General features: G+C 68.4%; 44 protein-coding genes and 2 tRNA genes (2 of these 46 cut by a window edge). 17 read left to right on the top strand and 29 right to left on the bottom strand.

Features of this window, described 5'->3' with window-relative positions:
* Positions 1–2,788 carry the 5' portion of an Rne/Rng family ribonuclease gene (locus CXY79_RS15375; protein ID WP_104103405.1) on the bottom strand. It extends 8 nt beyond the left edge of the window, so only the first 2,788 of its 2,796 coding nucleotides appear in the window; it begins with the start codon at positions 2,786–2,788; its stop codon lies beyond the left edge, outside the window.
* 279 nt (positions 2,789–3,067) lie between these two features.
* On the opposite strand from CXY79_RS15375, the gene CXY79_RS15370 reads away from it, so the two are divergent.
* Entirely contained in the window at positions 3,068–3,667 is a 600-nt protein-coding gene (locus CXY79_RS15370; RefSeq protein WP_233191544.1) for a vitamin K epoxide reductase family protein, read from the top strand.
* A 575-nt stretch (positions 3,668–4,242) separates the two neighbouring features.
* Here CXY79_RS15370 and CXY79_RS15365 read toward each other — a convergent pair.
* From CXY79_RS15365 to ileS, 5 genes are all read right to left on the bottom strand, one after another.
* On the bottom strand, positions 4,243–5,151 hold the full coding sequence (locus CXY79_RS15365) for a cytochrome b/b6 domain-containing protein (RefSeq protein WP_104103402.1): 909 nt from the start codon (positions 5,149–5,151) through the stop codon (positions 4,243–4,245).
* Positions 5,152–5,331: 180 nt separating this feature from the next.
* Positions 5,332–5,754 carry a nucleoside-diphosphate kinase gene (ndk, locus tag CXY79_RS15360; protein ID WP_104103399.1) on the bottom strand — a complete coding sequence of 141 codons (423 nt, stop codon included), beginning with the start codon at positions 5,752–5,754 and terminating at the stop codon, positions 5,332–5,334.
* Positions 5,751–6,128 carry a DUF4233 domain-containing protein gene (locus CXY79_RS15355; protein ID WP_158250313.1) on the bottom strand — a complete coding sequence of 126 codons (378 nt, stop codon included), beginning with the start codon at positions 6,126–6,128 and terminating at the stop codon, positions 5,751–5,753. The genes ndk and CXY79_RS15355 overlap by 4 nt, the downstream gene beginning before the upstream one ends.
* Positions 6,125–7,552, bottom strand: a complete 1,428-nt coding sequence (locus CXY79_RS15350) for a folylpolyglutamate synthase/dihydrofolate synthase family protein (protein ID WP_104103394.1) — start codon at positions 7,550–7,552, stop codon at positions 6,125–6,127. The genes CXY79_RS15355 and CXY79_RS15350 overlap by 4 nt, the downstream gene beginning before the upstream one ends.
* A complete protein-coding gene (gene ileS / locus CXY79_RS15345) occupies positions 7,545–11,018 on the bottom strand; it encodes an isoleucine--tRNA ligase (protein WP_104103389.1) in 3,474 nt (1,157 codons plus the stop codon). Before ileS ends, CXY79_RS15350 begins: the two co-directional genes overlap by 8 nt.
* 451 nt (positions 11,019–11,469) lie before the next feature.
* Between ileS and CXY79_RS15340 the strand changes: the two genes are divergently transcribed.
* From CXY79_RS15340 to CXY79_RS15325, 4 genes are read left to right on the top strand one after another with little or no spacing between them, the layout of a single operon-like run.
* Positions 11,470–13,125: an ABC transporter substrate-binding protein gene (locus tag CXY79_RS15340; protein ID WP_104103386.1), complete on the top strand. Its 1,656-nt coding sequence runs from the start codon at positions 11,470–11,472 to the stop codon at positions 13,123–13,125.
* On the top strand, positions 13,113–14,057 hold the full coding sequence (locus CXY79_RS15335; RefSeq protein WP_255409047.1) for an ABC transporter permease: 945 nt from the start codon (positions 13,113–13,115) through the stop codon (positions 14,055–14,057). Before CXY79_RS15340 ends, CXY79_RS15335 begins: the two co-directional genes overlap by 13 nt.
* On the top strand, positions 14,054–14,935 hold the full coding sequence (locus CXY79_RS15330; protein ID WP_104103383.1) for an ABC transporter permease: 882 nt from the start codon (positions 14,054–14,056) through the stop codon (positions 14,933–14,935). The genes CXY79_RS15335 and CXY79_RS15330 overlap by 4 nt, the downstream gene beginning before the upstream one ends.
* Entirely contained in the window at positions 14,932–16,704 is a 1,773-nt protein-coding gene (locus CXY79_RS15325) for an ABC transporter ATP-binding protein (RefSeq protein WP_233191543.1), read from the top strand. Before CXY79_RS15330 ends, CXY79_RS15325 begins: the two co-directional genes overlap by 4 nt.
* A 138-nt stretch (positions 16,705–16,842) precedes the next feature.
* On the opposite strand, the gene CXY79_RS15320 is transcribed toward CXY79_RS15325, so the two are convergent.
* Positions 16,843–17,481: a cation transporter gene (locus CXY79_RS15320; protein ID WP_104103381.1), complete on the bottom strand. Its 639-nt coding sequence runs from the start codon at positions 17,479–17,481 to the stop codon at positions 16,843–16,845.
* 182 nt (positions 17,482–17,663) lie between these two features.
* Here CXY79_RS15320 and valS point away from each other — a divergent pair, with 182 nt between their 5' ends.
* From valS to CXY79_RS15305, 3 genes are read left to right on the top strand one after another with little or no spacing between them, the layout of a single operon-like run.
* Complete coding sequence (valS, locus tag CXY79_RS15315; protein WP_104103378.1) at positions 17,664–20,246, top strand: valine--tRNA ligase; 2,583 nt, start codon at positions 17,664–17,666, stop codon at positions 20,244–20,246.
* A 9-nt stretch (positions 20,247–20,255) separates the two neighbouring features.
* Positions 20,256–20,702, top strand: a complete 447-nt coding sequence (locus CXY79_RS15310; RefSeq protein WP_104103375.1) for a GNAT family N-acetyltransferase — start codon at positions 20,256–20,258, stop codon at positions 20,700–20,702.
* 6 nt (positions 20,703–20,708) lie between these two features.
* Positions 20,709–20,969, top strand: coding sequence for a hypothetical protein (locus tag CXY79_RS15305; protein ID WP_233191554.1), 261 nt, complete (start codon positions 20,709–20,711; stop codon positions 20,967–20,969).
* Between the two features lie 59 nt (positions 20,970–21,028).
* Here CXY79_RS15305 and CXY79_RS15300 read toward each other — a convergent pair whose 3' ends face one another.
* The 3 genes from CXY79_RS15300 to CXY79_RS15290 are packed head-to-tail and all read right to left on the bottom strand — an operon-like array spanning position 21,029 to position 24,587.
* A complete protein-coding gene (locus tag CXY79_RS15300) occupies positions 21,029–22,333 on the bottom strand; it encodes a thiolase family protein (RefSeq protein ID WP_369828001.1) in 1,305 nt (434 codons plus the stop codon).
* Positions 22,314–23,750, bottom strand: a complete 1,437-nt coding sequence (locus tag CXY79_RS15295) for a class I adenylate-forming enzyme family protein (protein WP_104103370.1) — start codon at positions 23,748–23,750, stop codon at positions 22,314–22,316. Before CXY79_RS15295 ends, CXY79_RS15300 begins: the two co-directional genes overlap by 20 nt.
* A 3-nt stretch (positions 23,751–23,753) precedes the next feature.
* Positions 23,754–24,587: a class I SAM-dependent methyltransferase gene (locus CXY79_RS15290; protein ID WP_104103367.1), complete on the bottom strand. Its 834-nt coding sequence runs from the start codon at positions 24,585–24,587 to the stop codon at positions 23,754–23,756.
* 66 nt (positions 24,588–24,653) lie between these two features.
* Here CXY79_RS15290 and CXY79_RS15285 point away from each other — a divergent pair, with 66 nt between their 5' ends.
* Positions 24,654–26,687, top strand: a complete 2,034-nt coding sequence (locus CXY79_RS15285; protein ID WP_104103364.1) for a M3 family metallopeptidase — start codon at positions 24,654–24,656, stop codon at positions 26,685–26,687.
* A gap of 90 nt (positions 26,688–26,777) precedes the next feature.
* Here CXY79_RS15285 and CXY79_RS15280 read toward each other — a convergent pair whose 3' ends face one another.
* The 6 genes from CXY79_RS15280 to CXY79_RS15255 form a co-directional block, all read right to left on the bottom strand.
* Positions 26,778–27,491, bottom strand: coding sequence for a benzoate/H(+) symporter BenE family transporter (locus CXY79_RS15280; protein WP_255409046.1), 714 nt, complete (start codon positions 27,489–27,491; stop codon positions 26,778–26,780).
* 87 nt (positions 27,492–27,578) lie between these two features.
* Positions 27,579–28,859, bottom strand: coding sequence for an ATP-dependent Clp protease ATP-binding subunit ClpX (gene clpX, locus CXY79_RS15275; protein ID WP_104103359.1), 1,281 nt, complete (start codon positions 28,857–28,859; stop codon positions 27,579–27,581).
* Between the two features lie 186 nt (positions 28,860–29,045).
* Complete coding sequence (locus CXY79_RS15270; protein ID WP_104103356.1) at positions 29,046–29,717, bottom strand: ATP-dependent Clp protease proteolytic subunit; 672 nt, start codon at positions 29,715–29,717, stop codon at positions 29,046–29,048.
* 15 nt (positions 29,718–29,732) lie between these two features.
* On the bottom strand, positions 29,733–30,332 hold the full coding sequence (locus CXY79_RS15265; protein ID WP_104103353.1) for an ATP-dependent Clp protease proteolytic subunit: 600 nt from the start codon (positions 30,330–30,332) through the stop codon (positions 29,733–29,735).
* 311 nt (positions 30,333–30,643) lie between these two features.
* Complete coding sequence (gene tig, locus CXY79_RS15260) at positions 30,644–32,098, bottom strand: trigger factor (RefSeq protein WP_104103351.1); 1,455 nt, start codon at positions 32,096–32,098, stop codon at positions 30,644–30,646.
* A gap of 41 nt (positions 32,099–32,139) precedes the next feature.
* A tRNA-Pro gene (locus CXY79_RS15255) sits at positions 32,140–32,216 on the bottom strand.
* 169 nt (positions 32,217–32,385) lie between these two features.
* Between CXY79_RS15255 and CXY79_RS15250 the strand changes: the two genes are divergently transcribed.
* Positions 32,386–32,459: transfer RNA gene (locus CXY79_RS15250), tRNA-Gly, on the top strand.
* Positions 32,460–32,491: 32 nt separating this feature from the next.
* Here the strand turns inward: CXY79_RS15250 and CXY79_RS15245 are convergent.
* The 8 genes from CXY79_RS15245 to CXY79_RS15210 all read right to left on the bottom strand — a co-directional run bounded on the left by CXY79_RS15245 (position 32,492) and on the right by CXY79_RS15210 (position 40,045).
* Positions 32,492–33,463 carry an L-lactate dehydrogenase gene (locus CXY79_RS15245; protein ID WP_104103349.1) on the bottom strand — a complete coding sequence of 324 codons (972 nt, stop codon included), beginning with the start codon at positions 33,461–33,463 and terminating at the stop codon, positions 32,492–32,494.
* 59 nt (positions 33,464–33,522) lie between these two features.
* Entirely contained in the window at positions 33,523–34,209 is a 687-nt protein-coding gene (locus CXY79_RS15240) for a response regulator transcription factor (RefSeq protein WP_104103347.1), read from the bottom strand.
* Positions 34,210–34,213: 4 nt separating this feature from the next.
* Entirely contained in the window at positions 34,214–35,623 is a 1,410-nt protein-coding gene (locus tag CXY79_RS15235) for a sensor domain-containing protein (RefSeq protein ID WP_104103344.1), read from the bottom strand.
* Positions 35,624–35,722: 99 nt separating this feature from the next.
* On the bottom strand, positions 35,723–37,228 hold the full coding sequence (locus CXY79_RS15230) for an amidohydrolase (RefSeq protein ID WP_233191542.1): 1,506 nt from the start codon (positions 37,226–37,228) through the stop codon (positions 35,723–35,725).
* Positions 37,225–37,863: an FMN-binding negative transcriptional regulator gene (locus CXY79_RS15225; RefSeq protein WP_104103338.1), complete on the bottom strand. Its 639-nt coding sequence runs from the start codon at positions 37,861–37,863 to the stop codon at positions 37,225–37,227. The genes CXY79_RS15230 and CXY79_RS15225 overlap by 4 nt, the downstream gene beginning before the upstream one ends.
* A gap of 57 nt (positions 37,864–37,920) precedes the next feature.
* Positions 37,921–38,904: an Fpg/Nei family DNA glycosylase gene (locus tag CXY79_RS15220; protein ID WP_104103336.1), complete on the bottom strand. Its 984-nt coding sequence runs from the start codon at positions 38,902–38,904 to the stop codon at positions 37,921–37,923.
* A 2-nt stretch (positions 38,905–38,906) separates the two neighbouring features.
* Positions 38,907–39,395: a ribose-5-phosphate isomerase gene (locus CXY79_RS15215; RefSeq protein WP_104103334.1), complete on the bottom strand. Its 489-nt coding sequence runs from the start codon at positions 39,393–39,395 to the stop codon at positions 38,907–38,909.
* A gap of 23 nt (positions 39,396–39,418) precedes the next feature.
* Entirely contained in the window at positions 39,419–40,045 is a 627-nt protein-coding gene (locus CXY79_RS15210; RefSeq protein WP_104103332.1) for a DsbA family protein, read from the bottom strand.
* 186 nt (positions 40,046–40,231) lie between these two features.
* Between CXY79_RS15210 and CXY79_RS15205 the strand changes: the two genes are divergently transcribed.
* Positions 40,232–41,818, top strand: a complete 1,587-nt coding sequence (locus CXY79_RS15205) for an MFS transporter (protein WP_233191541.1) — start codon at positions 40,232–40,234, stop codon at positions 41,816–41,818.
* A 126-nt stretch (positions 41,819–41,944) separates the two neighbouring features.
* Positions 41,945–43,447, top strand: a complete 1,503-nt coding sequence (locus CXY79_RS15200) for an SDR family NAD(P)-dependent oxidoreductase (RefSeq protein WP_104103326.1) — start codon at positions 41,945–41,947, stop codon at positions 43,445–43,447.
* Between the two features lie 336 nt (positions 43,448–43,783).
* On the opposite strand, the gene CXY79_RS15195 is transcribed toward CXY79_RS15200, so the two are convergent.
* Positions 43,784–44,593 carry a GNAT family N-acetyltransferase gene (locus tag CXY79_RS15195; protein WP_104103324.1) on the bottom strand — a complete coding sequence of 270 codons (810 nt, stop codon included), beginning with the start codon at positions 44,591–44,593 and terminating at the stop codon, positions 43,784–43,786.
* Positions 44,594–45,140: 547 nt separating this feature from the next.
* On the opposite strand from CXY79_RS15195, the gene pepN reads away from it, so the two are divergent.
* From pepN to CXY79_RS15180, 3 genes are all read left to right on the top strand, one after another.
* On the top strand, positions 45,141–47,684 hold the full coding sequence (gene pepN / locus CXY79_RS15190) for an aminopeptidase N (RefSeq protein WP_104103565.1): 2,544 nt from the start codon (positions 45,141–45,143) through the stop codon (positions 47,682–47,684).
* Between the two features lie 296 nt (positions 47,685–47,980).
* Positions 47,981–49,225 carry a mechanosensitive ion channel family protein gene (locus CXY79_RS15185; protein WP_104103321.1) on the top strand — a complete coding sequence of 415 codons (1,245 nt, stop codon included), beginning with the start codon at positions 47,981–47,983 and terminating at the stop codon, positions 49,223–49,225.
* The gene (locus tag CXY79_RS15180) at positions 49,215–49,673 is read left to right on the top strand and encodes a globin (protein ID WP_104103319.1); all 459 of its coding nucleotides are present in this window, start codon (positions 49,215–49,217) and stop codon (positions 49,671–49,673) included. The genes CXY79_RS15185 and CXY79_RS15180 overlap by 11 nt, the downstream gene beginning before the upstream one ends.
* Before the next feature lie 130 nt (positions 49,674–49,803).
* Here the strand turns inward: CXY79_RS15180 and CXY79_RS15175 are convergent, their stop codons facing one another.
* From CXY79_RS15175 to gabT, 3 genes are all read right to left on the bottom strand, one after another.
* Positions 49,804–51,198: a flavin monoamine oxidase family protein gene (locus CXY79_RS15175; RefSeq protein WP_369828005.1), complete on the bottom strand. Its 1,395-nt coding sequence runs from the start codon at positions 51,196–51,198 to the stop codon at positions 49,804–49,806.
* 23 nt (positions 51,199–51,221) lie between these two features.
* Positions 51,222–52,685 carry an NAD-dependent succinate-semialdehyde dehydrogenase gene (locus tag CXY79_RS15170; RefSeq protein WP_104103314.1) on the bottom strand — a complete coding sequence of 488 codons (1,464 nt, stop codon included), beginning with the start codon at positions 52,683–52,685 and terminating at the stop codon, positions 51,222–51,224.
* 164 nt (positions 52,686–52,849) lie between these two features.
* Positions 52,850–54,211, bottom strand: coding sequence for a 4-aminobutyrate--2-oxoglutarate transaminase (gene gabT / locus CXY79_RS15165; RefSeq protein WP_104103312.1), 1,362 nt, complete (start codon positions 54,209–54,211; stop codon positions 52,850–52,852).
* Positions 54,212–54,355: 144 nt separating this feature from the next.
* On the opposite strand from gabT, the gene CXY79_RS15160 reads away from it, so the two are divergent.
* Entirely contained in the window at positions 54,356–55,921 is a 1,566-nt protein-coding gene (locus CXY79_RS15160) for a PucR family transcriptional regulator (RefSeq protein WP_104103309.1), read from the top strand.
* 70 nt (positions 55,922–55,991) lie between these two features.
* Positions 55,992–57,071 (top strand): nitronate monooxygenase, encoded by a 1,080-nt coding sequence (locus CXY79_RS15155; RefSeq protein ID WP_104103306.1) that lies wholly within the window; start codon positions 55,992–55,994, stop codon positions 57,069–57,071.
* Positions 57,072–57,156: 85 nt separating this feature from the next.
* Here CXY79_RS15155 and CXY79_RS15150 read toward each other — a convergent pair whose 3' ends face one another.
* Positions 57,157–57,671 carry the 3' portion of a hypothetical protein gene (locus CXY79_RS15150; RefSeq protein WP_104103304.1) on the bottom strand. 163 nt of this gene lie beyond the right edge of the window, so the window shows 515 of its 678 coding nt (coding positions 164–678); its start codon lies off the right edge, out of view; its stop codon occupies positions 57,157–57,159.

Below are 57,671 nucleotides of genomic sequence, written 5' to 3'. Positions count from 1 at the left end.
GGGAATCCGGGGCCGTGGTCATGATCGGCTGGGCCGACCCGGTGGATCCGCCGGCCGTCGTCACCCGCCGGCTGCGCGAACGCCCCTGGCCCGGCTGCTTGGGCTCGGGCAGGGCGTCCAGCACCGAGTCCAGCAGCTGGTCGGTGACCTGCTTGCTGACCGTGCGGCGGCCACGGGAGGACTTCTTGACCGGGATGTCCAGGATGGCGACGGGCTCGTCGTCGTCGGGCGCTGCGGCCTCGTGCGCGGCAGGCGCCTCGACCGGGGTCTGCTGCGCGTCCTGCACCGGGGTTTCCGGGGTCACGATGGGCGCTGCGTCCCGCTGGCGGGGCGTGGAGGACGCCCTACGGCTGCGGCGTGCCGACGGTGCAGACGTCTCGGCCGCGACTGCCTCATTCACGGCCTCCTCGATCGGGTTGGCCTCGGCGGCCGGGTTGACTGATGCGGCGGTCGCCGCGTCGACAGATGACCCGTCGGCTGAGGCCGCGGGGGCGGCCGCCTTCTCCGCGGGAACCGATTCCGGCATCGCCTCAGGCGGGGCAATGATCGGGATCGAGCCGGTCAGGGCGCGCGGGATGGTGCGGGCGGCGATCAGGGCGAGGGCGTGCTTGGCATCCTCGGTGATGCCGTGGGTGCCGTGTCCGGACTTGCCGGCATCGGCCTGAGACGCGTGCACGGCTGCGGAGTTGGTACCGTTTCCGTTTCCGTTTCCGTTTCCGTTTCCGTTTCCGCCGCGGTGCCCGTTGTCGCCGCCGGAATTGGTGCCCGACTTGCTGCGCGGGCGACGCTCCATGGCCGGCTGAGCCGTCTGGCGGTGCTTGAGCACCGGGTCGTGGTGGATGACGATGCCTCGGCCGGCGCAGGCTTCACAGTTCTCGCTAAATGATTCCAGGAGTCCGAGACCGAGCTTTTTGCGGGTCATCTGCACAAGCCCGAGCGAGGTGACCTCGGCGACCTGATGCTTGGTGCGGTCGCGGCTCAGGCATTCGAGCATGCGGCGCAGCACGAGGTCGCGGTTGGTTTCGAGGACCATGTCGATGAAGTCGACGACGATGATGCCGCCGATATCGCGCAGACGCAGCTGGCGAACGATCTCTTCGGCAGCCTCGAGGTTGTTCTTCGTGACGGTCTCCTCGAGGTTTCCACCAGAGCCGACGAACTTGCCGGTGTTGACATCGACGACGGTCATGGCCTCGGTGCGGTCGATCACGAGGGAGCCACCGGACGGTAGCCAGACCTTGCGGTCGAGGGCCTTCTCGATCTGCTCCGAAATGCGGTGCTCGTCGAAGGCGTCGTTCTCGCCCTCGTAGCGCTCCACGCGCTCCACCAGGTCCGGTGCGACCTGGCGCAGGTAGGCCTCGATGACCTCCCGGGATTCCTCGCCGGAGATGACCATCTTCTGAAAGTCCTCGTTGAAGACATCCCGCACGATCTTGATCAGAAGGTCCGGTTCGCTGTGCAGCAGGGCCGGTGCCTGCACCGTGTCGACCTGCTTGGCGATGGACGCCCACTGCGAGGTGAGCCGGTTGACGTCGAGCGTGAGCTGCTCGTCGGTGGCACCCTCGGCCGCGGTGCGCACGATGACTCCCACGTTCTCGGGCAGAACCTCCTTGAGGATCTTCTTCAAACGCGCCCGCTCGGTGTCGGGCAACTTGCGGCTGATCCCGTTCATCGAGCCGTTCGGCACGTAGACGAGGTAGCGGCCGGGCAGTGACACCTGGCTGGTGAGTCGCGCACCCTTGTGCCCGATCGGGTCCTTCGTGACCTGCACGAGCACCTTGTCGCCCGGCTTGAGCGCGAGCTCGATGCGCCGAGCCTGGCTGCTGTTGCCGGAGTTCTCGGCGGCAGCCTCCCAGTCGACCTCACCCGAGTACAGCACGGCGTTGCGGCCGCGTCCGATGTCGACGAAGGCTGCTTCCATGCTCGGCAGCACGTTCTGCACCTTGCCCAGGTAGACGTTTCCGATCAGCGAGGCATCCTGATTCTTGGCGACGTAGTGCTCGACCAGCACACCGTCTTCCAGCACCCCGATCTGAATCTTGTTCTGCTTGGCCCGCACGACCATGACCCGGTCGACGGATTCGCGGCGGGCGAGGAACTCGGCCTCGGTGATCACCGGGCGACGGCGCCCGGCATCGCGGCCGTCACGGCGGCGCTGCTTCTTGGCCTCGAGGCGGGTCGACCCCTTGATCCGCTGGGGTTCGGTGATGAGTTCGGGTTCGCGGGGCGTACGCACGCGAACAACGGTGTTCGCGGGGTCGTCGGATCCGGACCGGTTCTCGTCGCCGGTGCGCCGACGGGCGCGACGACGAACGGTCGACGACTCGTCGCCCTCGTCGTCATGGTCCTGACGGATGTCCTGGCCGGTGTCCTGGCGCTGGTCCTGGCGCGCGGTGTCGCGGCGCGCTCCGGTGCGGGCCGGTAGCGGCACGATGACCGGGGCCTGGAACACCAGCGAGGTGGACGGGCGGCGAACCACATCGGCGGTCGGGGTGGGCGGCGGCGTCGGTTCCACGGCAGCGTCCTGTTCTGAGTCGGGGGTTTCGCCGAACGGAGCGGCGGCTGCCGGCTCGGTCACGGCGTCGTCGGTGTGGACGCGGGGTGTCTGCGCTGCTGAAAGCGGCTCGCGCGCCGCCGCAGCGACGTTCTGTGCGGCGTCATTGTGCTGCGCACTGATGTTCTCAGGCGCGGCCTCCGGAACGGCCGCCGAGGTGGCAGCCCTCCGCGAGGTGCGGCGGGTGCCGAATAAACCCTTGCGTTTTTTGATGTTTTCGTTGTCTTCCACCATCACTGGCGCGCTCCTTGACCAGTGTGGGCGACCGCGCCACCCATCCGGCTACTCTCTCGTGCGAGGATCACGCTTGCGCGAAACCCTCGGAAATCCTCGTCGTTCGCAACCGGCTCTTGGCTCTGGCTGCTAATACCTTTGGTCGTGGGACCAATGAATCTGGGCCTTTACGGCCCATTAAGACTTGTATGGCGTCAACTTGAGCGCGGCCCAAGCGACTGTTCCGATTATCGCATGCATTCTCAGGAACACATGCGAGGCACATGACATAATCCAAACGTGCCCCACAACCCGCCCGTCAAGCGCCCCATCGGGCTCGCCATCTTCTTCATCATCGGTGGTTTGATCGCCCTCACGGCGGCTTTCCTCCTGACCGTCGACAAGTTCGCGATCCTCGAGGACCCGCAGGCCCAGCTTTCCTGCAACTTCAGTGTGCTGGTGGGCTGCAGCACCAACCTGGGATCGTGGCAGGGTGCCATCCTCGGTTTCCCCAACCCGGTGATCGGCTTGATGGCCTGGCCGGTCGTCATCGCGATCGGCGCCGCGATCCTGGCCGGGGCGCGGCTAGCCCGCTGGTTCTGGATCGCGCTGAACGTGGGCGTCACCGGCGCCCTCGCGTTCGTAATCTGGCTGATGGCGCAGAGCTTCTTCGAGCTCGACGTGCTCTGCCCGTGGTGCATGGTGACCTGGACGGTCACGATCCCAATGTTCCTAGCCGTGACGCTGCACAACCTCACGGCGGGCAACCTCCCAGCGGGGCCGCGCGTGCGGCGCCTGGCATCCGTCGCCTCCTCCTGGATCATCGTGATCACGATCCTCTGCTATCTGATCGCCGCCGTCATCGCCCAGGTCGAGATGGACTTCCTGAACCGCCTGTAATGGCGACCCTGCCCCCGTCCGGTTGAGACCCGGTGGTCGAGGTCCGGTGACGTGGCGGCCGGAGGTTGCCGCTCCGGGCATCCGTGGCGATTGCTAACCTCGGAGATTTTTGCGACACGCCGCTCACGGCGCCAAAACCGGTGTGTCTCAAAAATTTCCGCGTTTATGTGACGACGGATGCGTGCTGCGCGCCCCGCGACGGCTGTTCCCTTTCCACCACAATGCGCGTTTGATCAGGTTATCCACAGGGCGCTGACGGGTGCCGATCTGGGGCATGGAATGTCAGTGGCTGCCCGTAACGTTTTTCTCATGGAGTCCCCATACAGTGAGCAGCTAGAACGCCTGGGTCGTCACTTCGACGCCATCCGGGAGACCCAGGCGGACGCCGCCCTGGGTCGACGCCCACCTGGCCGAACAGGTCGATCAGGCCCGCCGGTTCGCCGAAGCCCTGGCCCGCGACGCGGCCCAGGCAGCCAAAGACAAGGCCGGGGAGGGACCCCGGCCGGGGCGGGGGGTTACACAACCACCGGGTTTCGACCGGCAGAGCCATCGGCCGGCTCAGCCAGCACCGCGGCTCAGCGCGTGGTTACGGTTCCGCCGAGAGAGGCGACCGCCCGCAGCAGTCGGGGACCCTCGGCGACCCAGGCCACGAGCATCACGACCAGGGAGGCGGCGAAGATCCAGAATCCGGTCCAGCCGTCGTCGCTCTGCGCCGCGTACATGTGGTTCAGGTTGCGCAGGGCACCGGTGGCGAACACCAGCGTGACGTGGATCACGATGAATGCAAGGAAAAAGACCATCACGCCCACGTGCACGGCCCTGGTCGGGCGCAGCGGAAACAGTTCTCCAAGCCGGCGCGACGTGCAGAGCGGTGACAGACGGATGCCCGAGGCCAAGGCGAGCGGCGCGGCCACGAACACGATGCTGAAGTAGCTCAGAGTTTGTAGCGCGTTGTAGTTCACCCAGCCGTCGGTGACCGGCCAGTCCAGCGAGGCGTACTGGAGGGCGGCCGAGAGCGCATTCGGAATGATGTCCCAGCTGACCGGCACGATGCGCACCCACTGACCGGTGACGAACAGCAGCACGTAGAAGACGATCCCGTTGAGTACCCAAAGGGCATCCACCGCGAGGTGCAGCCAGAGGTTGATGCCCAACCGGCGGGGGGCACGTCGGGTTCGAAAAAGGCCGGTGTTGCGCCGGGTCCAGAACATGCTCGGGCGCCCGGCCGTGCGGATCTGCCAACCCGAACGCACGATGAAGAGCAGGAAGAAAACATTCAGGCCGTGCTGCCACGCCAGCCACGCGGGGAAGCCGACGGGGGCCCACGACGGCAACGGCGAGGCCCCCGGGAAGTCGACCAGGAACTCCTGCGCCATCGGCAGGGAACGGATGCCCCGGGCGGCGAGCACGACGGCGACCAGCAGGATGATCGCCAGCGGGATTGCCCAGACCAGATTGAACCAGGGGTTCCGGGCATGCGGCATGGTGAGGCTTTCTAGTCAGACGAATCAAAGAGGATGTCGGCACATGCTCAGCGGGGCTCTGCCATCATCGGCCATTCTGCGACAGCGGTGCGCTTGGTGCACAAAGCAACGACATCTGGTACCGACGAGAACAGCCGCCTCCAAGCATCCGGTCAGTGGTTGTTCCCCGGTCGGTACGGTTCAGTCGAACCAGAGGGCCAGTTCGCGGTCGGCCGACTCGGGCGAGTCGGAGCCGTGCACGAGGTTCTGCTGCTCCTTGGTGCCCCAGTCTCGGCCGAAGTCGCCGCGAATGGTGCCGGGAGCCGCGGTGGTCGGGTCGGTTGTGCCGGCCAGGGAGCGGAAGCCCTCGATCACGCGTTCGCCGGCGATGCGCAGCACGAGGATCGGACCGCTTTCCATGAACTCCACGAGAGGTTCGAAGAACGGCTTGCCCTGGTGCTCGGCGTAATGCTCGGCCAACAGGGACCTGTCGGCCTGCACGAGCTTCGCGTCGACGAGGGAGTACCCCTTCTGCTCAATGCGACGCAGGATCTCGCCGGAGAGGTTGCGGGCAACGCCATCCGGTTTGACCAATACGAGCGTTTCCTGGACCTGGGTGCTCATGAGTTCTCCTTCTCGTTGTTCTCGTTGTTGGGAAAGTTCTGGTTCTGGTTGTCGATCCGGGAGCCGGCGATCATGCAGTACGTCCACATGGCGGCGAACATGCCGCCGACGAAGAACATGGCCGGATTGAGGAAGCCGGCGGCCACCATGATCAGCTGGAGGATCCAGCCGACCACGTAGGCCCACTCGTAACGGAGCAGCGCGAGCACGGCGACCATGGCCAGCCCCAGCACGGCTCCCCCGCCGAGGGCGAGCCACGGCGGCAACGCCTGCAGACCGAAGATCACCAGGGCGGCGAGGGCAACCACGATGACCTCGAAGCCGAGCACGATCGTCGCGAGCGTGCGCTTCACCGAGCGGGGAGCGGACGTCATTTCGCCAGCCATTCCCGTGCGTCGGCCAGAATGATGGCTTCGCCGACAAGGGTGATCGACCCGGTCACGATCACAGCCCGCTTGGGCGACTCGAGGGCCCAGTCCCTGGCTGAGTCGAGGGCCTGCGCGAGGTCGTCGAACCGGACGGTTGTCTCCTCGCTGCCGAGGTCGGCGATCAGATCGGCGAGGTCGTCGACGCCGATCGCGCGCTCGGACTGCGACTGTGTGACGTGGAACCGCACCACCTTGGACTGCAGCGCGGTGATGATGCCGGTCGCATCCTTGTCGGTGAGGATGCCCACCACGGCCACAATCTCGTCGAAGTCGAAGTAGTCGGCCAGTGCAGTGCTGAGGGCGGCCGCTCCGTGCGGATTGTGCGCGGCATCCACCAGGACGGTCGGTGCGATTCCGATCAGTTGCAGGCGTCCGGGCGAGGTGACCTGCGCGAGGCCCTCCTCGACCAGGTCATGCGAGAGCGCCGTGGTGCCGGCCCCGAGGAAGGACTCGACGGCGGCGATCGCGACGGCCGCATTCTGCGCCTGGTGCGTGCCGTACAGCGGCAGGAACAGGTCCGAGTAGGTGCCGGCGAGGCCGCGCACCGAGATGAGCTGCCCGCCCACGGCTACCTGGTTTTTGAGCAGGACGAAATCCTCGCCCTCACTGGCCAGGGTCGATTCGGTCAGCTCGGCGGCCCGCTCGAGTTCGGCCTGCGCCGCCTCGCCCTGCCGGGCGGAGACCACGGCGGCGGACGGCTTGATGATGCCGGCTTTGGTGCGGGCGATCTCGGCGATCGTGTTGCCGAGGCGGAGCGTGTGGTCGAGGGCGATGGGCGTGAACACGGCCACCTGCCCGTCGGCGACGTTGGTGGAATCCCACTCGCCGCCCATGCCGACCTCGATCACGGCGACGTCGACGGGGGCGTCGGCGAAGCAGGCGAAGGCCAGCACGGTGAGCGCCTCGAAGAAGGTGAGCACGTCGTCGCCTGCCGCCTCGAGCTCCGCGTCGACCATGGCCAGGAAGGGTTCGATGTCGGCCCAGTTCGCGGCCAGGGCCTCATCGGTGATGAACTCCCCGTCGATCACGATGCGCTCGTTGAGCCGCACCAGGTGCGGGCTCGTCATCAGTCCGGTGCGCAGCCCGTAGGCGCGCACGATGCTCTCGGTGATGCGGCTCGTGCTGGTCTTGCCGTTGGTGCCGGTGATATGGATCACCGGGTAGACGGTCTGAGGGTCACCCAGCAGTTCGAGCGCCCGCCGGGTCGGGGCCAGACGCGGCTTCGGCGCACCCTCGCCCACGCGGGCGAGGAGGGCGGCGAAGACGGCGTCCCCGGCCTCACGGCCGGCGTCGGAGGACTGGCGCGGCCTCTTCGATCCGGGCTTCTTCGATCCGGGCTTCTTCGATCCGGGCTTCTTGGGTTCAGACATGGACGAGTCCGTTCTCTCGGGCGACGGCGACCAGGACGGTCCCCCGGTTGGCATAGTGACCAGCCTCGTAAAGCACGTAGTGCTCGACGGGGAAGCCGACCAGGCTCTGCAGCCATTCGGACGGCAGACCGTGCGCCAGGCTGTCATCGGACACCTCGGTGGCCACATGGGTGGCGAACCGGAGGGTCAGGGTCTCCGCAGCGACGTCGACGCCGGCCGCAAGGGCGAAGGTCGCGGCGTCCTCGGCGGAGTAGAAGACGAGGTCGAGACGGATGCGGTCGCTCACTTCGAATCCGGCCGACTTGCGGGTGTCCTGCACGGCGCGGATCAGGTCGCGGGCGAAGCCCTCCGCCTCGAGTTCCGGGGTGGTCTGCGTCTCCAGCAGCACGAAACCGCCGCCCGCCAGGAGCGCCAGAGCCGGGGCATCCGCCGCCGTGTCGTCAGCGACGGCGGAACCGTCGGCCGGACCGGTCTGCAGCACGAGTTCGTACTCCCCCGCGGCGAGCGGGGTACCGCCGGCGGTGACTACGCCGTCGGTTTCGCTCCAGTCGCCGGCGCGGGCGGCCTTGATGACCTGCTGCACCTGCTTGCCGAGTCGCGGGCCGGCTGCCCGGGCGTTCACGGTGAGCCGGGAGGTGATGCCGTAGGCGCTCGCGCTGTCGTCGGCCAGTTCGACCAAACGCACGCTCTTCACATTCAGCTCGTCGCGCAGGATGCCCTCGAACGGGGCCAGGGCCGCCGTGTCGGTGGTGACCACGGTCAGAGTGGCCAGCGGCAGACGCACGCGCAGCCCGGACTGCTTGCGCAGTGACAGCACGGTGGAGCTGATGGTGCGCACCTGGTCCATCGCGGTGACGAGAACGGCATCGGCCGGGAACAATTCGGCGTCGGGCCAGTCGGTCAGGTGCACGCTGCGACCGCCGGTGAGGCCCTGCCAGATACGCTCGGTGACGAGCGGGAGCATCGGGGCGGCCACCCGCGTCACCGTTTCGAGCACGGTGTAGAGCGTGTCGAAAGCCTCGTTTGCGGTGGATGAGACCGTCGAGACCGAGACAGAGGCCCCGGCGCCGGCCCAGAACCGGTCGCGCGAGCGGCGAACGTACCAGTTGGTGAGCACGTCGGCGAAGTCCCGGATTCGAGCGGTCGCCTGGGTGCTGTCGAGGTTCTCGAGGTCGGCAGTGACCTCCACGATCAGATCGCGGGTCTTGGCCAGCAGGTAGCGGTCGAGCACGTCGGTCGAGTCGGTGCGCCAGGTGGCGTCGTAGCCGTTCTCGCCGGACGCGTTGGCGTAGAGGGAGAAGAAGTACCAGGTGCTCCAGAGCGGGAGCATAACCTGGCGGGTACCCTCGCGGATGCCCTCCTCGGTGACGATCAGGTTGCCACCGCGCAGCACGGAGGAGCTCATCAGGAACCAGCGCATGGCATCCGAGCCGTCCCGGTCGAACACCTCGTTCACGTCGGGATAGTTGCGCAGCGACTTGGACATCTTCTGGCCGTCGTTGCCGAGCACGATGCCGTGGCTGACCACGTTCTTGAAGGCCGGACGGTCGAACAGGGCGGTGGAGAGCGTGTGCAGCATGTAGAACCAGCCGCGGGTCTGGCCGATGTACTCCACGATGAAGTCGGCCGGGTTGTGGCTGTCGAACCAGTCGGCGTTCTCGAACGGGTAGTGCACCTGCGCGAACGGCATCGAGCCGGAGTCGAACCAGACGTCGAGCACATCCGTGATGCGCCGCATGGTGGACCGCCCGGTGGGGTCGTCGGGGTTGGGTCGGGTGAGCGCGTCGATATAGGGGCGGTGAAGGTCGGTGGGGCGCACGCCGAAGTCCGCCTCGAGCTCGTCGAGCGAGCCGTAGACGTCGACGCGCGGATAGTCGGGGTTGTCGCTCTTCCAGACCGGGATGGGCGAACCCCAGTACCGGTTGCGGCTGATCGACCAGTCGCGGGCGTTGCCGATCCACTTGCCGAACTGGCCGTCCTTGACGTTCTCCGGCACCCAATTGATGTCCTGGTTCAGGTCCACCAGACGCTCGCGGAAGTCCGTGACGCGCACGAACCAGCTCGACACGGCCTTGTAGATCAGCGGGTTGCGGCAGCGCCAGCAGTGCGGGTAGGAGTGCTCGTAGCTGGCCTGGCGCAGCAGGCGCCCCTCATTCTTGATCAGCTGGGTGAGCGGCTTGTTCGCGTCGCTCCAGAGCTGGCCGGCGACCTCGGGCACGTCGGAGAGGAACTTGCCGCCCGCGTCGAGGGAGATGATCACCGGGATGCCGGCGGCCACGGAGATCTTCTGGTCCTCCTCGCCGTAGGCGGGCGCCTGGTGCACGATGCCGGTTCCGTCGGCGGTGGTGACGTAGTCGGCCACGACAACGGTCCAGGCGTTCTCGGTGCCCCAGACCGCGGTGTCGGCGTAGTAGTCGAAGAGGCGGTCGTAGCTGACGCCCTCCAGGGCGCTGCCGAGAACCGTGCGGGAGATCGCCGCGGTCGCCTCTGCCGCCGAGTCGTAGCCGAGGTCCTTGGCGTAGTTGCCGACCAGGTCGATCGCGATCAGGTATTCGGCGCCGAAAACCTCGGTGGTTGCGACGCATGCCGCGGCATCCGCCCCGGAAACGGCCTCCCGCAGCACGGTGGCGTCCGGGGTGCCGTTCGGCCCGGCCGGCACGACGGCATAGACGATCTCCGGGCCCACGGCGAGCGCCAGGTTCGTCGGGAGGGTCCAGGGGGTGGTCGTCCAGGCCAGGGCGCGCACGGCGGTCAGCCCGAGGGCTTCGGCCTTGGCGCCGACCAGCGGGAAGGTGACCGTGACGGTCTGGTCCTGGCGCATCTTGTAGACGTCGTCGTCCATGCGCAGTTCGTGGTTGGACAGCGGTGTCTGGTCGCGCCAACAGTACGGCAGCACCCGGTAGCCCTCGTAGGCCAGGCCCTTGTCGTGCAGGCGCTTGAAGGCCCAGATCACGGACTCCATGAAGGTGATGTCGAGCGTCTTGTAGTCGTTCTCGAAGTCGACCCAGCGCGCCTGGCGGGTGACGTACTCCTCCCAAACCTTGGTGTACTTGAGCACGGAGCTGCGGGCGACGGCGTTGAAGGCCCCGATGCCCATCTTCTCGATCTCGCTCTTGTCGGTGATGCCGAGCTCGCGTTCGGCTTCGAGCTCGGCCGGCAAGCCGTGCGTGTCCCAGCCGAACCGGCGGTGCACCTGCTTGCCGCGCATGGTCTGGAAGCGCGGGAAGAGGTCCTTCGCGTACCCGGTCAGCAGGTGGCCGTAGTGCGGCAGCCCGTTGGCGAACGGCGGGCCGTCATAGAAGACCCACTCGGGGGCATCCGCACGGTTGTCGATCGACGCCTGGAAGGTGCCGTCGGCTTTCCAGAACGCGAGCACCTCGGTTTCGATCTGGGGAAAGTTCGGTGAGGGCACGATGCCGCCGGGATGGGCGGGAGAAGCGGACTGCTGGCCTTTGGGGTACGTCATGTCTCTCCTGGACGAGTCGGGCAGGTTGTGTCATTCACAGATCTGCCCCTGTTCCACGAGGACGCCGACTCCGAACGGGATTCGCCGCGGTACCACCTCGCTTGTCTCCCGGAGCCGAGGCTTCGGAAAACCGCTTGTTCTGAGGCTGTGACGGGCCCGACCCGTTCGGTTCTACTGAGAACCACCGCGAGGGTGGTTGCCGTTCTTCCGAAGACTCACCGGTGATAGCCGGATCACAGTCCTACTTGAAAAGTCTACCCTGCGCCTACCCCCGGGTGTACAGCGCGCGGTGCCCGCACACGTCTGCTCAGCGAACAGCTCTCCTGTGTTCTACGATGGTCCTCAATCATTTTATTTGTGGACCCCGTCCAACACGTGCCCGAGGCCCCTAATCTTGCGGGTCCAGCAGGTGCACACTCGGCCCATCGGGCGCCGCGGAAAGAGACCCATAATGCACACTTCGGGGTACACCCATCGCACAGCGCGCACCCTGACCGGGCTGGTCGGCCTCGCCGCCACCGGCATCCTGCTCACCGGCTGCGCCACCGCTGAGTCCCCCGAAGCCACCCGGCCTCTCACCGGCGGCACGTTGACCTACGCATCCGGCGACGCCGAGCCCACCTGCCTGGACCCGCACGTGGGCGGCAACTATCCGCAGGCCCTGGTCAGCACGCAGTACCTTGAGTCGCTTGTATCCCGCAACGCGGACGGTGAGATCATCCCCTGGCTGGCAGATTCGTGGACCGAGAGCGCCGACGGGCTGGCCTGGGACTTCACGCTCGCCGCCGGCGTGAGTTTCACCGACGGCACCCCGCTCGACGCCGCCGCCGTGCAGGCGAATATCGCGCACATCCAAGACCCGGAAACGGCCTCGTCGACCGGCTACCTCGCTCTGGGGAAGGTCACCGGCACCGACGCGGTCTCCACCAACGTTGTGCGCCTTACGCTCAGCGAACCCGACAGCGCCCTGCTCGAATCCCTGTCACAGCCGTGGCTGGCGATCGAATCGCCCACCGCGCTGGCCCGGAGCCAGGACGAGAACTGCGCCTCCCCGGTCGGCACCGGCCCCTTCCAGGTCGAGAAGTGGGTACAGCAGGAATCGATCACCCTGGTGCGGAACGAGAAGTACAACTCCCCGCCCGCGGATGCCGCGCACACCGGGCCTGCCTACCTCGACTCCATCGTCTGGCGCTTCATCCCCGACTCCGCGTCCCGCTACGCGGCTCTGCAGTCCGGCGACGCCGACGTGATCGACAACGCCCAGCCCGACACCATCGTGCAGGCCGAGAAGAGCGACACCATCGTGCACCTCGACGCCCCTCGCCCGGGTGCCTCGAACCGAATCGAACTGAACTCCGGCCGCGCGCCCTTCAACGACCCGCTCGTGCGGGAGGCGTTCATCCGCTCGGCGAATGTCGACGACGCCGTCACCAGCCTCTTCCGGGGCACGGCCGAGCGCTCCTACTCCGCCCTCTCCAGCGTCGAACCCCTCGCCGTGTCGGGCCCGGACCTGTTCGCGTACGACCCCGAGGCCGCCTCGGACCTCCTCGATTCCGCCGGCTGGACCGAGCGTGATTCCAACGGTTACCGGGTGAAAGACGGCGAGCGCCTCACGGTCGACTTCCCGGTGAGTACGAACCAGTCCATTCCGGCGGAGCAGTCCCTGTTCGAGCAGATCCAGGCCACCGCGAAGAAGACCGGCTTCGAGGTTCTGCTCAGCCCGATGGACCTCTCCAGTTGGTACACCGCGCTGGGCGAGAACGACTACGACGCCGTCAGCGCGCCGTACACGAAGGTCGGACCCGACGTTCTGCGCATCCTCTTCCACTCCGACGGGATCACCCCGGCACCCAGCGGCTACTTCGCCAACCACGCCCAGGTGAACGACCCGGCCATCGACGCCCTACTCACCCAGGCCGGCCAGGTGACGGATGCCGATGAACGCGCCGCCCTCTACGCCGACGCGCAGAGCCAGGTGCTCGCGGGCTTCTACATCCTGCCGCTCTTCGACCAGCAGAACCACTACCTGCTCGGCACCGATGTGGTGGGCGCGCGGGCGCTGCCGACCGTGTCGACGCCCACGTTCTACGATGCGTGGCTGAAGTAGCGCGGGCAGCCCGGGTCGTCCTGGCCCGCCTGGGAGGGGCGGTGCTGGTGCTCTGGATGGTGGCCACGCTCACCTTTTTCGCCATCCGTCTGATTCCCGGAGACCCGGCCGAGGCCATCCTGGGTGGCCCCGGCTCGCAGACCTCCCCGGAGGCGCTCGCCGCGGTGCGGGCGGAATACGGGCTCGACCAGCCCGTGCTCGTGCAGTACCTGGCACAGTTGGCTCGCCTGGCCACCGGGGATCTTGGCCGCTCCTACTCACTGGACCAGGACGTCGCCCCGCTCCTGGTCGGCCAGCTCGGCGGCACCCTGCTGCTGGCCGTGCTCGCCCTCGCTGTGGCCTGGCTGCTCGCCCTCGGGCTGGCCACCTGGTCGACCCGCGGCGGGCGCGTCGCCTGGTACCTGGGCTCCGGTCTGGAGATCGTGGCTGCCGCGCTCCCTCACTTCTGGCTCGCGACGGCGCTGATCGTGTTGTTCAGCGTCTGGCTGGGCTGGCTGCCGCCGATCAGTACCTCCGGGGTTTCCGGGCTGGTGCTGCCGGTGCTCACCCTCGCCGTGCCGCTGGCCGGGTTCCTTGGCCAGATCATGCGGGAGTCCCTGCTCACCGCGCTGGAATCCCCATTCGTGCTCTCCGCCCGCGCCCGGGGCGAGAGCGAACGCGGGGTGCGCTGGGTGCACGTGATCCGGCACGCGTCACTGCCGGCGATCAGCCTCTCCGGCTGGGCATTCGGCTCCCTGATCAGCGGGGCAGTGGTGGTCGAGACCATCTTCGCCCGGCCGGGCCTCGGCCGCACGCTTCTGAACGCGGTGACCGTGCGCGACGTGCCGGTCGTGGTTGGTGCTGTGCTGATCGTGGCCGTCGGGTACATCCTGATGACCCTGTTCACCGATTTGGCCCAGCGCATCGCCGACCCGAGGCTGCGGGCACGATGAGCGACCTCGAGATCCAGGCCGGGCTGGGCCGGTCGCCGCGCACCGGCGCGCCCCAGTCGCCGCGCGCGCCCCGCATTCGCCGGTTCGGCGTGGCCGAGGTCCTGGCGGGCCTGTTCGCGCTGTTCCTGGTCACGGCGGCATTGTTCCCCGCGCTCGTAGCGCCCGGCGACCCGCTCGGGATCGACCCGCTGTCCGCGTTTCAGACCCCCTCACCCGCGCACTGGTTCGGCACCGACGAGTCCGGCCGGGACATCTATACCCGGGTCAGCCACGGCACCGGCAGCTCCCTGCTGATCGGCACCCTCGCCACCGTGATCGGCCTCGGCCTGGGCCTCGTGCTCGGCACCCTGGCCGGTATGCTCGGCCCGGTCGTGGACTTCACCGTGAACCGGTTCCTCGAGGTGCTGTTCGCGTTCCCCGGCCTGCTGCTGGCCCTGCTCTTCATCCTGATCTTCGGGCCGGGCGTTGCCACGGCGACCATCGCCGTGGGCCTGGCGACCGCTCCCGGCTACGCCCGCATCATCCGCGGCCAGCTCTTGTCGGTGCGGTCATCGGCCTTCGTCGAGGCGGCGACCGTGCTCGGGCGCAGCCCCGTCCAGATCCTGATGCGCCACATCCTGCCGAACACGCTCGCGCCGCTGTTCGTGCTCGGCACCCTCGGCATCGGTCAGGCCATCGTCTGGGCGTCGGCGCTGAGCTACCTCGGCCTGGGCTCGGCGCCGCCCGCCGCGGAGTGGGGCGCGATGCTCTCCGCCGGGCGCACCTACATCGGCTCGGCCTGGTGGATGAGCTTCTTCCCCGGGCTGTTCATCGTGCTGACGGCGGTGTCGGCCACGGCGCTCGGTCGCGGCATCGAGCGACGGGTGAGGCGCGCGTGAGTGACGAGAGCGGCGTGGGCGCTTCGGTGGGCGCGCCAGGCGAGGGTGACGGCGGGGTTGCCCCGGCCGTGCGGGTGCAGAACCTCGTCGTGGGCTTCGGACCGCAAAATGATACCGACCCGGTGCTGAACGGCGTCTCGTTCGAGGTGGCCCCCGGGGAATGCCTGGCCCTGGTGGGAGAGTCAGGCTCGGGCAAGAGCGTCACCGCGCGCAGCCTGCTCGGCCTGGCCGGCGACAACGCCTGGGTGCGCGCCGACGAGCTGAGCCTCGCAGGCTCCGACGTGCGCGGACTCTCCGAGCAGAGCTGGCGCCGGCGGCGCGGCCGCGACGTGGGCCTGGTGCTGCAGGATGCCCTGGTGTCGCTGGACCCGCTGCGCCCGGTGGGCCGGGAGATCGCCGACTCGCTGCGGCTGCACACCCGCCTCGGTGCAGCGGCGCGCCACGCCCGGGTGCTCGAGGTGCTGGCCCGGGTGGGCCTGTCCGACGCCGGCAACTCTGTGCGGAAGCGCGCGGGCGAACTCTCCGGCGGCCAGCGCCAGCGCGCCCTGATCGCGGCCGCGATCGCCCTGGACCCGCCACTGCTGATCGCCGACGAGCCCACGACGGCGCTCGACGTCACGGTGCAGGCACAAATCCTGGAGCTGCTGACGGGTCTGAAACTCGCCGGCACCGGCATCCTGCTGATCAGCCACGACCTGGCCGTCGTCGGCCGCATCGCCGACCGGATCGCTGTGCTGAGCGAGGGACGGATCGTGGAACAGGGACCGGCGCACGCGATTCTGACCCGGCCGGAGCATCCGGTCACCCGGCAGATGCTCGCCGCGATCCCGGTCGACAAGCCGCGCGGGCTGCGCCTCAGCCCGCGGGCCGCGGCCCCGGTGTCGCCCGCCGCCGCGCCCTTTCTCGCTCTCTCAGATCGTGCCGACCCTGTCGCTCCCCGCAACACGGTGCTGGAGGCCACCGGCCTGGTCAAGCGCTTCACCCGGCCCGACGGCACCGAGCAGCTCGCGGTCGACGGGGTCTCGTTCCGGCTCGAACGCGGCACGACGCTCGGCATCGTCGGCGAGTCCGGCTCCGGTAAAACCACGACGGCCCGCCTCGCGCTGGCGCTGACCCGGCCGGACGCCGGCGAGGTGCGGGTGCTCGGGCAGCCGTTCAGCGCCGCCTCGGAGAAGGAACGGCGGCTCCTGCGGCCCCGGCTTGGTGCGGTCTATCAGGATGCGCTCAGCTCCTTCGACCCGCGGCTGAGCGTCGAGCAGGTGCTCCGGGACGCGGTCGGCGGCGGGCGCACCGGGCGCGGCGCGGCATCCGCCTCGGCTACCACTGCTGCCACTGCCGCCACTGCGGCCACTGCCTCGGCTGCCGACCGGCTGCGCGTGCTGGCGCTGCTCGACGCGGTGGGTCTGCCGCAGGGGCTGCTTGGCCGGCGGCCGCTGTCCCTCTCCGGCGGGCAGCGGCAGCGGGTGAGCATCGCCCGGGCGCTGGCGTCGGGGCCGCAGATCCTGATCTGCGACGAGCCCGTGTCGTCCCTCGACGTGACCGTGCAGGCCCAGGTGCTCGACCTCCTCGACGAGCTGCAGCGGAACCTGGGCCTCAGCCTGCTGTTCATCTCCCACGACCTCGGGGTGATCCAGCACGTCAGCGACCAGGTCGCCGTAATGCTGGACGGCCGTATCGTCGAAACCGGCGCAACGGCCCGGGTCTTCGCCGCGCCGGAGCATCCGTACACGCAGACCCTGCTCGGCGCGGTCCCCCGGATCGGGTTTTGACCCTCGAGCAACTCCGTACCGAACGAATTCGACGGAGATTTTGCCCGAAACGCCTTGTTTAAAACCCGAGAACCGGCTCCCAGAGCAAAATCTCCGTCGAATTGGTTAGACCACCGCCTGATACGGGGGCTCACCCTTTTAGTTGACGTGCAGCACCACCGGCGGCTCTACCTCGCCGCGCCATGCCTCGATGCCCTCCTTGATCGCGAACCCGGCGATCACGAGGGCGGCGAGCGAGTCCGCCCAGGCCCAGCCGAGGAGCGCGTTGGCCGCCAACCCGAGCAGCATCGACCCGGACAGCCACGCGCAGAGCAGCAGCTGCCGGGCGTCGGCGATCACGCTGGCACTGCCGAGCTCCGCGCCGGTCCGGCGCTCCACGCCTGCCACCCCGGGCATGATCACGAGGCTGAGGCACGCGATGACGATGCCCAGCGGGCTGGGCGCCGCCTCGACAACCCCGGCGAAGCTCAGGCCGGCGGCCAGGATCACGTACCCGGCGAGGGTGAAGAACGCGATCGCGATGGCGCGGAGGGCCGGTTTCTGCCAGCGCTCAGGATCGCGACGGGAGAACTGCCACGCGATGACCGCGGCGGAGAGCACCTCGATGACGGAGTCCAGGCCGAAGGCGATCAGGGCGGTCGAGGATGCCGCGGCGCCCGCCACGATCGAGGCGACGGCCTCGAGCACGTTGTAGCCGATCGTGAAACCCACGATCCAGCGCACCGTGCGGCGCAGCACCGTGCGACGGGCCTCGGACAGTGTTCCCGGGTCATCCATGGCACCCCTTCCCGCTCCAATCCTGCCACTCACGGCGAGGCCCGGCCGGGCGCTGCAGGCGCTCCGGCAGCCTGGTGACGGCCGGAGTCGGCGGACGACGGGGCATCCGGTAAGTTGGATAAGGCCCAATACTCAGGCACTTCACCAACGACACGGTGCCGCACAGATCGAATCGGAGAAACATGACCGCCGCCAACGTTCCGGAAAAACCGGCCCTTGAAGGCCTCGAAACCAAGTGGGGCGGCTCGTGGGAAGAGGCCGGCACCTACCGTTTCGACCGTGACTCGGCCACGCGGGAGCGTATCTTCTCCATCGATACCCCGCCGCCGACCGCTTCCGGCTCCCTGCACATCGGCCACGTCTTCTCTTACACCCACACGGATGTCATCGCCCGCTTCCAGCGGATGCGCGGCAAGAGCGTCTTCTACCCGATGGGCTGGGACGACAACGGCCTGCCCACCGAGCGGCGCGTGCAAAACTACTACGGCGTGCGCTGCGATCCGTCGCTGCCCTACGCCACCGAGTTCACCGCCCCGTTCGAGGGCGGAGACGGCAAAAGCACCAAAGCCGCCGACCAGCTGCCGATCAGCCGCCGCAACTTCATCGAGCTGTGCGAGCGCCTCACCATCGAGGACGAGAAGCAGTTCGAGGCCGTTTGGCGCATGCTGGGCCTGAGCGTCGACTGGGCCCAGACCTACCGCACGATCGGCAATGACTCCCTGGTCACCTCCCAGTCCGCCTTCATCGGTAACGTCGAGCGCGGTGAGGCCTACCAGGCCATGGCCCCCACCCTCTGGGACGTCACCTTCCGCACCGCGGTCGCCCAGGCCGAGCTCGAAGACAAGGAGATGCCGGCGTTCTACCACCGGGTCGCCTTCGCCAAGCCCGATGGCGGCGCCATCGAGATCGAGACCACCCGCCCGGAACTGCTGCCGGCCTGTGTCGCGCTCGTGGCGCATCCGGACGATGAGCGCTACCAGGCGCTGTTCGGCACGACCGTGCGCACCCCCCTCTTCGACGTGGAAGTGCCGATCCTGGCCCACCACCTCGCGCAGAAGGACAAGGGCAGTGGCATCGCCATGATCTGCACGTTCGGCGACGTCACCGATGTGATCTGGTGGCGTGAACTCGACCTTCCGAACCGCGCCATCATGGGCTTTGACGGCCGCATCATCGCCGAGGCGCCCGAGGCGATCACAAGCGAGGCCGGACAGGCCGCGTACGCGCAGCTGGCCGGCAAGACCGTCTTCTCCGCCAAGGCAGCCGTGGTCGACTTGCTCCGCATCGGCGGCGACCTGATCGGCGAGCCCCGCGCGATCGTGCACCCGGTCAAGTTCTTCGAGAAGGGCGACAAACCGCTCGAGATCGTGTCGACCCGTCAGTGGTATATCCGCAACGGCGCTCGGGACGAGGAGCTGCGCGCCCGCCTGTTCACGCACGGTACCGACCTGCAGTGGCACCCGGAGTTCATGCGTGTGCGCTACGAGAACTGGGTCAACGGCCTCACCGGCGACTGGCTCGTCTCCCGCCAGCGCTTCTTCGGCGTTCCGCTGCCGATCTGGTACCCGCTGGATGCCGACGCGAACCCGCTCTTCGACCAGCCCATCGTCGCCACCCGCGAGACGCTCCCGGTCGACCCGTCCTCCGACACCGCCCCGGGCTTTGCCGCCGAGCAGCGCGGCCAGGCGAACGGCTTCGTCGGCGAGGTCGACGTGATGGACACCTGGGCGACCTCCTCCCTGACCCCGCAGCTGGCGGGCGGCTGGGAGCGCGACCCCGCACTGTTCGATCTCGTCTACCCGTACTCGCTGCGCCCGCAGGGCCAGGACATCATCCGCACCTGGCTGTTCTCCACCCTGCTGCGCTCCGAGCTGGAACACGGCGTCTCGCCGTGGCAGCACGCAGCCCTGTCCGGCTTCATCGTCGACCCCGACCGTAAGAAGATGTCCAAGTCCAAGGGCAATGTGGTCACCCCGGCAGACATGCTCGAGCAGCACGGTTCGGATGCCGTGCGCTACTGGGCCGCGTCGTCGCGCCTCGGCACCGACGCGGCCTTCGACCCCAAGAACCCGACCCAGATCAAAATCGGCCGTCGCCTGGCGATCAAGATCCTGAACGCGTCAAAGTTCATCCTTGCCTTCGACGGCGCCGCCGACGCCCCCGTGACCGAGCCGCTCGACCAGAGCATGCTCGCTCGGCTCAGCGTCGTCGTCGGCCACGCCACCGCCGCGATCGAGGGCTACGACCACGCACGTGCGCTGGAACTCACCGAGAGCTTCTTCTGGACGTTCTGCGACGACTACCTCGAACTGGTCAAAGAGCGCGCGTACGGCGAAGCGGGAGCCGGCCAGGCTTCGGCCGTCGCCGCCCTGCGCACCGCCCTGGCCACCCAGCTGCGCCTCTTCGCCCCGTTCGTGCCGTTCGCGACCGAGGAAGCCTGGTCCTGGTCCAACGAGGGGTCCATCCACCGTACCCCCTGGCCCGTTCAGACCGAGCTCGGCGGAGGGCAGGGCGGCAACGTGGCCCTGCTGGACCTGTGCAGCCGGGCGCTGACCGGCATCCGCCGCGCGAAAACGGATGCCAAGGCATCCCAGAAATCCGCCGTTGTTTCTGCTGTAATTAGCGGTACGGCTGCAGAGATTGCCCTGCTCAGGCAGGCTGCAGCCGATCTGAGGGCCGTTGGCCGCATCTCGGAGTTGGTTTTTATTGAGGGCAGCGAATTGGCTGTCACTGACATCGTGCTCGCCACGGTGCTGGAGAACTAGGAGAACCGAATGTCAATCAAGGTACGCGCGCTCGGCGACAAGGACTTCTTCTCATGGCTGGGACTCTTCGAGGGCTACAGCGAGTTCTACAAGAGCGAACTGACTGATCAGAAAGCGCTCCAGGTCTGGAGCTGGATCATCGACAAGAACGAGTCTCTCGCCGGTGCCGTGGCTGTCGACGAGGACGGCGAGTTCGTCGGCTTCGCCCATTACCGCGAGGTCCCGAGCACCCTGACCGCCACTCGCGGACTGTTCCTGGACGACCTGTTCGTGTCGCCGGACTCCCGCAGCACGGGCGTCGGCCGGGCCCTGATCGAGTTCGCCAAGGAGTGCGCCGCGGCGGACCGTCTCACGACCGTGCAGTGGCTGACCGCCGCCGACAACGAGACCGCGCAGCGCCTGTACGACGATGTGGCCACCCGCACGGACTGGGTCACCTACGAGATCGAGCTGTAAGTGAAGATGGGAACCCGCTGGCCTCTGGGTCACCCGGCGCCGGCCGGGCTGCCTCATGTGGTGGAAATCGCCATCCGTGCGGTCGAAGAGGACCTCACCGCGCTGGCGGAGGACTCCAGCGCCTGGCGCTGGACACTGACCTGGCTCGAGGGCAACCCCGTGCTCGAGCTCGACGACGGCACGATCATCCGCTATGACCCGGGCGAGGACAGTGCCACGATCACGCAGCCGTCGATCGTGCTCGACGACGAAGACGACTGGATCTAACCTCTGCTGACCGGCATTCCGGTACTCCGCGGGGCCGCTCCGCACCCCGTGGTCGTGCGTCAGCGTGAGAGTCGTTCGACGCCTGCTGCCTCCGATGACAGGGACTGCTCCCAGCGGAACAGGGCGGCTACCCCCAGGCCGCCGGCGATGCTGACCGCCGCGAGGGCGGCGTCCCCCGGCGTTGCCGCGGCGCGACACTGCTGCAGCAGCCTCAGTACCAGCAGGGCTCCGCTGGCGCCGAACGGATGCCCGAGGGCCAGCGCTCCGCCCTCGCGGTTGGCGTGCTCCTCCGCAACGCCGAGCAGATCGAGGGATGCGAGCACCTGCGCCGCGAACGCCTCGTTGAACTCGATCCGAGCCAGGTCGGCCCCGGTCAGGCCCTGCCGGAGCAGCACGAGGCGCGCGGCCTCGGCGCCGGCGATGCCGAGGAAGTTCGGGTCCGTGCCGGTGACCGCGGCGTCGACGAAGGATAACCAGCCGGTCAGTCCGAGTTCGCGTGCCCGCCGGCGGCTGGTGACCAGGACCACGACGGCGCCATCGGCATCCGCGCAGGAGTTGCCGGCGGTGACCGTTCCTCCCGGCCGGAAGACCGGCGCGAACCGGGCCAGCAGGGCCTCAGTCAGACCCGGGCGGGGACCCTCGTCGACGAAAACCGGGCCGGTCTCTGTCGGCAGCGGCACGATCTCGGGGGCTGGCACGGCGGCAGCCGTGGCGGCCAGCCGGTGACTGCGGAGGGCGAAGGCATCCTGCCGCTGCCGGGAGATGCCGTAGCGGTCGGCCACGTTCTCGGCGGCGACGCCCATGTCGGGGTCGCCGATCGAATCGGGGGCGAAACGCACGCGATCGAAGAAGTCCGGCTGCCCGGCGCTCGAGGTGAGCCGGTGCGCACGCAGCGGGGCCGTGCTGCAACTCTCGACTCCCCCGGCAAGGTAGAGGTCGCCGGCGCCGGCGGCAACCAACCGGCAGGCCAGCACGATGGCCTCAAGGCCGGAGCCGCACTGCCGGTCGATCGTGAGGCCAGGGACGGAATCCGGCAGACCGGCCGTCAGCGCGGCGAGGCGGGCAACATTGCCGCCGCCGCCCGCCGCGTTGCCGATGATGACGTCGTCGATGGCAGCCGGGGACACCCCGCCGCCGGACACCACGGCGTTCAGCACGGGGGCCAGCAGGTCTTCGGCACGGGTGTGCGCGAACACCCCGTTGCGGCGGCCGAAGGCGGTGCGGCGGGCAAGAACGATCACGGGTTCCCGGGCATCGTCGGTTGGCGGGCCGGCGTGCGAATCGACGGTGTCGGCGCTGGGAGCAGCGGAGCCGTCGGCACCGACCGCGTCCGGCCGGATTGGGTCAGCGGAGCGGGCGCACACGACGGTCACCTTCCTCGATCCAGCGGCGCAGCATCACCCGGCTGAGTTTACCGGCCGAGGTGAGCGGCAGTTCCGCCAGGGCGTAGTAGGCGCGGGGCCGGTGGGGCGCGGCGAGCAGAGCCGCGACGTATGACCGGATGCGCGCGGCATCCGTCTCGGAGCCCGCGATCACGGCGGCCACCACGCGGGTCCCGCGAACGGGGTCCGGCAGACCGGTGACGACGGCCGCCTCCACGCCGGGAAGGCCGCGCAAAGCCGCTTCGACCTGCTGCGGGTAGACGTTGTGCCCGGACGTGACGATGAGGTCGGCGCGGCGGCCGAGGTGGTGCAGCACGGCCGCCGGGTCGAGGAAGCCGATGTCGCCGACCGTGCACCAGTCGACCTCGCGGCGGAACGCCTCGCCGTCGTCGCCCCAGGCGTACCCGCCGCCCACCAGAAGGCTGCGCACGAAGATGGTGCCCGGGGTGCCGGTCGGCAGGGCGCGTCCCGCGTCGTCCTGGATGCGCACCTCCACGCCGGGCAGAGCCCGCCCGACGGCGGTCGCCGAGATCGGCGACACCTCGCCGGGACGCAGCACGGATGCCGTCACGAAGCTCAGTTCGGCCGCCCCGTAGTACTCGAACACGCTGGCGTCCGGCGCCCAGAGGCGCAGCATCGACAGGGTTCCCGGGTCGAGTTTGGCCCCCGCACTCACGATGCCGGTGAGCCCCCTGCCGGTGGGGGGCCTGCCGTCCGTGCCGACGGACAGCGCGTGCGCGGCGATCACACGCAGCACGGTCGGCGCCGCCACGATCCGGGTGATCTGCTCGACAGTGACACAGGCGACAGCGGCGGCGGCGGAGAAGCGGTGCAGAGCGAAGAAGGCGGAGCCGGTGTGCAGCGATTCGGCGAAAGCGTAGAGGCTGAGGCTGGCAGAGAGCGGGCCGGGCGCCAGTGTGCGGTCGTGCCGAGTCAGGCCGAAGAACTCGGTGCCCAGCGCGAACGAGCGCTGCCAGGAGGCTCGGCTGCGCGTGAATGCCTTGGGTACGGAGGTCGTGCCGGAGGTGAACCCGTAGAGGAAGTCCCTGTCGGGTGGACCGTCGCGCAGCTCCGTGCCGAGCAGGGGCGCGCCGGCGGCGACCCGTCCGTCCAACCCTGCGGTCCTCGCCAGGCGGCTCTCGACCACCCTGCGCTGCGCCTCCGGCCAGTCAGGGTTGAGAATCGCAGAGCAGCGGCCTTCGGCGACGCCCGCGGCGAAGGCAACGGCGAACGCGGTGCCGTGGGGCAGGCAGACGCTGGAGATCCGGGGCGTCGCGGGCAGGATCGCCGCCGCCGCATCGCGGAGCTCGGCGAAGCTGATTCGGTCGGCGCCGACCGCGACGGCGGTGGCGTCGGGCTGAACCTGGGCCCAGTGTTGGAGTCGGTCGAGGAACGGCACGGGCTACTTCCTGGCGACGATCTCGCCGTGTGGGATACCGCACCAGCCATCGGGGTCGCCGGCCCACTGCAGCCATGCGGCTTGCATCATCCGAAGGTCGGCGAGGTCGGCCGCGCCCACCTCGATGGCGTGTGCCGCGAAGTCGGACTCGATCACCCGCTCGGCCCAGGATTGCCCCCACCACTCGCGTTCGACATCCGAGGCGAAGCACCAAAGGGATGCCGAACTCGCCACGTCGGTGAACCCGGCCTTGCGCGCCCAGGCTTTGAGAGCGCGCCCGGCGTCGGGGTCGCCGCCGTTCCAGTACTGCACGTCGCGGAAGGCGCTCTCCCACAGCTGCAGGCCCTGAAGCTTCGGGTAGTACATCACTCCCCCGGAATCGACGTCGCGGGCGGCGAGGATTCCGCCCGGTCTCAGCACGCGCCGGAACTCCCGCAGCGCGGCGACGGGGTTGGCGAGGTGCTGGAGCACCTGGTGCGCGTGCACGATGTCGAAGCTCGCGTCGGCGAAGCCGAGCGCGTAGGCGTCACCCACCCGGAACGACACGTTCCGCACCCCCTCATCGAAGGCCAGCCCGGCTGCGCGCAGCACAATCTGCTCCGACGCATCGATGCCGGTGACCTGACCGGGATACAGCCGGCGTGCCAGGTCGACCGTGACCGTGCCCGAACCGCAGCCCACGTCGAGCAGGGTCAGCCCGGCATCCAGGTGTGGGATCAGGTAGGCCGCCGAGTTGGCCACCGTGCGCCAGGTATGCGAGCGCAGCACGCTCTCGTGATGCCCGTGCGTGTACTGCTCCCGGGGCGCGGTCTCGGGGCGTGCCGGCTCGTCGATCATGAACCGATCCTAGGCGTGCGGGGGAATACTCCGACAGACGAAATGTGGATGTGACAGGGTGAAGAAATGAACCCCTTCGCCAGCATCAGCACGCTTCCGTTCGAGCTGCCCCCGTTCGCGCTGATTGCGGAGGAGCACTACCGGCCGGCGTTCCTGGACGGTATGTCCGAGCAGTTGGCCGAGATTGCGGCGATCTGCGCGAGCGCGGATGCCCCCACCTTCGACAACACGATGGTTCCGCTCGAGCGCAGCGGACCGTTGCTGACCCGGGTGGCCGAGGTGTTCTTCAACCGGAGTTCGTCGGACTCCAGCGACTTCACCAACGCCCTCGAGGAGGAACTGGCCCCGCTCCTCGCGGCGCACGCGGACGCCATCCGTCTGGACCCTGGCCTGTTCACCCGGATCGCCGCTCTGCAGGAGCAGCGGGACCGGTTGGACCTGGAGCCGGAGGAGCGCTACCTGATCGAGCGGTACTTCACCGAGTTCACGCTCGCGGGCGCGGGCCTCGGCGACGACGACAAGGCCCGGCTGCGTAACTACAATAAGCGGCTCTCCACGGTCACCACCCGGTTCGAGAAGAACCTGCTCGCCGACACCATCGATCTGGCACTCGTGCTCGACGACGTGAGCGAGCTGGATGGCCTCACCCCCGGTCAGATCTCCGCCGCGGCCGAGGCCGCCCACGAGCGCGGCCTGACCGGCCGTTACGTGATCACTCTGGTGCTGGCTACCTCGCACCCCTACTTGGCACAGCTGACGAACCGGGGTGTGCGGGAACGGCTGCTGGCCGCCTCACGGTCCCGGGGCATCCGTGGCGGGCAGTTCGACAACCGCGCCCTCGTGCTGGAGATCTCGCGGCTGCGTGCCGAGCGAGCCCGGCTGCTCGGATTCGACAGCCACGCGGCCGGCGTGACCGCGGACCAGACGGCGAAGACCCCGGAGGCGGTCGCCGACATGCTCGGGCGCCTCGCGCCGGCGGCAGCCCGGAATGCGCGCGTCGAGCAGGCCGACCTGCAGGAGCAGATCGATGCGGACGGCGGGGACTTCGAGCTCGCCGCCTGGGACTGGGCCTTCTACACGGAGAGGGTGCGGCGAGCCCGCTACGACGTGGACACCGCGGCCATGCGCCCCTACTTCGAGTTCGAACGGGTGCTGCAGGACGGCGTGTTCTACGCGGCCAATCGGCTCTACGGCGTCACCTTCACCGAGCGACCCGACCTCGTCGCCTGGCACCCCGGCGCGCGTGTGTTCGAGGTCGCCGAGGCCGACGGCTCGCCCGTGGGCCTGTACATCATCGACGTCTACACCCGCGACTCCAAGCGGGGCGGCGCCTGGATGAACGCCCTGGGCTCCCAGTCGACGCTTATAGGTACCCCCACGATCGTCTGCAACAACCTGAACGTTCCCCGGCCGGCGACGGGCGAGCCCACCCTGCTCAGTTTCGACGAGGTCGTCACCCTGTTCCACGAGTTCGGGCACGCCCTGCACGGCCTGTTCGCGCGGGTCACCTACCCGAAATTCGCCGGCACCAATGTGTACCGCGACTTTGTGGAGTTCCCCAGCCAGGTCAACGAGATGTGGATGCTGTGGCCCGACGTGCTCGCGAACTATGCTCGTCACCACGAGACCGGGGAGCCCATGCCCCAGGACCTCGTCGACCGCATCCACGCCTCGTCCACCTTCAACGAGGGCTTCTCCACCAGCGAGTACCTTGCGGCGGCCCTGCTCGACCAGGCCTGGCACCGCATCGAAGCCGACGACAGGGTGACGGATGTCGCCGCGTTCGAGGCATCCGCCCTCGCCGCCGTGGGGCTCGACAATCCTGCCGTGCCGACCCGCTATTCCAGCACCTACTTCGCGCACACCTTCGCCGGCGGCTACGACGCCGGCTACTACTCCTACATCTGGAGTGAGGTGCTGGACGCCGACACCGGCGAGTGGTTCGCAGAGAACGGCGGGCTCACCCGGGCCAACGGAGACCGTTTCCGGTCGCGGCTGCTGAGCGTGGGCGGCAGCACAGACCCGCTCGCCGCCTACCGCCATTTCCGCGGTCGTGACGCCGACATTCAGCCGCTGCTCGACCGTCGCGGCCTGAACTAGCACCGTCCGGCACTGCCCGGCCCTGCCCGGCCCTGCCCGGCCCTGCCCGGCGCCCTAACGCCCCGCCCCTGAACCAATTCGACGGAGATTTTACGGAAACCGGCCGCATTCGGCCCGTGTGGGCCCGATTTCGGCAAAATCTCCGTCGAATTCGTTAGGGGGCAGCGACGGCAGTTGGGTGAGAGCGCCCGGAGGGCATCCAGCCGAGCCAGAGCATGACCACGCCGCCGATGACCAGCCCCCGAACGCGGAGCCGATGCCCAACACCGAAACGCCCGACGCGGTGACCAGGACGAGGCAGGCCGCCCCGGAGGCAGCCGTGGCGATCCACCGCTTCGGGCCGTCAGGATGCGCGTCGGGGCCGGCCATCGGCGCGGTCGTGATTGCCGTCAGGGTGATGCCGAGCGCACCGACGACCGATCCGACCGCGTTCGCCAGACCGGAGCCGACCAGATCGCGCAGGGCGGAGGCTGGTAGCCGAACGTCGATGATCGCGGCCACGACCATGGTCGCCGGCACCATCCACGCGCGCGCCGGCTTGAACTCGGCGAGCCAGACCAGAACAACCGGCACCGCGAGCAGCGGCTGCTGCACAGCTGCCGTCACCGGGGCCGGGCAGATCGGGAACAGGATGCCGGCAAGCATCGCACTGGCGATCGGCTTCGGTATACAGCACGCCGTCGATGCCGACCAGCAGGCAGGGCGCCAACAGCACGGGTGCCGTCTGCGAATCGGTCGCGCCCACGGCCTGCAGCCCGGCGATGACGAGCACGAATGAACCCGCGAATCCGGTGACCGCCGCAACGACGCCGACGAAGGCGGGCTGGTACACGGCGGCCCCCGGGCCCAGTTCGGTCGGGTGCCGAAGCGGGGTGAGGCCGGACGCTGAACCTAGGCGGACTTGTCGACGCGGCGGGCCTTGTGCAGCACGATCGTGGGCTCGGCGTTATCGAGCACGGCGGCCCGGGTGACCACGACGCGCGCCACCTCGGAGCTCGACGGCACCTCGAACATGATCGGTCCGAGCACTTCTTCCATGATCGCTCGCAGGCCACGCGCACCGGTCTTGCGCAGGACCGCGAGGTCGGCGATGGCCTCCAACGCCGGCTGTTCGAACTCGAGCTCGACGCCGTCGAGCTGGAACATGCGCTGGTACTGCCGCACGAGGGCGTTCTTCGGGACGGTCAAAATCTGCATCAGGGCCACCTGGTCGAGCTGGGTGACGGTGGTGACCACGGGCAGACGGCCGATGAACTCGGGGATCAGGCCGAATTTGTGCAGGTCTTCCGGGAGCACCTCACTGAACAGGTTGACGTCGTCACCCTTGCTGTGAAGCGGAGCGCCGAACCCGATGCCCTTCTTGCCGGCCCGGGTCGAAATGATGTCATCCAGGCCCGCGAACGCGCCGGCCACGATGAACAGCACATTCGTGGTGTCGATCTGAATGAATTCCTGGTGCGGATGCTTGCGCCCACCCTGCGGCGGAACCGAGGCCACAGTGCCCTCGAGAATCTTCAACAGGGCCTGCTGCACACCCTCGCCGGACACGTCGCGGGTGATCGAGGGATTCTCGGCCTTGCGCGCGATCTTGTCGATCTCGTCGATGTAGATGATGCCGGTCTCGGCGCGCTTGACGTCGTAGTCGGCGGCCTGGATCAACTTGAGGAGGATGTTCTCCACGTCTTCACCGACATAGCCGGCCTCGGTGAGAGCCGTCGCATCCGCCACGGCGAATGGAACGTTGAGGCGTTTTGCCAGCGTCTGGGCGAGGTAGGTCTTTCCGCAGCCGGTAGGGCCGATCAACAGAATATTGGACTTGGCGATTTCCACGTCGTCGTGGATGGCGTCGGCGGCGGTGAGGGTGGCGCGGGAGCGTACGCGCTTGTAATGGTTGTAGACGGCAACGGCGAGGGCGCGCTTTGCGGCTTCCTGCCCGATGACGTATTCCTCGAGGAAGCCGAAGATCTCCTTCGGCTTGGGCAATTCGAATTCGCCGGCACCGTCTTCAGCGGTGGCTTCGGCCAAACGCTCCTCGATGATCTCGTTGCACAACTCGACGCACTCGTCGCAGATGTAGACACCGGGGCCCGCAATGAGCTGCTGCACCTGCTTCTGGCTCTTTCCGCAGAAAGAGCATTTCAACAAGTCAGCGCTTTCGCCTATTCGGGCCATCCGTCAGCCTCCTCCATTGACAACTGCATCGAGCCTAGCCTGTGCCTGTGCGGCACGGGTGCAGGCTGACCGCATCTGTCGAATAACGTTCAGGCACCGTTCTGCCCGAACTCTCCGATATGCGAAACGCGACGGATGCCCGGCTCCGTTGAGCCGGACATCCGTCGCGTTCACGGTTTCGCTCTTCTACTTGACGAGCGTGGGCACGTTTTTGCGGCTGGTCAGGATCTGGTCGATCAGGCCGTACTCGAGGGCCTCGGCCGAGCCGAGGATCTTGTCGCGGTCGATATCCTTGTGAACCTGCTCCGCGCTGCGGTTGGAGTGGTGAGCGATGGTGAATTCGAGCCACTCCCGCATCCGCTGAATCTCAGCTGCCTGGATCTCGATGTCGGAGGCCTGACCTCCGCCCTGTCCGCCGGCCGAGGGCTGGTGGATGAGGATGCGGGCGTTGGGAAGGGCGAGGCGCTTCCCGGGTGTGCCGCCGGCAAGCAGCACGGCCGCAGCGGATGCTGCCTGGCCGAGGCAGACCGTCTGGATGTGCGGACGAATGTACTGCATCGTGTCGTAGATCGCCGTCATCGCGGTGAAGGAGCCACCCGGTGAGTTGATGTACATCACGATGTCCCGGTCCGGGTCCTGGCTCTCGAGCACCAGGAGCTGGGCCATGACGTCATCGGCGGACGCGTCGTCCACCTGCACGCCGAGAAAGATGATGCGGTCCTCGAAGAGCTTCGCGTAGGGGTCCTGGCGCTTGTAGCCGTAGGCCGTGCGCTCTTCAAACGTGGGAAGGATGTATCGGGCCTCGGGAGCCTGCGAAGCGCGGCCCCCGGCCTGGTGACCAAAATTCGTGAATTCCATGTCGTCTCGCCCGTCCTACTTCTTGTTCACTGAGTCGTCGGTGCCGCCGCCGCCGACCACTTCCGACGCGGAGCCGCGCAGGTGGTCGACAAAACCATAGGCCACGGCCTCGTGAGCGGTGAACCAGTTGTCGCGGTCGTTGTCAATGAGGATCTGCTCGACCGACTTGCCGGTCTGCTCTGCCGTGAGTTCGGCCATCCGCTTCTTCATATCCAGGATGACCTTCGCCTGCGTCTGGATGTCGGCGGCCGTGCCACCGAATCCGCCGGACGGCTGGTGCAACAGGACCCGGGCGTTGGGTGTGATGTACCGCTTGCCCTTGGTTCCAGAGGACAACAGGAACTGCCCCATCGAGGCAGCGAGTCCGATGCCGACGGTGACGATGTCGTTCGGAACGAACCTCATCGTGTCGTAGATGGCCATGCCCGCCGTGATTGAGCCGCCGGGCGAGTTGATGTACAGGAAGATATCCCGCTCCGAGTCCTCTGCGGCCAGCAGCAGGATTTTGGCACAAATCTCGTTGGCGTTCTCATCCCGGACCTCTGAACCCAGCCAGATGATGCGGTCTTTCAGCAGTCGGTCAAAAACGCCCGGTGTAGGTGTCATATCGGCCATGTCGCGCTCCGTTTCACTTGTCGCTTCAGATTGAATCTATAGGAGCCAACGCTCCGGAACGGCTGTGTTCGCCCTCGGCAGATAACGCGCCGCCCACGCATCAGTCGCTCCGAACCAATTCGACGGAGATTCTGCTCTCCTGGCCCCGAAAACCGTGCATAACGGCCCTTAACCCGAAAATCTCCGTCGAATTGGTCCAGGGCGGGAGAGCTGAGGGCAAGGGACGAGAGCGGGGGCGGCAGGGCAGAAACGCGGAACGGGTCGGATGTCTGTGACATCCGACCCGAACGCCCGCGTGAGCGGTCGTCGTGCTACTTCTTGGCGGCGGCCTTCTTCTTCGCCGCGGTGGCCTTGGCCTTGGCTGCCTTCGCTGCCGTGGCCTTGGCGGCCTTGATGGCCTCGACCTCGGCGTCGACCTCGGCCTCGACCTCGGCGGCGTCGGAGTCGTCCTCCTCGATCTCCTCTTCCTCGTCCTCGCCGGACGCCTCGTCGGCGACCGCGACGAACTCGGACAGGTCGACGGCGTTACCGTTGGAGTCGACGACCTCGGCCTTGCCCAGCGCGATGGCGAGGGCCTTGTTGCGGGCAACCTCGGCCACCATCGACGGGATCTGACCGTTGCCGCTCAGCGCCTGGACGAATTCGCTCGGGTCCATGCCGTACTGGGCTGCGCCCTGGATCAGGTACTGAGTGAGCTCGTCCTGGCTGACCTGGACCTTCTCGGCCTCGGCGATGGTGTCGAGCAGGATCTGCTGACGGAAGGTCTTCTCGCTGGCCTCGGTGACCTCGGCGCGGTGCTCGGCGTCTTCGAGGCGGTTCTCGCCCTCGAGGTGGCGACGCACCTCGTCCTCGATGATCGCGGTCGGAATCGGAACCTCGACCGACTCGAGCAGCTGCTCGACGAGCTTCTCGCGGGCCTGGGTGCCTTGGCCGAAGACCTTGGAGCGCTCGACCTGGCCCTTGAGGCTCTCGGTCAGTTCGGCGATGGTGTCGAACTCGCTGGCGATCTGCGCGAAGTCGTCGTCGGCGGTGGGAAGCTCGCGCTCCTTGACGGCGCCGACGGTGACGGTGATCTCGGCGGTCTCGCCCTCGTGGTCCCCACCCATGAGGTTGGAATTGAAGGTGGTGGTCTCACCGGCGCTGAGAGAGTCGAGCGCCTCGTCGATGCCGTCGATGAGGTCGCCGGATCCGACCTCGTAGGAGATGCCGGTGGCGTTGTCGACCTCGACGCTGTTGATGGCGGCGATCAGGTCGATCTGCACGAAGTCGCCCGTGGTGGCGGGACGATCGACGGTGACGAGAGTGCCGAAGCGGCTGCGCAGGTTGTCGAGTTCCTCGGTGACCTCTGCATCGGACACCTCGACGGCGTCGACGGTGAGCTTCAGCCCGGAGTAGTTCGGCAGGTCGATCTCGGGGCGCACGTCGACCTCGATGGCCAGTTCCAGGTCTCCGGAGAAGTCCTTGTCGCTGGGCCAGGCGACGATGTCTGCCTCGGGGCGGCCCAGGGGGCGCAGCTTGTGCTCGGTCACGGCCGAGCGGTAGAAACCGTCGAGGCTCTCGTTGACCGCATGCTCGAGCACGGCGGACTTGCCGACACGCTGGTCGATGATGGCCGGCGGGACCTTGCCCTTGCGGAAGCCGGGGATGTTGATGTCCTCGGCGATGTGGCCGTAGGCGTGGGTGATGCTGGGCTTCAGCTCCTCGGGAGCCACCGAGATGGTGACCTTCGCGCGAGTGGGGCTCAGTTGTTCTACCGTGGACTTCACGTGGCAATCTCCTGTGTTCGACCGATGTATTTAGGGGGTGTTGGTCGGGGCGACAGGATTCGAACCTGCGACCTCTCGGCCCCAAACCGAGCGCTCTACCAAGCTGAGCTACGCCCCGGACAATTTCTCAACCCGGTGATGGCATCCGCTTGGCGCGCAGAGTTCGCGCAATTCGCGGAATGACCTCACTAAGTCTACTGCACGGTCCGGATGCCGCGGGTCGAGGCGTGCAGCTGGCGACCGTCGACGTGTACTACGCTTAGTGAGTGCGCGGGGGACTGCGCCCGGGGGATGTAGCTCAATGGTAGAGCCTCAGTTTTCCAAACTGATGGCGCGGGTTCGATTCCCGTCATCCCCTCCACACAACATCCTGGACGGATCGTCTCACACGGCTCAGTCGAGTCCGAGCCCGTTCAGCGTCGTGCGCAACGTCGCCGCCGAGTGCTCGAACAGCTCCTGCTCCTTCTCGCTGAAGGGAACCTCGATCACGCGCGAGACGCCCTCGGCGTTGATCACGCTCGGCACCGACAGCGCCACGTCGCTGACGCCCCGGTAGTCGGTGAGCACCGAGCTGACCGGAAGCACGGCGCCCTCGTCGCGCAGCACGGCCTCGACGATCCGGGCGCCCGAAAGCCCGATCGCGTAGTTCGTGGCGCCCTTGCCGGCGATGACCGTATACGCCGCGGTCTTCACGCTCTCGGTGATCGCGTCGAATTCCGCCTCCGAGAACGGCACCAGACCCTTAGGCGAGATGTCGTCCTGCACCCACTCGGCCAGGGAGATCGGGCCAATCCGGGCCTGGGACCAGAGCGGGAACTCCGAGTCGCCGTGCTCTCCGACGATCACGGCGTGCACATTGGCGATCGCGACGCCGACCCGGTGCGCGAGCATCCAGCGCAGCCGGGAGGAGTCGAGCACCGTGCCCGACCCGAAGACGCGCGTGGCCGGCAGCCCGCTGAACTGGCGGGCAGCATAGGCAAGCACGTCGCAGGGGTTGGTGACGAGCATATAGACGGCGTCCGGGGCTCGCTCGACCAGCTGGGGCATCAGCTCCCGCAGGATCCCGACATTGACGCCGGCCATCTCGAGCCGGGACTGACCGGGGTGCTGTCTGGCCCCGGCCGTGATCACGACCATGTTCGCCCCCGCGATGGCGTCGAGGTCGCTGCCGCCGGCCACGCAGGAAGCACCCGTGAACTGGGTGCCGTGGGCCAGGTCGAGAACCTCGGCCTCCACCTTGGGCCCGTTGATGTCGTAGAGCACGACTTCCCGCGCGGACTGCCGGATCAGTGCGGCGTAGGCCAGGGACGACCCGACGGCCCCGGCTCCGATGATGGCCAGCTTGGAATTCGCGATCTCGCTCATAAGCTCATTCTGCACCCCTGACCGGGCCGGATCCGAGTATCCGGATATCCGTGGCTGAGTCAGTGCCGCAGGTAGGTGAGCACGGCCAGCACCCGGCGGTGGTCGGAGCCCGAGTCGTCGAGGCCGAGCTTCTGGAAGATCGAGGTGACGTTCTTCTCGACCGCGCCGACGCCGATCACGAGCTTCGCGGCGATGCCGGCGTTGGTGCGCCCCTCCGCCATCAGCCCGAGCACGTCACGCTCACGCGGGGTGAGGGCCGCGACCGGGTCGGTGCGGCGGGCCAGCAACTCGCGCACGACCTGCGGGTCGAGCACGGTGCCGCCCGCGCTGATCCGGGTCACGGCGTCCCGCAGCTCGTCGAGCGACGCCACCCGGTCCTTGAGCAGGTAGCCCAGTCCCCCGTTGCCGGCGGCGAGAAGTTCATGCGCGTAGGTGCCCTCCACATACTGGCTGAGCAGCAGGATGCCCACCGACGGCAACCTGCGGCGCAGTTCCAGCGCGGCGCGCACGCCCTCGTCCCGGAAGGTGGGCGGCATCCGCACATCCAGCACGGCGATGTCGGGCCGCAGCGCGTCTACCTCGGCCAGGAGGGAATCCGCGTCGCCGTAGGACGCGACGGTCACAAACCCGGCCTCGTCGAACAGGCGGATCAGACCTTCTCTGAGCAGCACCGAGTCCTCGGCCAGCACGAGCCGCAGGGGTGGGGCGGAGGGAGCGGCGAGAATGGCTGAAGCGAGGTCGGTCATCCGTTCAGGATACGGCGACCGCTCGCGCCGGCCGGGCCGCGGGCAGTGGGATGTGTGCCCCGATCGCGGTCGGGCCACCCTCGGGGCTCCGCACCGACAACACCCCGCGAAGGCCGTGCAGGCGTTCGTCGAGTCCTTGCAGGCCGTGGGCATCGGTCAGCCGGGCCCCGCCGATGCCGTCGTCGATCACCCAGATGTCGAGCCAGATGACGCCGGCGGCCCCCGTGCTGGCAGGGCTGCCGGTGCTCCCATCGTCGGGGACGGCGCGCAGGGCCAGGTGCAGACGGATGTCCGTGGCCCGCGAGTGCTTGGCGGCGTTGGTGAGCAACTCCGCGCCGACGAAATACGCGCTCCGCTCGATTTCGCTGGGCAGCCGCAGCGCCGGGTCGACCTGCAGCTCGAGCCGCACAGGGATGGTGCTACGGGCGGCCAGGGACTCGAGGCCGGCGAGGAGACCGCGGTCCTGCAGGAGGGGCGGCACCAGACCGCGGGACAGCGCCCGCAGCTCCTCGAGGGTGTCGTGAGCCTGCTCCCGGGCCTCCACGATCAGGGTGCGCGCGGCATCCGGGTCGGTATCGAGCTTGCGCTCGGCGCTGGCGAGGTCCATCTGCAGGCGCACCAGGCGCTGCTGCGGACCATCGTGGATGTCCCGTTCCAGGCGTCGCAGGGACTGGTCTTCCGCGGCGACGGCCGCCCCGCGCGACGCGCTGAGGTCGGCGACCTCACGCTGCAGGGCCTCGGACCGCCAGGCGCCCAGCATGCCGCGGGCCGCGAACTGGTGCAGCCGGGTGAACGCGTGGGTGATGTACGGCAGGGTCAGCAGAAAGAGGATGCCCAGGACGAGCTGGAGGAGGCTTTCGGCCAGGAGCGGGTCGATCGGGAGCGTGGTGCCCGGCAGAATCCAGTTCAGGATGATCGCGTGCAGGTCGTCGTTCCGGTCCTCGGGGAGGAAGCGGCCCCAGATCCAGTAGCTGACGCCGCCGAGGCCCACCGACAGCCAGACTACGGTGACGATCCAGCTGACAAGCCCGACCACGAAGTTCACGACCATGCCGTGCAGCAGGTAGAGCCAGTAGTGCCCGTTGACGAGCGGGCCGAGCAGGGCGCGGAGGGTGGTGGCCGGCTCCCCCGGCGTCGCCCACCGCGGCGGGGTGATGGCAGGCTGGCCGGCCCAGCGCAGGCGGGCGAGTTCGACCAGACCGATGCCGCGGGCGAGGTAGAGGGACGCCACGACGACGACGATCCCAACGACGGCGGCGAGCAGGCCGATGCCGGTGAAGAATACGGTGCTCAGAACGGTGAGGGCGATCACGACCACCGGCAGGGTCAGCAGTAGAAAGAGCAGCTCCTGCGGCACGCGCCGCCAGAGCGCGCGATAGCCGGCGCGTGCGGGGGTTTCGGTCGGTGCGGTCATGGTGTCCTCCAGTAAGTCTGTCGGTACTCAGCCTGATCGCCGGGTCGAGTAGACGACATCCCGCTGCCAACCGGATCTCGCCGGGGGTAACCCCCCAGGTCAGAGGGTGGTGTGGGTGAAGCGGCCGGCGAGCAGGGTGGCGGCCACGGGCATCCGTCGCAGGTCGGGCACTGAGGCGACGAACGGGTCGATCTCGCACACCGCGAGGTCGGCGACGTCTCCCGCCAGAACGCGGTGCCGGCCGCGCGCGGACGCGGCGAGCGCGGCCTGCCGGGAGATGGCTTGCTCGGCGTGCCAGGGTTCGCGGCTGCCGCGAGTGCGCCCGACGGCGGCGGCGATGCTCACCCACGGGTCCAGCGGAGCGACCGGGGCGTCGGACCCGAGCGCGAGCGTGACCCCGGCGTTCAGCAGGCTCTTCAGCACGAAGGCCCGGTCGGTGCGTCCCACCCAGTAGCGGTCGGCGACGTCCCGGTCGTCGAGGGCGTGCTCGGGCTGCACGCTCGCTACCACGCCGAGCCGGGCGAAACGGGCGACGTCCTCCCTCGTGAGCAGCTGCGCGTGCTCGATGCTGCCGGCGCAGCCGAGCTGCTCGAAGGCGTCGAGGGCCAGCGCGTTGGCCCGGTCGCCGATGGCGTGCACGGCGGGGCGGATGCCCGCGGCCACGGCCCGGCCCAGGTGCGCGAGCAGCTCCTCCGGCGGCACGGTGAGCATCCCGCGTGACCCGGGCTGGCCCTCCAGGCCGGGGTACTCGTCGACGCAGTACGCGGTGCGGGTGTTCAGCGAGCCGTCGGTGATCACCTTGCAGGATCCCACCGTGAGCAGCCCGCCGGTGCCGTCGATGCCGGCCCCACTCCGCAGACCGAGTGCGATGGCGCGCTCCAAATGCTGGGTGTAGATACCGAACTCCACCCGCAGCGAGTCGGTGCCGCCCTGGATGCGCCGCAGCCAGGTGGCGAGGTTCCAGTCCATCTCCATGTCGACGATGCCCACGACCCCGCGAGCCGCCGCGGCCCGGGCCGCGCTGTCGGCCCAGCCGTCCATCACGACATCGGGCACCTCGGCGAGCGTGCGCACCACGGCGAAGCAGTCCTCCTCACGGAGCAGCCCGGTCGGGTGCTCCGTATGGCCGTGGCGGGCGAGCGCGGCCGAGTTCAGCCAGCATGAGTGTAGGTCACCGCTGATCAACACGGTCGGAACGGTGCCGGCGGCGGCGTCCAGCAGGGGCCGGCTCGGGGCATCCGGCCACAGAGCGTCGCGAAACCCGAACCCGACCAGGGTCTCCCCCCTCGAAACGCCGGGCACCCGTTCGGCCACCAGGTCGGCCGCGGCGGCGGCACTGTCGGTGCCGGACAGATCCAGCCGCTGATTCGTCTGCGCCCACTGGCTGAAGTGCACGTGGTTGTCCCAGAGGCCCGGAAGCAGCCAGCGTTCTTCCAGATCGACCGAACGGATGCCCGCAGCCGACTGACTCAGATACCCGAGCCGGCGCACCCGGCCGTCGACGATCAGCGTGTCGACGATCTCGTCGCTTCCCGGCAGCCGGCCGTTCCGCAAGACGAGCGGAGGGGCCGACGCTGTTGCCGGAGCGGGCGTGGACACGCTCACCGGTCGACCCCGTGCACCCGGCGCATTTCGGCTGCCAGGCCCGGGCTCGCATAGGGACCGTCTCCCTCGAGTTCACCCAGAATGCGCGCCACGGTCTCGGCCGGCTTGTTCTGGCTGAGCTTGCACTTGGCGGTGAGGCGGTTCACCCTGAGCCGGAAGCCGACCGTACCGGCCGCAATACGGGCGGCGTAGGCGGCGTTGGCCTCGGTGCCGGACAGGCGACGCGGTTCAGGCATCCGCTCCTCGAAGTGGTCGACCAGGCGGTCCAGCACCCGCAGGTTCTCCTCGTCGCTGAGTAGTTCGGGTGTGCCGTTCAGGTGCGCGGCGACGAAGTTCCAGGTGGGAACGGCGGGCGCCGCGTCGTACCAGCCGGGCGAGATGTAGCCGTGGGGTCCCTGGATGATCACCAGCAGCTCGTGCCGGCCGAGTTCGTGCAGAGCCTCGTCGGGGCGTCCGACGTGGCTGACCAGCACGATTCCGTCGGTCTCGTCGGCCTCCTCGTCGAGCAGTACCGGGTAGTGCGAGGCCACCAGACCGGACTCGGTGTGGCTGATCAGCGTGGCCCATGGGTTCTCCCGGATGAGACGGCGGATCTCGGCCGGGTCGCCCTGCTCAAAAATGGGGTTGTGTCTCATCGGTGTCCCGTTCTGGTCGTGGGTTCAGATCAGGTGAAGCAGATCAGGGCGAGCAGGTCAGGCCTGGCATTTCGGGCACCAGTAGAGCTTGCGTGCGGCCATCTCCTCAACGGTGATGTGGGTGCCGCAGACCCGGCAGGGCAGCCCCTCGCGCTTGTACACCCAGTGCCGGTCGGCCCGTCGCCTCAGGGCTCGCCCATAAGCCGCGTCGCCGAGGCCGTCCATGGTCATCATCTGCCCGGTCGACACGCCGATCTTCAGCAGGTGCGCCCAGTCTCGCCAGAGCGCACGGGACTGCTCGTCGCTGAGCGACTTGCCCGGCGCATACGGGTTCAGGCGCGCACGGAAGAGCAACTCGGCCCGGTAGACGTTGCCGATGCCGCTGACCACCAACTGGTCCATCAAAAGGCGCCCGATCGGGGTGGGCTTCTTCCGCACCACCGTGACGAAGCGGTCCTCGGCGGCGCGGCTGTCGTCGAGCATCGGGTCCGGCCCGAGACGGTCCATCGCCACGTGCACCTCCTGAGAGTCGAGCACCACGCAAGCCGTGGGCCCGCGCAGGTCCGCAACGACGTCGTCGGCCAGCAGACGCACCCGCACCTGGCCGATGGGTGCGGGCGGGAAGCCGTCGGGCTCGACGCTGACCTTCTCGTCTTCCGCCATCCGCAGCCGGGTCAGCCGGGGCGCGCCGATGCTCTGCAGCGAGTCCTCCCCCGCCAGGCCCTGCATGACGTCACCCGCGTCGCGCCTGACGGTCCGGCGCCTGCGACCCTTGATGGCGGCGTCCGTACCGTGCGCTTGGATGTCCCCGGCAAAGTCCCAGGCGCCGTAGAGCCCCAGGTGCACGCGCAGCCAGAGCCCGTTGTCGAATTCGAGGAACATCTGCTTGCCGACGGCACGGGCATCCGTCATGATGTGGCCGTCGAGCATCGCCGCGCCGTCCACGAAGCGGCCCTGCGGCGACGACAGTCGGATGCTTTTACCCACGAAGTTGCGGGCGAACTGGCGCGCAATGCGGTGGACGGAATGACCCTCAGGCACGGCTAGTCGGCGAGACGCGTGCCGTTGATGGTGCAGTGCGCCTCGTACTCCGCCAGCTGCAGGATGCGGCGGCAGTGGCGTTCGTCGCCGGGGAACGGCTCCGAGATAAAGGCGTCGATGAAGTCGATGGCGTCCTCGATGCTGTGCTGCCTGGCACCGATGGAGATGACGTTCGCGTCGTTGTGCTCGCGGGCGAGCCTGGCGGTACTGAGGCTCCAGACCAGCGCGGCGCGCACGCCCTTCACCTTGTTAGCGGCCATCTGCTCGCCGTTGCCCGAGCCGCCGAAGACGACGCCGAGCGCGTCGACGCCGACGGACAGGTCGGCGACGACGGCCTCGGCCGCCCGGATGCAGAAACCGGGGTAGTCGTCGAGGGCGTCGTAGACCTCCGGCCCGTGGTCCACGACTTCGTGACCGGCAAGGGCGAGGTGCGTGACCAGCTGGTGGCTGAAGTCGAGGCCGGCGTGGTCAGTGGCGATGTGGATGCGCATGCAACCGATTATATTTACTCGGCTTACTCGGCTGGTACCGTCGCAGCCGCGGCGAAGATCGGCTCGCGGGTGCGGGAGCGCTTCAGCTCGAAGAAACCGTCGTACCCGGCAACGGCCACCACACCGTCCCAAAGCTTGAGCGCCACATCTCCGCTCGGCGCGGGCGAGATGACCGGGCCGAAGAAGGCCACGTCGTTCACGGCGATGACGGGGGTGCCGACATCCTGGCCCACCCGCTCCATGGCGTCGAAGTGGCTGGCGCGCATCTGCACGTCGTAGTGGTCGCTGTCGGCCCACTCCGCGAACGATGCCGGCAGGCCCACCTCGGCGAGCGCGGCGGGAATGACCTCGTCGGGGTTTGTGCTGCCACCGAGGTGGATGCGGGCGCCCAGGGCATCGTAGAGCGCCTTGACCGTTTTCTGGCCGTGCAGTTCCTGTGCGGCAGCAACCAGGCGGGTGTACTTGAGAGCCCGGGGGAAGAACGCGCGGTACTCCTCGGACACGTCCTGGTCCTCGTTCAGGACGGCGAGGCTCATCACCTTCCACTCGACGTCGAAACCGCGCAGGGCGGAGACCTCCTCCACCCAGCGGGAGGTCATCCAGGCCCAGGGGCAGGAGGGGTCGAACCAGAACTTCACAGAGTCAGCCATGGGGCCCAGCCTAGGTGTCTCCCGGCTGGGAAAGCGCCGACGGAGACCGAACGTAAACCCCTGTCCAGAGAGGGTATCCTCGGCAAAATGTCTGGTTGTTGCCCATTTCCGACTAAAATTATTCGTTATGCCCGAAAGCGGGCCCCTTTTTTTCGCAGCAACATGATCTCTACGAGAGAAGTTCCCATGCCCAGAACCAGCTCACTTTCCGGTGCCGACGGCACGGCGGTGAAGACCAAGAATCCGCTCCTGCAGCGCCGCTTGAAGGTGTCGCACGTGAACGTGGTCGATCAGTCAAGGCTGAAGAAAGCCCTCGGCGGAACCATCGTGGGAAACACGATGGAGTGGTACGACGTCGGCGTGTTCGGCTACCTCATCACGACCATGGGTCCGGTGTTCCTGCCCGAGTCCGACCCGACCGTGCAGACCCTGTTCCTGCTCGGCACCTTCGCCGCGACGTTCATCGCCCGTCCGCTGGGTGGTGTGTTCTTCGGCTGGCTCGGGGACAAGATCGGCCGCCAGAAGGTGCTGTCGATGACCCTGATCCTGATGGCGGCATCCACTTTCGCCGTGGGCCTGCTGCCCGGCTACGCCCAGGTGGGCATGCTCGCCGCCGCGCTGCTGGTCTTCACCAAACTCGTGCAGGGCTTCTCCACCGGCGGTGAGTACGCCGGTGCGACCACCTTCGTGAGCGAGCACTCGCCCGACAAGCACCGCGGCTTCTTCGCCAGCCTGCTCGATATGGGCAGCTACCTCGGCTTCGCCATCGGCGCCGCGCTCGTGTCCATCCTGCAGGTCACCCTCGGGCAGCCCGTCATGGAAGACTGGGGTTGGCGCATCCCATTCCTGATCGCCGGACCGCTCGGCCTGATCGCCATCTGGTTCCGTCTGAAGATCGAGGAATCCCCCACCTTCCAGGCCACCCTGGACGCGAAGGAACTGGCCGCGACCGACCCGTCGTTCTCCGACGAGTCCGCCCCGTCCAACAGCCCGGTCAGCATTTTCAAGAACCACTGGCGCGGCATCATCGTCGCCATGATCCTCGTCGCCGCGGCCAACACGCTCGGCTACGCGCTCACCTCATACATGCCGACCTACCTCACCGCCACCAAGGGCTACGACGAGCTGCACGGGACACTGCTCACCATCCCGATCCTCGTTATCATGGCGCTCTGCATCCCTCTGGCCGGCCGCCTGTCCGACAAGATCGGTCGTCGTCCCGTGCTCTGGATGGGTTCGCTCAGCGCCGTAGTGCTCTCCATCCCCGCCTTCATGCTGATCGGCGTCGGCGAGATCTGGACGACGCTGCTCGGCCTGGCTCTGATCGCCCTGCCCGTCACGTTCTACGTCTCCAACCTCGCCTCGGCCCTGCCGGCGCTGTTCCCGACCGAAAGCCGTTACGGTGCCATGGGCATCGCGTACAACTTCTCGGTGGCCATCTTCGGTGGCACGACGCCGTTCATCATCGCGGCGCTGATCGCCACGACCGAGAACGACATGATGCCGGCTTACTACCTGATGGGGACATCCGTCATCGGTGGAATCGCGATCTTCTTCCTGCGCGAGTCTGCCGGGCGTCCGCTGATCGGCTCGATGCCCAGCGTGGACTCGGTCTTCGAGGCCCGCGAACTGGTAGCCACGCAGGATGACAACCCTGCCCTGGACACCGACGAGATGCCGTTCGACGAGACCTATGAGCCGCCGACCTCGTCGATGGATCTCTCATCGCTCGCGACGGAGCCGGAAACCGAGCCGGAGCCGCTGAAGGTCTAGCGACACCCTGCTGCATCGACCGGTGGCCCGGCGTGCGGAGACCCTGGTCTCGGCGCGCCGGGCCACCGGTCTGTGTGCTGTGTGCACCGGGCCGGGCCATCGCGGGGGCCATCGTAGAATTGTTCGATGACCACGACGCCTCCGACCGAGCCCGCTCCCGGGGCCGTGTCCACCCTCAGCATCGACCCTGCCGAGATGGCGATCGCCCTGCGCGTGCTCGCCTCGCTCAGCGAGATCGACCCCGAAGACCCCGATTTCGTCACCGTGCGGCAGGCCACCGCCAAGATGTTCAAGTCCGTCAAGATGGTGCGACGCGGCGAGAAGCGGCAGGCGATTGCGGATGCCGACCGGGAGGTCATCGCCGCGACCGCGACCGGCGCCGCCACCCGCATCGATGACGAGACCATTGGCGCCCAGCTGCGCCTGGGCACCGACCGGGCGTCGGCCGGCGAGTTGCTCGTGCCGCGGGCCTGCTACATCTGTAAGCAGAAGTACACCCTCGTCGACGCCTTCTACCACCAGCTCTGCCCTGCCTGCGCGACGATGAGCCATGAGAAGCGGGATGCCCGCACCGACCTGACCGGCAGGCGCGCCCTACTCACGGGCGGCCGCGCCAAGATCGGCATGTACATCGCCCTGCGCCTGCTGCGCGACGGCGCCCACACCACCATCACCACCCGGTTCCCGCGCGACGCGGTGCGCCGCTTCAGCGCCATGCCGGACTCGGCCGACTGGCTGCACCGTCTCCGCATCGTCGGGATCGACCTGCGCGACCCGGCCCAGGTGATCGGCCTGGCCGACTCCGTCGCCGCGGCCGGGCCGCTGGACATCCTGATCAACAACGCCGCCCAGACCGTGCGCCGCTCCCCCGGCTCCTACTCGATGCTGGTCGAGGCCGAGCAGTCGCCGCTGCCGGAGGGCGTCATCCCGGAGATCGTCACGTTCGGGCACACCAGTGACGCGCACCCGACCGCGCTCGCGGCATCCGTCACCAGCCACCCGATCCTGGCCGCAGCAGCCGGAGCGAGTGGCGCACTCACGGCCGACGACCTGACCGCCCTGGCGCTCGCACCGGGCTCCTCGTCTCTCGCGCGTCTCGCCGCCGGCACCGCGATCGACGCCGGCGGGCTCGTGCCCGACCTGCACTCCCAAAACAGCTGGACCGCGAACGTGGAAGACGTCGACCCGCTGGAGATGCTGGAGGTGCAGCTGTGCAACACCACGGCCCCGTTCCTGCTGGTGAGCCGTCTGCGTGGCTCGCTCGCGGCATCCGACGCCCGCCGCACCTACATTGTGAACGTGTCGGCGATGGAGGGCGTGTTCGGCCGCGGCTACAAGGGGCCCGGCCACCCGCACACGAACATGGCCAAAGCCGCGCTGAACATGCTCACCCGCACGAGCGCGAAGGAAATGCTGTCCGACGGCATCCTGATGACCAGCGTCGACACCGGCTGGATCACCGACGAGCGGCCGCACCCCACCAAGATCCGCCTCGCCGAGGAGGGCTTCCACGCCCCACTCGACCTGGTCGACGGCGCGGCGAGGGTCTACGACCCGATTGTGCGCGGCGAGGGCGGCGAGGACCTCTGCGGCGTCTTCCTCAAGGACTACAAGCCCGGCGCCTGGTAGCCGGGGCAGGTCGTCGGCGGGGTCGGCTTGCGAGTCGGCGGGTCAAGTCGGCGGGGTCGGCCTGCGAGTCGGCGGGTCGAGTCGGCGAGTCGAGTCGGCGAGTCGAGTCGGCGAGTCACGTCGGCGCGCTGGACAGGCAGCAGGACAGCCGGCAGGCCCCTCACCAATTCGACGGAGATTTTGAGGTTTGCGCACCCGGGCGGCCGGTTGCGGCCTGGTTTCGGCAGAATCTCCGTCGAATTGGTTCGGGCGGGCGACATGGTGCGGGCCATTTTGGTGCGGCGAGCGGATGCCGCTGGGTGCCGGCACCGGGATCGCGCCCCGCCGAACCGCACCTCAGTCAGGAGCCGGCGGGGTCCAGACCCAGGGGGTCGTCGTCGTGATGGCCTGAAAGCCCAGCCGCAGCAGGATCGGTTTGCTATCGTCGGAGGCATCCACTTGCAGGTAGCGCACACCGCGTTGGTGCGCGAGCCGCGCGCGGTATGCCACCAGCGCCCGGTAGATGCCGCGGCCCCGCCAGGCGGCCAGGGTCGACCCACCCCAGAGTCCCGCGAAATCAGTGCCGCGGGTGAACTCGAGCCGGCACGAGGAGACGAGCTCGCCGCCGCGCACGCCGCCGGCCTCGGCGACGAACACGAGCACGTCGCCCGGGGCATCACGCACACCGGCCTCCAGCTGGTCGGCCAGCCAGGCGTAGTCCTCGTCCCAGACCTGCGAGTGCAGCGCGGCGATGCGCTCGAAGTCGGCCCGGGTGTCGACCTGCCTGATCGTGACGCCGACCGGCAGCACCGGCACGACGTTCAGGCGTTCGGTCTCGGCGACGACGACCGTCTCCAGCTCCTCGGCCACGAAGCCGGCCGCAAGCAGGCGGTCCGGCAGATCGGCTGGCAGGTCGTGGCCGCGGGTCTTCCACTCGAAGGCCTCGCCGCGGGCAGCGAAGAAATCGCGGTGCTCCGCGATCAGGGCGTCGAGCGCCGCGCCGGTCGCACCCACGTCGCGAGCGGTCTCGACGAGCCCCTGGTGCCGTCCCAAGATCCGCAGAACCGGGCCCGACAGTTCGTAACGGATGCCCGTGGGCCGGTCGGTCGGAACCCAGAGCCGAAGCTGTGCGTCGTAGGCATCACGGAGCGCGTCTCGGGTTGTCATTGTGGATAACCCTAGAGCCGCCCCGAACGAATTCGACGGAGATTTTGCGCGAAACGGCTCCACGGAGGCCTTAATCCGCCCTTTTCCGCAGAATCTCCGTCGAATTGACTCCACGCCCGACACCGGACGCGGGACACCAGACACCGGATGACGGGTGAGCGCACGCGCACGGCCGGGCGACGCCTCCGCTCACCTGCCGGGGCGACGGTCCCTGCTCACCGCCAGTGCAGCGCCCGCCTATGCGGCCGGGGGACTGCGAGGAGTTCGGCATCGGGCGCGAGCACGAAGCCGTTTCAGAGCCGAGAACCGGCGATCGGAGCGGAGGTCACCGGGTCATCCGACACTTTGTGCGCCCACGCCTCTTAGCAGGCGCTCATGCCGCGCGCTCCCACGTCAGCAAACTCACGGTACCGGTCGTCCGTCGCGGCCCACGGGTCGGTGCTTACCCTCGTGCAGACACCATATTCCTTGGCTAGGCTGATTGTCGGTGCGCGGCGCCACAAGCGTCGGCGCGCGTGCAGACCGCGAAACCGAGATGGAGAAACCGTTGCCCGGAGAGAACCTCACCAGGATCGAAGCCCAGGAGCGCGCCGCGCTCATCACCGTTCAGAGCTACGAGGTCACCCTCGACCTCACGACCGGACCGGAAACGTTCGGCAGCGAGACCACGGTGCACTTCACCGCGACGCCCGGCGCGTCCACCTTCATCGACGCGATCACCCGCACCGTGCACTCGGTGACGCTGAACGGCGCCGCGCTCGACCCCTCACTCGTCAGTGACGGCATCCGGATTCAGCTCGACGGCCTAGCCGCCGAGAATACGCTCACCGTCGTCGCCGACGCCGAGTACACGAACACCGGCGAGGGCCTGCACCGCTTCGTCGACCCGGTCGACAACGAGGTCTACCTGTACAGCCAGTTCGAGGTGCCCGACTCCCGCCGCGTCTTCGCCGTGTTCGAGCAGCCCGACCTCAAGGCCACGTTCGCCTTCACCGTCACCGCCCCCGGCGCCTGGGAAGTCATCTCCAACTCCGTCACGCCCGAGCCGACGGATGCCGGCAGCGGCCACAAGACCTGGGCGTTCGCCCCCACCCACACCATCTCCAGCTACATCACTGCCCTCGTCGCCGGCCCTTACGCAGTCGTGCGCAGCGAGCTGACCTCCAACGACGCCCGCGTCATCCCGCTCGGGCTCTTCTGCCGTAAAAGCCTGTTCGAGTTCCTCGACGCGGATTACCTGTTCGAGAAGACCCGCCAGGGTTTCGCATACTTCGAGGGCAAGTTCAACTACCCGTACCCGTTCGACAAGTACGACCAGATGTTCGTGCCGGAATTCAACGCGGGCGCCATGGAGAACGCCGGCGCGGTCACCTTCACGGAGACGTACGTGTTCCGGTCCAAGGTCACTGACGCCATCAAGGAACGCCGCGTCGTCACCGTGCTGCACGAACTGGCGCACATGTGGTTCGGCGACCTCGTCACCATGAAGTGGTGGAACGACCTGTGGCTGAACGAGTCGTTCGCCGAGTGGGCGTCGACCATGGCAACCGCCGAGGCCACCGAGTGGACCGAAGCGTGGACCACCTTCGCCGTGATGGAGAAGAGCTGGGCCTACAAGCAGGACCAGCTGCCCTCCACCCACCCGATCACCGCCACGATCAACGACCTCGAAGACGTGCAGGTCAACTTCGATGGCATCACCTACGCCAAGGGCGGCTCCGTGCTCAAGCAGCTCGTGGCCTGGGTCGGCCGCGATGAATTCTTCGCCGGCGTCGCCGCGTACTTCCAGAAGCACCAGTGGGGCAACACCGAGCTGACCGACCTGATGGCCCTGCTCGAAGCCTCCAGCGGCCGCGATCTCACCGAGTGGACGAAGCTGTGGCTCGAGACCGCGGGCGTGAACACGCTGCGTCCCGAGATCGTCGTGGACAAGTCCGGCGCCATCAACGGCTTCACGGTGCTGCAGACCGCCGCGGCCGACTACCCCACCATCCGCCCGCACCGCCTCGCCATCGGCTTTTACGACCGGGTGGACGGCGCCCTGGTGCGCACTCACCGGATCGAGATCGACGTCGACGGCGAGCAGACGGATGTCCCGTCACTGCTCGGCCGCCAACAACCCGACCTCGTTCTGCTCAATGACGATGACCTGGCCTACGCCAAGATCCGCCTCGACCCGGAATCGCAGGAGGTGGCCCTCGAGAACCTCTCCGCGATCGAGAGCCCCCTCGCCCGCGCCATCATCTGGGGCGCGGTCTGGGACGCCACCCGCGACGCCGAGACCTCGGCGCGCGACTTCATCACGCTTGTGCTCGGCAACGTCGCGACGGAATCCGAGTCCACCACGCTGCGCACCGTGCTCGGCCAGGTTGTGCTCGCCGCCTCGTACTACGTCGCCGAGGAATTCCGTACGAGTACAGTCAAGGAGGTCGGTGACGCGCTCTGGTCCCTCGCCCGCCACGCCGACGCCGGCAGCGACGAGCAGTTCCAGTTCGTGAAGTTCTTCGCCGCCATCGCGACCACCGACAGCCAGCTGGCATCCGTTGCCGCGCTGCGTGGTGGCACGGCGCCGCTCGACGGCCTCGAGATCGACACCGACCTCTCCTGGGAGCTGCTCATCGCCCTCGTAGCCGGCGGCAAGGCCGACGCGGTCGAGATCGACGCAGCACTGGCCGCGGACAACACCGCGACCGGCGCCCAGTCGGCCGCGCAGGCCCGCGCCGCCATCCCCACCCTGGAGGGCAAGCAGGCCGCCTGGTCGTCTCTGATCGACGTGGACACCGCGCCGAACACCATCGTGCGGGTCACGGCAGCCGGTTTCCTGCGGGCCAACGACACCACGTTGCTGGAGCCGTTCGTCGAGCAGTACTTCGCCATGTTGCAGCCGGTTTGGGCCGCCCGCAGCTTCTCCATCGCGGAAAAACTGGTGCTCGGCCTATACCCGGCGCCGCTGGCTGACCGGGCGCTCGTCACCGCGACGCGAAAGTGGCTCGACGCCAACCCGGAGCCGCTCGCGCTGCGTCGCCTGGTGATCGAGAACCTGGCCGGGGTCGAACGCGCCCTCGCCGCCCAGGCGCGCGACGCGGAATAGCCGCGCCGAGGCATCCGCCCGCCCGCGCCGTTCGTGCCCCACGCCGCATCCGCCCTCGCCCCCGTCCCCACCCCCGCTCTCGCTCTCGCTCCCACCCTCGCCCTCGCCCTCGCCCCTAATAAATTCGACGGAGATTCTGCTCCCCGAGCCGCACAAAACCGGTTCAGCTCGTCACCTGGGTAGAAATCTCCGTCGAATTCGTTCGGGCGGGTGGCAGGGGTCAACAGGGTGCGGCTGGGTGCGGTGTCGCGGACTCAGGACTTGGACAGGACGCGGCTCTGTAGACTCGGATCGTTATGGACTTTGACGCAATCTGGCTTGAACTGATTCAATTTTTCAAAATCGACCTGTGGCTCAGGGTCATCAATATCGTCGTCATCATTGTGGCCGCGCTGGTCATCCGGTGGGTGTTGCGCTTCGTGATCGACCGCGTCGTGCAACAGATCGTCACGGGGGTCAAGAAGACCCAGAACGTGGAGGACACGCAGGCGCTGAGCGTTTCGCCGCTAGCCGCCGTGCGCGTCGTGCAGCGCACCCGCACCCTCGGTTCGGTGCTCTCGAATATCATCAACGTGACCCTGTTGATCGTGACGATCCTGCTGATCGTCAACATCATCAACAGTGAAATCCTGGGCTCTTTCGCCCTGCTGACGGCCGCGCTCGGCGCCGGTCTCGGTTTCGGCGCGCAGAACATCGTCAAGGACATCCTGAACGGGCTGTTCATGGTCGTGGAGGACCAGATCGGCGTGGGCGACATCGTCGACGTGGGCTTCGCTTCCGGGGTCGTGGAGACCGTCGGCATCCGTGTCACCCAGGTGCGTGACATCGACGGCACTCTGTGGTTCGTGCGCAACGGTGAGATCCTGCGCGTCGGCAACATGTCCCAGGGCTGGGCGCGCGTGATCATCGACCTCGCCATCCCCTACTCGTCCGATGTCGAGGCGGTGCAGAACGAGTTGCTGCGCGTCGCGAAGGCGCTCGCCTCCAGCCGCAAGTGGCGGTCGGTGATATTGGAGAAGCCGGAGATCTGGGGACTCGAGTCGATCTCCGCCGAGGCCCTCGTCGTGCGCCTCGTCGTCAAGACCCGGGTGGCGGCGAAGTGGGACTTCGCCCGCGACCTGCGCCTGCACCTGAAGAAGGCGCTGGACGGGCTCGGCATCGGTCTGACTCCGCTCAACAGCGTGGTCATGGCCGGCACGGATGGCGCGGTCGCCGCCGGCTCCGACCCCGGCTCCGAGGGAACGCCCGACGCGGCCGCGGAAGCAGCCGCGGCCATGCCGGACCTCACCACCGGCCCGTTCACCGCCCCGATCCCGGTGCGGAAGAAAAAGGCTCCCCGCGCACCCCGCCGACCCAAGAACGCCGCGACCGCGCTGCCCCAGGAGGCCCACCCACGCGCAGCGTCAGCGGATGTTTCCGGTACAGACCCGGCTGTGCCCACGGCCCCGACACCCAAAACCGCGGCACCCAAGGCCCCGACACCCAAGACCGAGGCACCCACGCACACGGCACCAGATCCGGAGACTCACGATGACGAATGATGCCGGCGCCCCCACTCCTGCCACGCCCGGTGCGGTCCACCTGCGCGAGGGCGAGAACGGCACCGCGATCGGCGCCACGTTCTACGAGCAGGTCGGCGGTAGGCCGTTCTTCGAGAATCTGGTGAACGAGTTCTATCGCGGCGTCGCTACCGACCCGGTACTGAAGCCGATGTACCCCGAAGACGACCTGGGCCCGGCCGCCGAGCGTCTGACCATGTTCCTCGAGCAGTTCTGGGGTGGCCCGACCACCTACAGCGAGCAGCGCGGCCACCCGCGGCTGCGCCAACGGCACCAGCCCTTCAAGGTGAACCCGGATTCCCGCGACCGCTGGCTGAACCACATGCGCGCCGCCGTCGACAAGGCCGCTCTTGCACCGCTGCAGCGCGACCAGCTCTGGGACTACCTCGAGCGCGCGGCCTTCGCAATGCTCAATACCTTCGACGAGTAGCAGCGCACCCGCTCTCGGCGCACCCTTGGGACGCAGGCGCACGTTCTACCGTGCGCCCGCTTCTGCAATCTGCGCCGCGAGACACAGGCCGACCGAACCAGGCCGGCCGACGGATGCCGCCGCGCCTGCTTTACAAGTCGAGCTCGGCGACGATCTCCGCGGCCGTTGCGCGTCCCATCCGAATTGCGCCGTCGACGTGTTGGTAGCCCTTTCCGGCGAGGTCGCTGCAGGAGAACAGGATCGGGCCAACCGGTGTGCGCAGGTCCGCGCCGAAGCGAGCCAGCCCGCCCAGGTCGAAGCTCGCCGCGTAGGCGCCGCGGGTCCACTCTTCCGTGCCCCAGTCGCTCTCGTAGTAGACGACGGGCGTCAGTGCCTTCTGGCCGAAGTAGTGCGAGAGCGAGGTGAGGATGCGCTGCTTGCGCTCCTCCGCCGAGACGGTGAACACGCCATCGGCGGCCTCGTCGGAGACGAAGCCGACCAGAGTGCCGCGCGGGTCGTTGAAATTGGTGTTGTCGTAGGCCTCGTGGGAGAGCTCGTAGGGGCTGAAGGCCGTGCCGGAGAGGCCGTCCTCCCGCCAGAACGGGGTCTCGTAGACCGCGTGCACCTTGATCACGAAGCCCATCGAGAGGTGCTGGTGCATCATCTGCTGGCGGCGTGGCAGCGGCGGATCGAAGGAGATCCGGGTGTAGAGCACGGGAGGAACGGCAACGATCACGCGACGCGCACGCACCTCGAGGTCGTCGGTGAGCACACTCACGCCGGCGTCGCCCCAGCGCACGGTGCGGGCGGCCTGCCCGAGGAAGACGTCGTCACCGAGGTTCTCGGCCAGCAGGATCGGCACCCGCTGCAGCCCGCCCACGACCCGTTCGTCGAGGATGAAGTCGGCGTCGACGAGGTTGCTGAAACTGCCGGCGCTGGCCGCCATCAGGAGGGCCTGCAGCGTGGAAAAAGCGTGCGCCGGCTTGGTCAGCATGGCCCCGGCGATGAAGAGGCTAATGTTGTCGCGGGCCTCCTGGTCGTCGGTCTCCTGCTCCAGCCAGCGCCGGAAGGAGATCTGGTCGAGCTCCACCGCACGCGGGTGTGCCCAGGGACGGTCGGGGTCCATCTGGTCCACGAGCTCGTCGAGAGTGGCGATCAGGGCCACCATCTCGCGCTCGGTGTCGGCCGAGACCGGGAAGATCTCGCCCTCGAACCGGGTTCGCTCCCCCGCGGCGTTGATGTAGACGCTTTCGCCCTCGCGGTACCGCGCGAAGGTCTCGAGGCCCAGCTCGGCGATGGTCTCCTTGAGTGCGTCCTGATCGGGCGAAACCCACTGGCCGCCGATCTCGAGCATGGCACCGTTGATGTCGTCGGTGTGGAGGCGGCCGCCGACGCGGTCTCGCGCTTCGAGCACGGCCACGGTGAGGCCGGCCTTCCGCAGCTCGGTCGCGGCGGTCAGGCCGGATGCCCCGGCGCCGATAATGACGATGTCACGTTCGATGATGCTCAAGGATTGCTCCATTGCGTTCTGGTGGTGGGGAAGCAGGTGAAAAACAGGTACGTCGCCGGTCAGGAGACCGGGATGAGGGTGTACTTGGTGGACAGGTACTCCTGGATGCCCTCGAGCCCGCCTTCGCGGCCCAGACCGGATTGCTTGACACCGCCGAACGGTGCCGCCGCGTTGGAGACCAGGCCCGTGTTCAGACCCATCATTCCGGTTTCAAGCTTGGCGATCATCCGCTGCCCGCGGGCGAGGTCCTGGGTGTACACGTAGCTGATCAAGCCGTACTCGGTGGAGTTGGCCAGGCGCACGCCCTCGGCCTCGTCGGCGAAGGTGACGATGCCGACGACCGGGCCGAAGATCTCCTCGGTCAGGAGGGCGCTGGCCGGGGCCACGTCCGTCAGCACGGTGGGCTCGTAGAAGGAGCCGGCGCCTTCGGGGCGCTTGCCGCCGGCGAGCAGGGTGGCGCCGTGGGCCAGCGCGTCCTGCACGAGGGCGTCGGTGCCGGCGACGGCAGCCTCGCTGACGAGCGGGCCGATGGTGACGCCGGCTTCGGTGCCCCGGCCGATCTTCAGCGCGCCGACACGCTCGGTCAGGCGGCGGGCGAACTCGGCGGCGACGGACTCGTGCACGATGAAACGGTTGGCCGCGGTGCAGGCCTGCCCGATGTTGCGGAACTTGGCGAGCATCGCGCCCTCGACGGCCTTGTCCAGGTCGGCGTCTTCGAAGACGACGAACGGGGCGTTGCCGCCGAGCTCCATCGAGGTGCGCAGCACACCCTGGGCCGCCTGCTGAATGAGCTTGCGGCCCACGGGGGTCGACCCGGTGAAGCTGAGTTTCCGCAACCTGGGGTCGGCGATGATCGGCCCGGCAACGGCGGAAGAGGTCGACGTGGTGATCACGTTGACGACGCCGGCCGGTACCCCGGCGTCTTCGAGCAGCTGCACGAAGAAGAGGGTGGTCAGCGGGGTCAGCTCGGCGGGCTTCACGACGACCGTGCAGCCGGCGGCGAGCGCGGGGGCGATCTTGCGGGTGGCCATGGCCAGCGGGAAGTTCCACGGAGTGATCAGCAGGCACGGTCCGACCGGATACTGAGAGACAACCATCGTGCCGGTTCCCTCCGGGTTCAGCCCGAAGCGACCGCTGATGCGCACGGCCTCCTCGCTGAACCAGCGCAGGAACTCGCCGCCGTAGGTGACCTCTCCATTGGCCTCGGCGAGAGGTTTGCCCATCTCCATGGTCATCAGTAGCGCAAAGTCATCGCGGCGCTCCTGCAGCAGGTCGAAGGCCCGGCGCAGGATCTCGGCCCGCGTACGCGGCGCGGTAGCCGCCCACGACTCGGCCGCCTCGACGGCCGCATCGAGGGCACGGATGCCGTCGGCGGCATCCGCGTTCGCGATCCGTTTGAGCACAGCACCGGTCGCCGGGTCGGTGACCTCGATGGCCTTACCGCCACCCTGCTGCCAGGTGCCGTTGATGTAGAGGCCGTCCGGGACGCGGGCGAGCAGTTCGGTTTCACGAGTGGACACGATGAGACTCTTTCCGATGCGATACGGGAAATGCGAATGAAGTTTTGATCAGGGGTGGAGGCCGTGCAGAAAGGGCGTTTCCGCCACCCTCCCCGCGGCGTTCCCCCAGTATGACTGATCGCCCTGTGCCCCCGTCGGGTTCGGGCAGGAGACCGCGGAGCCAGGGCTCATGCGGCGGCGAGCACGCTCGCCAGCACCTGCAGGCCCTCGACGAGGAGGTCGTCGGAGATGCTCAGAGGCGGCAGGAAGCGGATCACGTTGCCGTAGGTGCCGCAGGTGAGCAGCACGACGCCCATGGCGTGGGCGGCAGCCACGACGCGGCCGGTGAGGGCGGCATCCGGGTCTCCGGTGACCGGGTCGACCAGTTCGATGGCGATCATGGCGCCGCGGCCGCGCACATCGCCCACACGCTTGTCGACGGCACGGATGGCGTTCAGCCGCTCGGTCAGGATGGCGCCGATTTCACGGGCTCGCTGGGCCAGGTTCTCGGTCTCATAGCTGCGCATGGTGGCCAGGGCCGCGGCGCAGGCGAGCGGGTTGCCGCCGTAGGTGCCGCCGATGCCACCGACCTGCGGTGCGTCCATGATCTCGGCGCGGCCGGTGACGGCGGAGAGCGGCAGGCCGCCGGCGATGCCCTTGGCCATCACCATCAGGTCGGGCACGATGCCCTCGTGGTTGCTGGCGAAGAGGTCGCCGGTGCGGGCGAATCCGGTCTGCACCTCGTCGGCAATGAAGACGACCTCGTTCGCGCGGCACCAGTCCACCAGGGTGGGAAGGAAGCCGGGTGCGGGCACGATGAAGCCGCCCTCACCCTGGATCGGCTCGATGATCAGGGCGGCCAGGTTGTCGGCGCCGACCTGCTTCTCGATCTGGGAAATGGCGCGCCGGGCGGCCCCTACCCCGTCGAGTCCGGCGTCGCGGTAGGGGTACGACATGGGTGCCCGGTAGATCTCCGCGGCGAAGGGGCCGAAGCCGTTCTTGTACGGCTGGTTCTTCGCGGTGAGGCCCATGGTCAGGGTGGTGCGGCCGTGGTAAGCGTGGTCGAAGGCGACGACGGCCTGCTTGCCGGTGTAGTGCCGGGCGATCTTGACGGCGTTCTCCACGGCCTCGGCGCCGGAGTTGAACAGGGCGCTGCGCTTGGCGTGGTCGCCCGGGGTGAGCCGGTTGAGCATCTCGGCTACCTCGATGTACGAGTCGTAGGGCGTCACGGTGAAGCACGTGTGCGTGAACTGGGCCAGCTGGGCGGCCACGGCGGCCACGACCTCGGGGGCGCTGTTTCCGATGCCGGTCACGGCGATGCCGCTGCCGAGGTCGATCAGGAAGTTGCCGTCGACGTCGACAAGCACACCGCCGCCGGCCGCGACGATATAGGCAGGCAGGGTCACTCCCACCCCGGCGGAGACGGCCTCGATCTTGCGACGTCCGAGCTCCTGGGACTTCGGGCCGGGGATAGCGGTGACGAGGCGGCGTTCCTGGGGAAGGGACGGTCCGCCGACCGGGATCACAGAAAGGGCGTCTACGAGGGTCATTGCTGCTCCAGTTCGCTGGCTGTTGCATCGGCGCGGGGCCGGCGACGATACCGATTCCAGAAGGCTACGCAGGGCGGCCACCCGCAACATCCGGCACCGTGTACAACGCGCGGGTGAACTTTCGCCACGTTGTACACTCGTCGCATGGCTCCGAACCTGGCCCCGCCGCTCCTGCCCACCGTGCGCCGCCTGCTGGCCCAGCCCGGCCTCCAGCTGCGCCTGCTCACGGCCGAGCCGCAGCTGCCGGCACACGCGCTCGACCAGCCCGTGGAGTGGGTGCACGGCTCCGACCTGGCCGACCCGACGCCGTTTCTCTCCGCCAGCCAGGTGCTCCTCACCACCGGCACCCAGTTTGCCGACCCGATGACGGATGCCTACTACCGCGACTACGTGCGCCGGCTCACGGCCCGCGGCATCGCCTGTCTCGGCTTCGGCACGGAGGTCGTGCGCGCCGGCACGCCGGAGGCCCTCGTTGCGGCCTGCCTTGCCGAGGGGCTGCCCCTGATCGAGGTGCCCTATGACACTCCGTTCATCGCGGTGGCCCGCGCGGCCGGCGACCTGGTCGCCGAGTTGCGCTATGCCCGCAACACTTGGGCGCTGGACGCCCAGCGGGCCATCTCGCACGCGGCCCTCCGACCCGACGGCCTGAGCAACATTCTTAGCGAGCTGTCCCGGCAGCTGGGCCACTGGGTCGCGCTCTTTGACGCGAGCGGCACGCTCGACCGGGTCTTCCCCCGCGACGCGTTCTCCGGTTCCGCCTCCTCCACCGCCCTGCCGCAGGTGCAGGCGGAGGCCGGCCGGCTGCTCCGTCGCGGGCAGCGGGCCGGCACCACCCTCGACGAGGGCGGCGAGACTTTGACCCTGCAGACCCTGGGGAGGCAGGGCCAGCTGCGCGGGGTGCTGGCCCTCGGGGGCGGCACCCTGCTCGACCAGGCCAGCCAGCAGGTGGTGACCAGCGTCATCGCCCTCGCCGGGCTCGCGCTCGAGCAGAACAGCGCCCAGGGTCGCGCCCGCGGCCACCTGCGGTCCGGGCTGCTGCAGGCGCTACTCGGCGGCGACCTCCCGCTGGTGCAGAGCATCTCCCGGGAGCTCTGGGGTGCCCTCCCGGCCGAGCCGGTACGGGTCGCCGTCGTCTCCCCGCCGCCCGAACGCTTGGACGCTCTGGCCGAGCTGCTCGAACTGCGGGTCGAGGAACGCCCCGGGCACCTGTTCTTCGCCCGCGACGGTGGCCAGGTGCTGCTCATCCTCGATGTCGCCGCCGATCCGGTGCTCGCCGAGCTGGTGGGCCTCGGGCTGCACGTGGGCGTCTCCGACCGGAGCGCCTATCGTGCCCTGCCGCACGCGGCGGCCCAGGCCCGACAGGCGCTCGAGCGCGCCCACGAAGGCGCGGCGGGCATCGTCGAATTCGAGGTGATCTCACGGCAGGGCGTGCTCGCGTTCCTGGCCCGAACGGATGCCTCGGAGGTCGGCCGCGCCACCCTCCGGCCGCTCTCCGACCACGATGCCGCCCACGGCACGGCGCTGCTCCCCACCCTGCGGGTGTGGCTCGAGCGCAACGGCCAGTTCGGCCCGGCCGCGACGGAGCTCGGCGTGCACCGACACACCGTGCGCGGCCGGATCAGCCACGCCGAGCAGTTGCTCGGGCGGGACCTCGGCGCCTTCCACGCCCGCGCCGACCTCTGGGCGGCGCTGCTGGCGTCGGCGGGATAGGCCGGAAACACCGCACGCACGAGGCGGCTCGCACACTGTGACGCAAGCACCCACACACCGGAAAGAGACAATGTTCAGTCTGAAGGACCTTCGCATTCCGATCATCGCGGCACCCATGGCCGGTGGCGCGTCCACCCCAGCCCTGGTGCGCAGCCTCAGCGCGGGGGGCGGCCTCGGGTTCCTGGCCGCCGGGTACAAGACCCCGGATGCGCTGGCCCGGCAGATCGCCGACGTGCACCAGAGCTCGCGGCCGCCGTACGGCGTGAACGTATTCGTTCCCGGGCCACCACTGACCGACCAGGCCGGAGTCGATGCCTACCGCCGGAGCCTGACAGCGACCGCGCTGGAACACGGCGTGGAATTGCCCCCGACACTGGCCGCGGACGATGACTGGTTCTCCGCCAAGGTGTCCCTTCTCATCGGGCACCGAGTCCCCGTGGTGTCGTTCACCTTCGGGTTACCGCCGGCCGAGGCCGTGGACGGTTTGCACGCCGTCGACGCGTGCGTGATCGCCACGGTCACCTCGGTTCGGGAGGCGGTTCTCGCGGAGGAACGCGGAGTCGATGTGCTCTGCGTGCAGGGCCCGGAAGCAGGCGGACACCGGGCGACCTTCACGACGGCCGAAGAACCGGAGACCACTCCCCTGATCGAACTGGTCCGCGCCATTTCGGACCTGGCGGTTCTGCCGCTCATCGCGGCCGGGGGCATCCACTCCGGTGCCGGGATCGCGACGCTCCTGGCGGCCGGCGCGGACGCCGTGCAACTGGGCACGGCGTTCCTCCGCACCGCGGAGTCCGGCGCCCAGCAGGCGCACAAGGACGCGCTCGTCGACCCGAACTTTGATCGCACCGTGGTCACGCGCGCGTTCTCCGGGCGTCCGGCACGGGGGCTGCGCAACGCGTTCATCATCGAGCACGACGCCACCGCGCCCCGGGCTTATCCTCAGGTGAACCATCTCACCAGTGGCCTCAGGGCGGATGCGGGTCGACGCGGCGACGCCGACGGACTCGCCCTCTGGGCGGGCACCGGCTTCCGCTCTGCCCGCGCAGAACCGGCGGCCGACGTGCTCACCCGGCTGTGGCAGGACGCCCGCGTGTCGCCGAGTCAGCGACCGGTGTCGAACCAATTCGACGGAGATTTTGATGTTTGAGCCGATTCTCGGCCAGTTTAAGGCCGATCCGGGCAAAATCTCCGTCGAATTCGTTCGGGGCACGGTGCGAACACCCAGCGAATAGTCAGCGGCTCAGCGACCAGGGCTTGCGACGCACGAGGATGTGGCCGCGGCTCGTGCTCAGCCGGGTCCACAGGCCCGTCTCGAACAGGCGCACGGGCTCGTTTTTCGGCAGGAAACCGAGGCTGACGGCCGCGAAGGCGGCGCCGGCCGGCACGATTTCCAGGCCGGGGATCGGGCGGCTCCAGACTTCGGAGCGCACCCGCTGCACGATCTGCCCGCCGGTTCCCGCCGGGATGACGGCGGCGACTTCCTCAATGCCGGCCTGCGCCGCACCGTCGAGCAGGGCGGCATCCGTTTCACCGAGCAGGGTCCAGCCGCCTTGGGGCGGCGAGATACCGGCCCAGGTCACGGTGGTCACTTCCAGCGGCACGGTTACGGTCACTGTCGCCTCGTCCTCCAGCACGGCCGCGGTGAGGCGGGCGAGGCGGTCCAGCAGGGAGCGCACGGGAACGACCGCGTCGAGCTCGACCGGTGCGGTGAGCGCGAAGGTGCGCAGGCCCAGCACGGTCGGGCTGG

Origin of the sequence: Cryobacterium sp. M96, assembly GCF_002929845.1 — a bacterium.
GTDB lineage: Bacteria > Actinomycetota > Actinomycetes > Actinomycetales > Microbacteriaceae > Cryobacterium > Cryobacterium sandaracinum.
The sequence above is the reverse complement of the archived record's forward strand: the minus strand, read 5'-3'. Positions and strand labels throughout refer to the sequence as shown.

Excerpts from the sequence above, each read along its gene's own strand:
- CXY79_RS15290 (WP_104103367.1), bottom strand. The coding sequence starts at position 24,587 with ATGATCGACGAGCCGGCACGCCCCGAGACCGCGCCCCGGGAGCAGTAC.
- CXY79_RS15340 (WP_104103386.1), top strand. The coding sequence starts at position 11,470 with ATGCACACTTCGGGGTACACCCATCGCACAGCGCGCACCCTGACCGGG.
- ileS (WP_104103389.1), bottom strand. The coding sequence starts at position 11,018 with ATGACGTACCCCAAAGGCCAGCAGTCCGCTTCTCCCGCCCATCCCGGC.
- CXY79_RS15310 (WP_104103375.1), top strand. The coding sequence starts at position 20,256 with ATGTCAATCAAGGTACGCGCGCTCGGCGACAAGGACTTCTTCTCATGG.
- CXY79_RS15305 (WP_233191554.1), top strand. The coding sequence starts at position 20,709 with ATGGGAACCCGCTGGCCTCTGGGTCACCCGGCGCCGGCCGGGCTGCCT.
- CXY79_RS15265 (WP_104103353.1), bottom strand. The coding sequence starts at position 30,332 with ATGGCCGATATGACACCTACACCGGGCGTTTTTGACCGACTGCTGAAA.
- CXY79_RS15320 (WP_104103381.1), bottom strand. The coding sequence starts at position 17,481 with ATGGATGACCCGGGAACACTGTCCGAGGCCCGTCGCACGGTGCTGCGC.
- valS (WP_104103378.1), top strand. The coding sequence starts at position 17,664 with ATGACCGCCGCCAACGTTCCGGAAAAACCGGCCCTTGAAGGCCTCGAA.
- CXY79_RS15270 (WP_104103356.1), bottom strand. The coding sequence starts at position 29,717 with ATGGAATTCACGAATTTTGGTCACCAGGCCGGGGGCCGCGCTTCGCAG.
- ndk (WP_104103399.1), bottom strand. The coding sequence starts at position 5,754 with ATGAGCACCCAGGTCCAGGAAACGCTCGTATTGGTCAAACCGGATGGC.
- CXY79_RS15155 (WP_104103306.1), top strand. The coding sequence starts at position 55,992 with ATGTTCAGTCTGAAGGACCTTCGCATTCCGATCATCGCGGCACCCATG.
- CXY79_RS15200 (WP_104103326.1), top strand. The coding sequence starts at position 41,945 with ATGACCACGACGCCTCCGACCGAGCCCGCTCCCGGGGCCGTGTCCACC.
- CXY79_RS15180 (WP_104103319.1), top strand. The coding sequence starts at position 49,215 with ATGACGAATGATGCCGGCGCCCCCACTCCTGCCACGCCCGGTGCGGTC.
- CXY79_RS15185 (WP_104103321.1), top strand. The coding sequence starts at position 47,981 with ATGGACTTTGACGCAATCTGGCTTGAACTGATTCAATTTTTCAAAATC.
- CXY79_RS15235 (WP_104103344.1), bottom strand. The coding sequence starts at position 35,623 with ATGACCGCACCGACCGAAACCCCCGCACGCGCCGGCTATCGCGCGCTC.
- CXY79_RS15365 (WP_104103402.1), bottom strand. The coding sequence starts at position 5,151 with ATGCCGCATGCCCGGAACCCCTGGTTCAATCTGGTCTGGGCAATCCCG.
- CXY79_RS15195 (WP_104103324.1), bottom strand. The coding sequence starts at position 44,593 with ATGACAACCCGAGACGCGCTCCGTGATGCCTACGACGCACAGCTTCGG.
- gabT (WP_104103312.1), bottom strand. The coding sequence starts at position 54,211 with ATGACCCTCGTAGACGCCCTTTCTGTGATCCCGGTCGGCGGACCGTCC.
- CXY79_RS15225 (WP_104103338.1), bottom strand. The coding sequence starts at position 37,863 with ATGAGACACAACCCCATTTTTGAGCAGGGCGACCCGGCCGAGATCCGC.
- CXY79_RS15330 (WP_104103383.1), top strand. The coding sequence starts at position 14,054 with ATGAGCGACCTCGAGATCCAGGCCGGGCTGGGCCGGTCGCCGCGCACC.
- CXY79_RS15355 (WP_158250313.1), bottom strand. The coding sequence starts at position 6,128 with ATGACGTCCGCTCCCCGCTCGGTGAAGCGCACGCTCGCGACGATCGTG.
- CXY79_RS15350 (WP_104103394.1), bottom strand. The coding sequence starts at position 7,552 with ATGTCTGAACCCAAGAAGCCCGGATCGAAGAAGCCCGGATCGAAGAAG.
- CXY79_RS15160 (WP_104103309.1), top strand. The coding sequence starts at position 54,356 with ATGGCTCCGAACCTGGCCCCGCCGCTCCTGCCCACCGTGCGCCGCCTG.
- CXY79_RS15210 (WP_104103332.1), bottom strand. The coding sequence starts at position 40,045 with ATGGCTGACTCTGTGAAGTTCTGGTTCGACCCCTCCTGCCCCTGGGCC.
- CXY79_RS15240 (WP_104103347.1), bottom strand. The coding sequence starts at position 34,209 with ATGACCGACCTCGCTTCAGCCATTCTCGCCGCTCCCTCCGCCCCACCC.
- clpX (WP_104103359.1), bottom strand. The coding sequence starts at position 28,859 with ATGGCCCGAATAGGCGAAAGCGCTGACTTGTTGAAATGCTCTTTCTGC.
- CXY79_RS15215 (WP_104103334.1), bottom strand. The coding sequence starts at position 39,395 with ATGCGCATCCACATCGCCACTGACCACGCCGGCCTCGACTTCAGCCAC.
- CXY79_RS15245 (WP_104103349.1), bottom strand. The coding sequence starts at position 33,463 with ATGAGCGAGATCGCGAATTCCAAGCTGGCCATCATCGGAGCCGGGGCC.
- CXY79_RS15205 (WP_233191541.1), top strand. The coding sequence starts at position 40,232 with ATGCCCAGAACCAGCTCACTTTCCGGTGCCGACGGCACGGCGGTGAAG.
- CXY79_RS15285 (WP_104103364.1), top strand. The coding sequence starts at position 24,654 with ATGAACCCCTTCGCCAGCATCAGCACGCTTCCGTTCGAGCTGCCCCCG.